The 57,671-nt window shown below is 52.6% G+C and carries 43 protein-coding genes (1 of these 43 cut by a window edge); 18 read left to right on the forward strand and 25 right to left on the reverse strand.

Going from position 1 to position 57,671, the window contains the following annotated elements; all coding sequences use genetic code 11:
- The 3 genes from MK110_00405 to MK110_00415 all read left to right on the forward strand — a co-directional run.
- On the forward strand, window positions 1-539 hold the 3' portion of the coding sequence (locus MK110_00405; protein MCH2209733.1) for an aminodeoxychorismate/anthranilate synthase component II. It extends 43 nt beyond the left edge of the window; only the last 539 of its 582 coding nucleotides appear in the window; its start codon lies off the left edge, out of view; the stop codon is at window positions 537-539.
- Between the two features lie 314 nt (window positions 540-853).
- A complete protein-coding gene (locus MK110_00410; GenBank protein ID MCH2209734.1) occupies window positions 854-2,584 on the forward strand; it encodes a hypothetical protein in 1,731 nt (576 codons plus the stop codon).
- Window positions 2,585-2,703: 119 nt separating this feature from the next.
- A complete protein-coding gene (locus MK110_00415) occupies window positions 2,704-3,345 on the forward strand; it encodes a hypothetical protein (protein MCH2209735.1) in 642 nt (213 codons plus the stop codon).
- A 7-nt stretch (window positions 3,346-3,352) separates the two neighbouring features.
- Here MK110_00415 and MK110_00420 read toward each other — a convergent pair whose 3' ends face one another.
- Window positions 3,353-3,895: a DinB family protein gene (locus MK110_00420; GenBank protein ID MCH2209736.1), complete on the reverse strand. Its 543-nt coding sequence runs from the start codon at window positions 3,893-3,895 to the stop codon at window positions 3,353-3,355.
- Between the two features lie 362 nt (window positions 3,896-4,257).
- Here MK110_00420 and MK110_00425 point away from each other — a divergent pair, with 362 nt between their 5' ends.
- Window positions 4,258-5,745 (forward strand): hypothetical protein, encoded by a 1,488-nt coding sequence (locus MK110_00425; protein ID MCH2209737.1) that lies wholly within the window; start codon window positions 4,258-4,260, stop codon window positions 5,743-5,745.
- 185 nt (window positions 5,746-5,930) lie between these two features.
- Here MK110_00425 and MK110_00430 read toward each other — a convergent pair whose 3' ends face one another.
- The 5 genes from MK110_00430 to MK110_00450 all read right to left on the reverse strand — a co-directional run bounded on the left by MK110_00430 (window position 5,931) and on the right by MK110_00450 (window position 12,250).
- Window positions 5,931-6,740 (reverse strand): alpha/beta hydrolase, encoded by an 810-nt coding sequence (locus MK110_00430; GenBank protein ID MCH2209738.1) that lies wholly within the window; start codon window positions 6,738-6,740, stop codon window positions 5,931-5,933.
- A gap of 140 nt (window positions 6,741-6,880) precedes the next feature.
- On the reverse strand, window positions 6,881-7,729 hold the full coding sequence (locus MK110_00435; GenBank protein ID MCH2209739.1) for a sugar phosphate isomerase/epimerase: 849 nt from the start codon (window positions 7,727-7,729) through the stop codon (window positions 6,881-6,883).
- The gene (locus MK110_00440) at window positions 7,729-8,793 is read right to left on the reverse strand and encodes a Gfo/Idh/MocA family oxidoreductase (GenBank protein MCH2209740.1); all 1,065 of its coding nucleotides are present in this window, start codon (window positions 8,791-8,793) and stop codon (window positions 7,729-7,731) included. The genes MK110_00435 and MK110_00440 overlap by 1 nt, the downstream gene beginning before the upstream one ends.
- An 8-nt stretch (window positions 8,794-8,801) precedes the next feature.
- A complete protein-coding gene (locus MK110_00445) occupies window positions 8,802-10,580 on the reverse strand; it encodes a solute:sodium symporter family transporter (protein ID MCH2209741.1) in 1,779 nt (592 codons plus the stop codon).
- 488 nt (window positions 10,581-11,068) lie between these two features.
- The gene (locus MK110_00450; GenBank protein MCH2209742.1) at window positions 11,069-12,250 is read right to left on the reverse strand and encodes a Gfo/Idh/MocA family oxidoreductase; all 1,182 of its coding nucleotides are present in this window, start codon (window positions 12,248-12,250) and stop codon (window positions 11,069-11,071) included.
- A 200-nt stretch (window positions 12,251-12,450) separates the two neighbouring features.
- Between MK110_00450 and MK110_00455 the strand changes: the two genes are divergently transcribed.
- Complete coding sequence (locus MK110_00455) at window positions 12,451-12,906, forward strand: hypothetical protein (protein ID MCH2209743.1); 456 nt, start codon at window positions 12,451-12,453, stop codon at window positions 12,904-12,906.
- Window positions 12,873-13,799, forward strand: a complete 927-nt coding sequence (locus MK110_00460) for a hypothetical protein (protein ID MCH2209744.1) — start codon at window positions 12,873-12,875, stop codon at window positions 13,797-13,799. The genes MK110_00455 and MK110_00460 overlap by 34 nt, the downstream gene beginning before the upstream one ends.
- A gap of 227 nt (window positions 13,800-14,026) precedes the next feature.
- On the opposite strand, the gene argF is transcribed toward MK110_00460, so the two are convergent.
- Complete coding sequence (gene argF, locus MK110_00465) at window positions 14,027-14,947, reverse strand: ornithine carbamoyltransferase (protein MCH2209745.1); 921 nt, start codon at window positions 14,945-14,947, stop codon at window positions 14,027-14,029.
- Window positions 14,948-15,044: 97 nt separating this feature from the next.
- Here argF and MK110_00470 point away from each other — a divergent pair, with 97 nt between their 5' ends.
- Window positions 15,045-15,383: a hypothetical protein gene (locus MK110_00470; GenBank protein MCH2209746.1), complete on the forward strand. Its 339-nt coding sequence runs from the start codon at window positions 15,045-15,047 to the stop codon at window positions 15,381-15,383.
- Here MK110_00470 and MK110_00475 read toward each other — a convergent pair.
- Entirely contained in the window at window positions 15,356-16,972 is a 1,617-nt protein-coding gene (locus MK110_00475) for an NAD(P)/FAD-dependent oxidoreductase (protein MCH2209747.1), read from the reverse strand. The two genes, MK110_00470 and MK110_00475, sit on opposite strands and share 28 nt — an antisense overlap.
- Window positions 16,973-17,149: 177 nt before the next feature.
- Between MK110_00475 and MK110_00480 the strand changes: the two genes are divergently transcribed.
- The gene (locus MK110_00480; protein ID MCH2209748.1) at window positions 17,150-18,172 is read left to right on the forward strand and encodes a hypothetical protein; all 1,023 of its coding nucleotides are present in this window, start codon (window positions 17,150-17,152) and stop codon (window positions 18,170-18,172) included.
- Between the two features lie 345 nt (window positions 18,173-18,517).
- On the opposite strand, the gene MK110_00485 is transcribed toward MK110_00480, so the two are convergent.
- On the reverse strand, window positions 18,518-19,825 hold the full coding sequence (locus MK110_00485; protein MCH2209749.1) for a Gfo/Idh/MocA family oxidoreductase: 1,308 nt from the start codon (window positions 19,823-19,825) through the stop codon (window positions 18,518-18,520).
- A 143-nt stretch (window positions 19,826-19,968) separates the two neighbouring features.
- On the opposite strand from MK110_00485, the gene MK110_00490 reads away from it, so the two are divergent.
- Window positions 19,969-21,588: an FAD-dependent oxidoreductase gene (locus MK110_00490; GenBank protein ID MCH2209750.1), complete on the forward strand. Its 1,620-nt coding sequence runs from the start codon at window positions 19,969-19,971 to the stop codon at window positions 21,586-21,588.
- A gap of 13 nt (window positions 21,589-21,601) precedes the next feature.
- On the opposite strand, the gene MK110_00495 is transcribed toward MK110_00490, so the two are convergent.
- A complete protein-coding gene (locus MK110_00495) occupies window positions 21,602-22,693 on the reverse strand; it encodes an aminotransferase class V-fold PLP-dependent enzyme (protein ID MCH2209751.1) in 1,092 nt (363 codons plus the stop codon).
- Window positions 22,690-23,064, reverse strand: coding sequence for a Rieske (2Fe-2S) protein (locus MK110_00500; protein MCH2209752.1), 375 nt, complete (start codon window positions 23,062-23,064; stop codon window positions 22,690-22,692). Before MK110_00500 ends, MK110_00495 begins: the two co-directional genes overlap by 4 nt.
- A 269-nt stretch (window positions 23,065-23,333) precedes the next feature.
- Between MK110_00500 and obgE the strand changes: the two genes are divergently transcribed.
- Together obgE and ispH are read left to right on the forward strand one after the other, a co-directional pair.
- Window positions 23,334-24,425 (forward strand): GTPase ObgE, encoded by a 1,092-nt coding sequence (obgE, locus tag MK110_00505; GenBank protein ID MCH2209753.1) that lies wholly within the window; start codon window positions 23,334-23,336, stop codon window positions 24,423-24,425.
- Window positions 24,426-24,482: 57 nt separating this feature from the next.
- Window positions 24,483-25,454: a 4-hydroxy-3-methylbut-2-enyl diphosphate reductase gene (gene ispH, locus MK110_00510; protein MCH2209754.1), complete on the forward strand. Its 972-nt coding sequence runs from the start codon at window positions 24,483-24,485 to the stop codon at window positions 25,452-25,454.
- Here ispH and MK110_00515 read toward each other — a convergent pair.
- Together MK110_00515 and MK110_00520 are read right to left on the reverse strand one after the other, a co-directional pair.
- Window positions 25,425-26,264, reverse strand: a complete 840-nt coding sequence (locus MK110_00515; protein ID MCH2209755.1) for an amidohydrolase family protein — start codon at window positions 26,262-26,264, stop codon at window positions 25,425-25,427. The two genes, ispH and MK110_00515, sit on opposite strands and share 30 nt — an antisense overlap.
- A 177-nt stretch (window positions 26,265-26,441) precedes the next feature.
- Entirely contained in the window at window positions 26,442-28,841 is a 2,400-nt protein-coding gene (locus MK110_00520) for a hypothetical protein (protein ID MCH2209756.1), read from the reverse strand.
- Between the two features lie 468 nt (window positions 28,842-29,309).
- Here MK110_00520 and MK110_00525 point away from each other — a divergent pair, with 468 nt between their 5' ends.
- The 3 genes from MK110_00525 (at window position 29,310) to MK110_00535 (ending at window position 35,707) form a co-directional block, all read left to right on the forward strand.
- On the forward strand, window positions 29,310-32,315 hold the full coding sequence (locus tag MK110_00525) for a PQQ-dependent sugar dehydrogenase (GenBank protein MCH2209757.1): 3,006 nt from the start codon (window positions 29,310-29,312) through the stop codon (window positions 32,313-32,315).
- A 152-nt stretch (window positions 32,316-32,467) separates the two neighbouring features.
- Window positions 32,468-33,712, forward strand: coding sequence for a PQQ-binding-like beta-propeller repeat protein (locus tag MK110_00530; protein MCH2209758.1), 1,245 nt, complete (start codon window positions 32,468-32,470; stop codon window positions 33,710-33,712).
- Between the two features lie 345 nt (window positions 33,713-34,057).
- On the forward strand, window positions 34,058-35,707 hold the full coding sequence (locus tag MK110_00535; protein ID MCH2209759.1) for a pyridoxal-dependent decarboxylase: 1,650 nt from the start codon (window positions 34,058-34,060) through the stop codon (window positions 35,705-35,707).
- Between the two features lie 10 nt (window positions 35,708-35,717).
- Here MK110_00535 and MK110_00540 read toward each other — a convergent pair whose 3' ends face one another.
- Window positions 35,718-36,068: a cupin domain-containing protein gene (locus tag MK110_00540; protein ID MCH2209760.1), complete on the reverse strand. Its 351-nt coding sequence runs from the start codon at window positions 36,066-36,068 to the stop codon at window positions 35,718-35,720.
- A gap of 292 nt (window positions 36,069-36,360) precedes the next feature.
- Between MK110_00540 and MK110_00545 the strand changes: the two genes are divergently transcribed.
- Window positions 36,361-37,608, forward strand: coding sequence for a PQQ-like beta-propeller repeat protein (locus tag MK110_00545; GenBank protein MCH2209761.1), 1,248 nt, complete (start codon window positions 36,361-36,363; stop codon window positions 37,606-37,608).
- A gap of 48 nt (window positions 37,609-37,656) precedes the next feature.
- On the opposite strand, the gene MK110_00550 is transcribed toward MK110_00545, so the two are convergent.
- From MK110_00550 to MK110_00560, 3 genes are read right to left on the reverse strand one after another with little or no spacing between them, the layout of a single operon-like run.
- Window positions 37,657-38,232 (reverse strand): tRNA-(ms[2]io[6]A)-hydroxylase, encoded by a 576-nt coding sequence (locus MK110_00550; protein ID MCH2209762.1) that lies wholly within the window; start codon window positions 38,230-38,232, stop codon window positions 37,657-37,659.
- 48 nt (window positions 38,233-38,280) lie between these two features.
- Window positions 38,281-39,039 carry a hypothetical protein gene (locus MK110_00555; GenBank protein MCH2209763.1) on the reverse strand — a complete coding sequence of 253 codons (759 nt, stop codon included), beginning with the start codon at window positions 39,037-39,039 and terminating at the stop codon, window positions 38,281-38,283.
- A gap of 1 nt (window position 39,040) precedes the next feature.
- Entirely contained in the window at window positions 39,041-41,305 is a 2,265-nt protein-coding gene (locus MK110_00560; GenBank protein ID MCH2209764.1) for a protein kinase, read from the reverse strand.
- 471 nt (window positions 41,306-41,776) lie between these two features.
- Between MK110_00560 and MK110_00565 the strand changes: the two genes are divergently transcribed.
- From MK110_00565 to MK110_00575, 3 genes are all read left to right on the forward strand, one after another.
- Window positions 41,777-43,228, forward strand: coding sequence for a tetratricopeptide repeat protein (locus MK110_00565; protein ID MCH2209765.1), 1,452 nt, complete (start codon window positions 41,777-41,779; stop codon window positions 43,226-43,228).
- 77 nt (window positions 43,229-43,305) lie between these two features.
- Window positions 43,306-44,364 carry an alpha/beta fold hydrolase gene (locus MK110_00570; protein ID MCH2209766.1) on the forward strand — a complete coding sequence of 353 codons (1,059 nt, stop codon included), beginning with the start codon at window positions 43,306-43,308 and terminating at the stop codon, window positions 44,362-44,364.
- Entirely contained in the window at window positions 44,361-45,518 is a 1,158-nt protein-coding gene (locus MK110_00575; protein MCH2209767.1) for a glycosyltransferase family 4 protein, read from the forward strand. Before MK110_00570 ends, MK110_00575 begins: the two co-directional genes overlap by 4 nt.
- A 103-nt stretch (window positions 45,519-45,621) precedes the next feature.
- Here the strand turns inward: MK110_00575 and MK110_00580 are convergent, their stop codons facing one another.
- From MK110_00580 to MK110_00615, 8 genes are all read right to left on the reverse strand, one after another.
- Window positions 45,622-46,044 (reverse strand): hypothetical protein, encoded by a 423-nt coding sequence (locus tag MK110_00580; GenBank protein ID MCH2209768.1) that lies wholly within the window; start codon window positions 46,042-46,044, stop codon window positions 45,622-45,624.
- Between the two features lie 110 nt (window positions 46,045-46,154).
- A complete protein-coding gene (locus tag MK110_00585) occupies window positions 46,155-47,216 on the reverse strand; it encodes a tRNA-dihydrouridine synthase (GenBank protein ID MCH2209769.1) in 1,062 nt (353 codons plus the stop codon).
- Between the two features lie 13 nt (window positions 47,217-47,229).
- A complete protein-coding gene (locus tag MK110_00590; GenBank protein MCH2209770.1) occupies window positions 47,230-47,904 on the reverse strand; it encodes a Maf family protein in 675 nt (224 codons plus the stop codon).
- Between the two features lie 64 nt (window positions 47,905-47,968).
- Entirely contained in the window at window positions 47,969-50,137 is a 2,169-nt protein-coding gene (locus tag MK110_00595) for a sodium-translocating pyrophosphatase (protein MCH2209771.1), read from the reverse strand.
- Between the two features lie 239 nt (window positions 50,138-50,376).
- Entirely contained in the window at window positions 50,377-51,795 is a 1,419-nt protein-coding gene (locus MK110_00600) for a magnesium chelatase (protein MCH2209772.1), read from the reverse strand.
- 161 nt (window positions 51,796-51,956) lie between these two features.
- A complete protein-coding gene (gene lpxK / locus MK110_00605; protein ID MCH2209773.1) occupies window positions 51,957-53,033 on the reverse strand; it encodes a tetraacyldisaccharide 4'-kinase in 1,077 nt (358 codons plus the stop codon).
- Window positions 53,034-53,335: 302 nt separating this feature from the next.
- Window positions 53,336-54,715: a DUF1552 domain-containing protein gene (locus MK110_00610; GenBank protein ID MCH2209774.1), complete on the reverse strand. Its 1,380-nt coding sequence runs from the start codon at window positions 54,713-54,715 to the stop codon at window positions 53,336-53,338.
- 71 nt (window positions 54,716-54,786) lie between these two features.
- Window positions 54,787-57,537, reverse strand: coding sequence for a DUF1592 domain-containing protein (locus tag MK110_00615; protein ID MCH2209775.1), 2,751 nt, complete (start codon window positions 57,535-57,537; stop codon window positions 54,787-54,789).
- Window positions 57,538-57,671: the final 134 nt, after the last annotated feature.

The raw sequence follows: 57,671 nt of genomic DNA on the forward strand, positions 1-57,671 counted from the left end.
TGGTCCAAAGGATTGGTGAAATAGACGGGTCCCTGGAGATTACGGTTGAACGCAACGATCAAACGTCCCTGGAAGCCATTGCTGCCATGGCACCGGATCGAATCATTATTTCACCGGGACCCTGTACGCCTGCCGAAGCCGGATTGTCGAGAGACGTGATTCGACGTTTTGGTCCCCGGATCCCGCTGTTGGGAGTCTGTCTGGGCCATCAGTGTCTGGCAGACGTCTATGGAGCAAGTGTTGAGCGTGCCGGACGACTCATGCACGGCAAGACGTCACAAATTCAGCATGGCGGAATGGGCGTTTTTGCAGGATTACCGCAGCCTTTCGAAGCCACACGGTACCACAGTCTGATTGTGCCGAAGGAATCCATACCGGACTGCCTGGAAATCACAGCCTGGGTTAGTGAAGAGGGTCACGATTACGAAGTGATGGGATTACAGCACCGGGAATATCCGGTCCATGGCGTACAGTTCCACCCGGAGAGCTTTCTGACTGGTTTCGGGCATGATCTGCTGCGAAACTTTCTTGCAGTCTGATTCAGACAAATACGTGCAGAAACAACAAAATTCAGCCAGGACTGCTGCTCTCGTATCGAATTAACCCGGTTGCAGACAAAGTTGATCCGGACATCTGTAAATCATTTCGGGATTCAATCGACCTGTGACAACTGTTGAAGTACACCTTGATCTTGTCAGAGGAAAGCTGTGAGAATCCCACTGAGAAACAGTGTCTGCCAGCAGCGCTCAGCGGGCTCCATCACGTTGGGATCGGCAATTCTGAGTATTTCAATTGTCGACCAGACTCAGGCATATTGACTGACTAAGACGTCCAACCAGAACAAGGGGCACCAATGACTCCGGCTCAAATCCTGCAACTCATGTTGACAGTACCAGTACTTGCGTCTGCTGCAATGCCTGCTCAGGCCCAAGATGCGGTACTCGCCGATCAGATTTTGCCGAATGACACCTATCTGCATATTACAGTCAAGAGTGTGGAGGACACGAAACGTCAGTTCGCAAAATCACCGTACGGGCAGCTGATCAACGATCCGTCCCTGGCTGATTTTCGTGAAGAGCTGCACCGAGCGTTCGATGGTCCGATTGGCAATGTTCTCTCTACGGTTGAAGCTCAACTGGGAATGTCAGTTGAAGATATACTGAATATTCCAACCGGCGAAGTTTCTGCGTCGATTTGCGGTGCGGGGAATCATGTTGGACTTGTGCTGCATGTTGATATTGGTGAGTCGCATTCCGAAGTGGAATCACTGCTGGAGCTGATCGAACAGACACTCAGCCAAGTCACGGAGGTGGCTCTGTCAAAGGAAGATGTCGATGGAACAGAGACCACTCTTTATGAAGTTGTGGGAGCGGTCCCGACCCCGCTGATTAAGGAATTCGGCTGGTTTCTTCGTGACAGTCACCTCGTGTTCTGCAGCAGCAAACGGGTGATGGACAGCCTGATTGCCAATTGGGACGGAAACTCTGCAGATTCACTCAGCAGCAACGAAATATACACACATGTGCTTAACCGTCTGGAAACGGAACCCGGTTCTGCAGACTCAATCTTTTATCTTGATCTGATTGGTCTGCTGACGAAACTGTCTCAGACCGGATCATTCGGTCAGGCTCAGTTCATTGCCAGCATGGCAATTGCTCAGTTCCCTCTGCTGGGTCTCAACCAGTTGCAGGCCATCGGAATGATTGCAGAAGAAGGTACCGGTGATTTTCAATTGATTCGACGGGGTATGGTTTATGCAGAACAGCCACCTGCCGGAATTATGCGTGCCTTCATGCTCCAGCCGGTCAGTGCAACACCGCCCGACTGGGTCAGGGATGATACCGTATTTTACATGGCAACCAGCTGGCAGGTGTCCGAAGCCTACGATGCCATTGAAAGCCTGGTTGATGGGTTTCAGGGACCCGGCGCTCTGGCAAAACTCGTTGATCAGATATCCGAAAAAGAAGGTCCCGGTGTTCACCTGAAAGATGACCTGATCGATCAGCTTACCGGAGAAATTCATGTGGTTGGCGGTGCGATAGATTCATACACAGGCACAAATGAAATGTTATTCGCCGTGGGGATTCAGGATCCGGACGCGTTTAATGATTTGCTGGCTCGTGTCAGCAACGAACCGAACTTTCCTTTAGAGGTTCGGGAATTTCGGGGTTTCACACTTTACGAATTCAGCGAATCCGGAGCAGTCGTTGGACTGACTGTGGCCAACGGTTCATTTCTGATCGGAGTCGGCGGACAAATCCTGGAACGGGTGCTTCGCAACGATGATGACATGCTTCCGCTGGCGGAATCAGAAGACTTCAGGCGGATTGCTCAACATTTCCCGGCAGAAGTTGTTTCGGTCAACTTTACGAAGCCGGCAGATCAGTATCGAACACTTTATGAACTGCTACAGAGCGGAGATGTCGCGGATAATTTTCCCGGAATGGACGAAATTTTTTCCGTCATTGATTTCACCACACTGCCGCCTTATGAATCCATCAGTAAATATCTGACTCCGGCCGGTGGATTCACGGTGGCCGATGAAAACGGCTACGTCAGCGAAGGATTTTCACTGCAACCCTGAACGGTCTTCTAACGCAAATCATCATCAGGATTTGTGACTGGGCGCTCGAGCGTTTTGGTTCGAGCGTTCTTTTTTATCCCCACAAGATCGTCGGCGATCAGTTCAGGGAACAGATCATCATGGCGGCATCACCAGTTGAAGTACCGATTGTACTGCCTGATGCTGATTCACCTGTCGTGCTGTGGCGGAACGGAGTGTACCGGTCTGCCGCGAACCTGCCCGATTCGGCCATTTTTCCCGGAGCGTTCAATCCCGTCCACGATGGCCATCGTCAGCTGCGCAATGCGGCGGCCACATTTTTGGGTGATTCAGTATTGTTTGAACTGTCGGTCTGCAATCCTGATAAACCATCACTCACCGCACACAAAGTTCACCAGCGGCTGCAACAGTTCACAGACGAGGACGTTCTGATAACCAACGCAGCACTGTTTGCAGATAAGGCAGACCTGTTCCCAGGTCGTTGGTTCGTGGTTGGATTCGACACAGCAGAACGCATCCTGAATCCACGGTATTACAATCATGACCTCGGGCTGCGTGATCAGTTTCTGCAGAAAATTTATTCAGCAAAGGTGCAGTTTCTGGTTGCCGGTCGGATGGATCTGACAGGCAAATCACGCATTTTCCGTACCAGCGATCAGTTGCCGGCGGGACATGATTACGGCGAGCTGTTTGTACAGTTGCCGCAATCGTGTTTTCGAGTTGATCTTTCATCAACAATGATACGCCAACAGCAAGGGAGCGCTGAGAACACACCATTGTAAAGTGGCACTATCTTACAGGATCAAGGCCCAGTCCCCGACGAATGAGACCAATCTGCCCGGCATGGATCTGTTCGTGGAGCGGACAGAACATGATGGCTCCCAGTTTAACGGGCCAGGCAGTCCATGGATGGTCGACTTCTTCCAGCAGAATGTCAGGCTCCAGCTGCCTCAGTTCAGAAAGTGCTGTTTCATGAATCCGCGTCAGCCGTGCAATCAGTTCATCAGAAGATGGTTGGTTTGACGGATTGTCGGTCGGTGTTGTTTGACGGCTGTAAGTTTTTCGAAATCTGCCAGGTACCAGATCGAGATCATCCGGACGACGACCGCGTATTCGAAACATAAGCAACCCATACTGGCTGACCGCCAGATGTCCGATCTGCCAGGCAATGTTGCACGGAAGTCCGTCGGGGATTTCGAACCAGCGATCTTTTGGCGTTTCTTCCAGCAGCCCCAGCGTATAAGTCCGTGCGGAGAGAATCTGTTCGATCGTTCCGTTCAGTAACGTAGCGGCGGTCGCCGGGTCCGGAGTGAGGTTCATGCTGTTGTACATCATCAAAGAAAGCGTTGACTGCGGTACTGCAGAACCGTGAAACGACCGAACTTGTTTTTGGGCATTTCATTGTTTGCAGGAACCAGAAGTAAAAATCGCCGGATGGCGACCTGCGGGTGTCGTGTCTGCACAGCAAGATCGTCATTCCCGGCACCGGCTGACCGGTCCGCTGAGAAATGTAATCACGACTCAGGATCGACAACACACCGAATTATAGTCTCGGGTAACCGCTGAAGTTGTTTCCCGGTGAAATTGTCGTGTAAACAGAATATTCAGATTTCGAATCAGATGATGACATGACAAACTAATGCAAGCCGCAGAAAAGAATATACCGTCACTCTTATGAATCGAAGACCGGCAACATGAAAGAAATTCGTAAGTGTGTCAGCACCGTCCGTGAACGACAGCAGCGTCAGTGGATCTGGAAATGTGTGTCAGCGGGATTGATGAGCAGTGGCCTGACGGCCTGTGGTCTGGGGACTGCCCGGTTCCTGTGGTCCGATGTCAGTCTGTTGTCCGTCGTTGCAGTTCTGATCGCCGGTCCGCTGCTGGGCTGGTTATATTCTGTATCGCGTTCCTGTTGTGAACAGGCCGCCGCCGCGGCAATTGACCGGGAATATCAACTTAAAGACCGTACGACAACGGCGCTGGAATTTTCTGCAACGTCCGCTCATCAGACAGGCTGGCAGATTCTCCAGGTGGAAGATACAGCAAAACATCTTGTATCAGTCCGGCCGGAAATGGTCGCACCAATTCACGCACCTCCATCGTGGTTTTGGGGACTTGGTGTCTCCGCAGCAGCTATCGTGATCGCAGTGGCCGGATCACCTTCTGAACAGGCCGTAGCTGAAGTCACGTCGAACAATGTGGTGACTGCCCAGGCCGATACATTAGAAGACAGCCTGAAAGAACTCCAGGAGTTTGACACTGAAGACATCGATCCGGAAATGGAGGAATTGCTGCGGCAACTCACAAAACGGCTGGACGCGTTAAGACAGCCCGGTGTGGAACCTCGGGACGCACTCGCCAGGCTGTCTGAAATGGAGGCTTTGCTTCAGGAAAAACAGCAGGAACTGCAACACCCTGATACTGAAGCTCAGCTGGCAGAGATCGGAATAGCGTTGTCACTTTCAGACGAAATGCGGGCGGCGGGAGAAGCAATGGGTAAAGGGGAATTGAAAAAAGCGGCCGAGGAACTGGCACGGCTGGAAATGCCTGAACTCAATACTCAGACCGAGAAAGCAATCACCGAAAAACTCGACAATGTTCGGAAAAATGAAAGCCGTGAAGCCGGTCAAAAACTCAAAGAGGCAACAGCCCGAACGACTGAAGGGCTGAGGCAGAGAAACCGCAGCAAATTCCAGGAAGGAATGCGGGGCCTGGCAGGGGAGTGCAAAAAGCAGGACCGTCGAAAAAAACTGTCGGACCTGCTCAGGAAACAGTGTCGTTTTCTGAGTGAATCTAAGGGTGAATGTGAGTCTGAGTACCGGCGAACCGGCACAGGCAGCGGAAAAGGCGGTGATCAGTGGGGGTCGGGCAGGACAGACAATCAGGACGAAGACAGAACATCGAAACTACAGTCGAATAACAGAATGAATATCACCGGACAGCAATCTGCAGAGGGTGACATTGACACCGAAACCATGACGGCTCCACAGACCGTTCAGGAAGCCGTTCGTCGATACCGTGATCAGGCGGAAACGTATGAACGGCTGACCGAATCCGTACTGGATTCTGAGCCAATACCACTGGGACACCGACAGACAATTCGTCGTTATTTCAGAATGATTCGGCCTCAGGACAGTGAACTTGACGCCGCCAGTAAAGAAACGAAAAAAACGCCGGAATAAGAGATAACAAAACAACTCCAGTGATTGCGTCCGGTGCATACAGCGCCTGCTTCGGAAGCAGCCTGACACAGAGCTGGGGACTTGTTATTTCAATCTGCTGTTCAGTAATTTTCTGAACGGATTTGTTGCGGGCCATCGCCAACAATGATGCTTGGTTCCATAAAGTAGCGCAGAGCAACAATCCGTTACAGATAATGTCGTTCAAGGAAATTACCCAAATGAAGCTGGACGTCCGCGGCATGTTGCTCGCTGCTCACGGACTTGGGTGTCAGCTCTTGAAACTCAGCACCATCAATCTGTTCCGCAATCGTCTGTCCGTAATGGAATAAATGAATCGGATCCTGTCGATTTGCCATCACGAGAGTCGGCACACAGATGCGTGTCAGTTCGCTGAGCTGATCATAGGGAGCATCCTGCGGAATGTGTCTCAGTCGGACGGCCCTCTCAACCGGCGACTGTCCGTCAAACTGGCCAGCCAGTGATCCTGCACAGTCCGGTGATTCAGCCATCATTGTGGTGTACACCTGCGACCGGCAGAACTGCTCACGTCCTCGCGCCGGCCCGAGATCACAAATCAGGTCTGCGATGTCGGTGAACAATTTTGCGTTTTCGTAATTGGGCCCAGCCAGCCAGGCCGGACGTGACGGCACCAGTCCCATAACCCGCCGGGGAAACTGCAAAGCGAAACGGACTGCCAGTGCCGCACCCATCGAAATTCCTCCGATGACGACACGATCAATTTTCAGGTGGCTCAGCAAAGCTGCCAGATCGTCTGCGAAACCGCTGAAACAAAGTTTATTGACTGGTCCCAGTGGTTGGGTTTCACCGTGAGCCCGACAATCAAAAGAAATCAGCCGTATACCGGCAGGCGGCGTAAACAACCCGCACGGCTGGCTGACATCACCACTCAGGCCATGCTGAAAAACAAACGGCAGGCCCTGACCGATATCTCGATAGTGGAAAGTGATACCGTCGTGGTGAAATTGTCTGGACATGTAAGTCAGCCGCGAACAGTTTGCTGGTCAAAAAAAGAAATGGAAACGTAAATCAGCAGAATAAACTGTCACACGATTCCAGCGTTTCAAATTCAATCAACCGCACGGCCAGTGACAGATCCTCGTTTTTTAACAGGCTCTCAGTGGTTGATTTCTGTTGTCCGATCCAGTTTTGCATGAAGAAACCGTACACACTCGGGAACCTGCGATTCACTCAGTCCATGAGTAATGAGTGCGCCGTTGAACTCGTACTTGTCCAACAACTTAAGAAAATAGTCGTAATCCAGAATACCTTTGCCTGCAGGGCTGTACCCGATATCTGCGTCGTCACTGAGATCTTTGGCGTGGGCCACTGCGATGTCGCTGCTCAGATGTCTGAATGCATCGTCCATCACTTGATGCATTCGTTCTGACTGGCCGACCTGGAACAGATTGGCAGGGTCCATGACGATTTTCACAACCGGAGAATTCAGTTGGTCCAGTAATCGGCGAGCTTTGAGCGCGGAATTGACAACGTTGTTAATTTCCGGCTCAATTCCCACCATCACATCCGATGCTTCCGCAATATTTACGATCTGCCGCATCGACGTCAGCATGTCGTTCCAGGCCGCCGGCGAATCATTCTCCGGATGCGCCCGCCACATGTTCTGCGGATCACGTGTGCCGGTACACAGTGTGATTAATCGTGTATTGAGCTGACGACAGACGTGTGCCAGTATGTCCAGGCGTTTCAGGTTGGCTTGCAGTAGCTGACGATCTGGATGAATAATGTTGAACGTTCCCGAAACTGCGGCCATGGTTAATCCACGTTCAACATGAGCCACGCGGACGCGCTCACAAAGTTCTGCGTCGATCTTATTCGGCAACGTCGGCAGACCGGCACAGACGAAATTATACTGAGTGCACTCAAACCCGTACTGACATACAGCATCGAGATTTTCTTCCGGTGAGTCGCGAACAAACGTTTTGGCGAAGACGCCCAGCTGCATTAAACGACTCCGGTCACATCCGAGAGACAGACGGCCTCGCCAGTTTCTACAGACCTGGCAATCGCCACCATTGCCCGCATGGCGGCCACTCCATCGTTGACTGTTGCACCGTGCTGTGGTTTTCCGTGAAGAATCGTATCGGCAAATCCCTCAAGCTGAGTTTTATACGTGTACGCATCAGCACCAAGCGGACGTCGAAAGACACGATCCTTTGCCGAGAAACATTCAACCACACTCGATTTGTGATACCACGGCAGGAAGACACGTCCTTTTACGCTGCCATGTTCACCATGAATCATAAATCCTTCCTCGAAGTCACCATGAACAGCAATAATCAGGTCCAGATGTCCCAGGCTGCCATCCGCAAAATCCACGTCAACATACCAGCACCAGGTACCGTAGCGCTCCAGCAAACGGGCACGCACGGAAACAATTTCGCCACCAAGCAGACGCGCTGTGTCAACCAGATGACTGGCATGACCGAGGATGTAATACCGTCGGCGATCTGACTTCGGGTCACCCTCCGGGCGAACTGCTCTGTGACTTTGATGAACAACCGGCTGAAGGTTATCGGTCATCGTATAACGATCGGTCGAATCGTAATACCACGCCTTGAAGTCAATGCGACCGCCGATTTCCTCATTCAGAAACTGTTTGGCAAATGCGATTCCCGGATCGAACCGCCGATTATTGCCCACCTGCAGGATCAGTCCGGAATTATCGACTGTGTGTTTCAGCGCTTCACATTCTTCGACTCCCACGCCCATTGGTTTTTCGACAAACACGTGTTTACCTGAGCTGATCGCCTTGGCCGCCAGCGGCACGTGAAACTGATCAGCAACAGCAACGATGATCGCCTCAACCTGATCATCCGCCAGCATCTCGTCGTAGGTTCGATAGGCGACCTGCGGTTCCCACATGGTTGTCATCCGTGTTCGCAGGTCATCTGCTAAATCGCTGATCGCGTACAGCTGAATATTGCGAGCCTTCCAACACGCATCAAAGTGCGCAATTTGTGCGACTGGTCCGCATCCCAGAACACCGATACGCAGTTCTTTTTCCACACATCACCTCAATTTTGCGTTCTGTGTTCCACAAACAATTCGGAAAAATCTGCTGTCTGTGCCGAACCATCTGCCAAGTGTGACTGCAGTACAATGGCAGCGTCGGAAAGCTTCGATATGTCTGCAACTGAATTCTGGACTTGCTGGTGGATTTCTTCGGCAGTAGCAGTTGCGGGCGTTACTTCCTTCTTCCTGAGAACGCTGAAGTCGGCAAACAGCGCATAAATTACGAACACACCAACAATCAGACCAACGCCGACTTTCTTCGCGTGTACCCAGGGCGTCATGTCGACGGCACCAACGTCTTGCTGCACAAATTCTTTTTTGCATGGTGATATTTCCCCAATGACCAACTGCAGGATTACTAACCAGGCAAACACCGCCCCAAGAAAATGAAACTCGTGCATCGACTGGACGATCAAATCGAAAGGCGGCACAAAATAGCCCAGAACGATGATACCGAATCCGGCAATCAATGCGATTTTAGCGGCTTTTGGCGGCACCCGCTTTGAGAGCATGCCCACCAGAACCACCGCGAACAGAGGAATGAAATAAATTCCGTTCATCTTTTGCAGATATCCCATGATGCTGTCAGTTCCCGCAAGGAACGGGGCAATCGTCATAGCAGCAGCGGCAACAGCCCAGCCAAAAATTTTGCCTGAGCGCACGATCTGTTGTTCCGTGGGATTTCTGTTGATCATGCCCTGATACAGGCCAAGGCTGAACAACGTACAGGAACTGTTCAGAGCCGAATTGAAGCTCGACAGAATGGCACCGATCATGACCGCGGCGAAGAACCCGGTCAGCGGTGCCGGCAGAACTTTGTTAACCAGCGTACCGTAAGCGTGATCAGCCCTGATGCCATCATCCGCAAACAGAGCAACAGCGATGATTCCGGGCAGGACCAGGTAAACCGGCCCAAACAGTTTGAGTGCCCCCGTTAGCAGCACGCCTTTTTGGCCTTCCGCCAGGCTGCTGGCGCCTAAGGTTCGCTGAATGATCTGCTGGTTGGTGGTCCAGTAAAAAAATGTCAGCAAAAGGATCCCGGAAAACAATGTGCTGAAGGGTACTGAACTGTTGTTGTTACCGATTGAATTGAAGGTTTCCTCAGGGAGTTTCCCGAGCTTTTCGATACCATCGCTGAAACTGTTTTCGCCAAGGAAGAGCAGTCCGAAATACGCAATCATGACCCCCCCCACTAGCAGGCCAATCCCATTGATCGTATCCGACACAGCCACTGTTCGCAGACCACCAAAAAGTGCGTAAATCGACCCAATGATGCCTACAGTCCACACGATTGCCCACAGCACAGTCGTCTCGGATTGGATCCCGGTCAGAGTCTGTATATCCAGAATACCGATCATACCCGTAGCGCCCGTGTAAAGGATGATGGGCAACAAAATGCAGACATAGGCCACCAGGAAGATCAGGTTGGTGATGACCTGAGTTTGGTGGTCGTATCGGATTTCCAAATACTGTGGTACGGTCGCAATGCCACTCTTTAAAAAACGCGGCAGGAAAAACAGGGCCATGGCCACCATCCCGATTACAGACCAGACTTCCCACACCATCACACAAAGACCGTCGTTAAATGCGGCACCGTTCAGTCCGACCAGCTGCTCCGTCGACAGATTGGTCAGCAGCAGCGAGCCTGCAATCAGTGGAAAGGTCAGTGTGCGCCCGGCAAGAAAAAAACCATTTGATGAAGTGTGATCATCATTGCGTGTCACACGGTAAGTGATTACTGCAACCAGGACTGTAAAAAAGACGAATGAAGCAACAACCATCGTGTCTGTCCTGTTTGCTGTTATGTGGTCTGTAACCGTCAGAGCCCCGATGACACGGACTTTACTGTCCTGTATTGAACACAGGGAAAGAAATCCGGTGTTCGATGTCTCTGATTGCAGGTACCGCGTGCAGGGTATCCGGCTGCGTCCGCACAGGAAACCAGTCTGTTTTTCAGTGCATTTTTGTTTGCCGCAATGCCAATGCTAAGTTCCTGGAATTGTCACAGCCGGAACGTTTCCAGCCGGCCGTTACTGAACGATTATTTGCAGCGGACCTGTCTTTGTTCACATCACTCGTCCCGTTGGACTGTGTGCTGCGGCTTTGTGTTTTAATTGATGGTTTGTCCGGGAGGACTGCGATTTGCACACTGTGTCGCTGCCGTCTGGCACTCCGTGTAGCCGCCGTCTGACAGACTGCAGCCATCGGAAGGTCGCCTGCTGGTGCTGCAAAAAGGAGGTTCGGACGTGAAGTCGAATTTCGGCACCGGCTACAGATTTGCCAGCGCGTTGCCACGTTCCTGAAGCGGCAGGGCAACAGCTTGACTTCCCTGGCGATGCGACTCAAACACACCACAGATCATCTCCAGAATCGTCGCACCTTCCAGGGCACTGCACAATGGCTGACGATCCGAGCCGATCGACGCGATTAAATCGCGAGCCGGCCGGCCATGATGTGTGATGATTTCCGTGAGGTTATCGTATGGCTCCGGCTGACCAATACCGGCCGACGAAATCGGAACCCACGGGCGAGGTTTGTCAGTTGGCTCAAAGGGATTACCGGGAACAAAATGGGCCAGCGGGTGTCGATCACATTTGATGGCTACGATTCCCCTGCTGCCTATAATCTGCAGTCCAAACCCATGATTGTGGGTCTGATCACTGGCGATTGAATCAAAGCAGGCGATCACACCACCTTCCATTTCATATCGCGCGTGAACTTCGTTGCCGGCCAGCGGACCAAGTCCTTCATTGCCTTCTTTGACATCACCTTTAACAACACGACGACCGTCCTGCATCATCACTGCTGAACACGACAGTGGATTCCCGCCAAAGTAGTTGATCAGATTCATCGTGTGTGAACCGAGAACCCACAGATCTTCTCCGCCTCCGCGCCGATCACCTTTACCCCGACCACGGATTTCGAGCACTTTTCCAAGGTCCCCGTCCGCGATGAGCCTGTCGATCGCCTGCAGCGTCGGATGGTAGCGATTGCGGTGAGCAACAGCGATTTTGGCCTGATGTTTCTCGGCTGATGCGATGATCTGATCGGCTTCGCCAGGAGTACGACAAAACGGCTTTTCAACATAGATACCCTTCGCACCGGCTTCGATCGACGCGATAATCATGTCTCGATGCTGATCGGGATGCCGCGGGCAGACCGCTACGATATGTGGTTTAACTACCGCCAACATTTTTCGATAGTCCAGGAAACTGTGTTTAGCCCCCAGACGTTTTCCGGCTTCCGCAAGCCCGTCTGCATTCGGGTCTGCCACGGCCACAATCTCAGTCGCCGGCACGTGCATCCAGACGCTGTCCAGCCCGTGCCCATAGTTCCCGCGCCCGGTATGGCCAATCACGGCAACACGAAATTTGTCATCCGAAGCTGCCCGACCAATCAGTGGGAATGCCAGAGAAGCTGAGCTTGCGGTCAGAAATGTGCGGCGATGCATGAGCAATACTTCTGTTAAGTAGTGACCATCACGGATGGTAGCGATTATTCATCAGGTTTTTAGCTGCTTGTCCAGTGCTCGGCCAGTTGCTGACGGGCTCGCGCTGATGGATTGCAAACGGCAGTACTGATTGACAAAGTGTATCACGGGTCGTGTTTGATCACGAATTACTATCGGCCGACGATCAGGACACCGGGGTGATGAAAATCAGCGAAACAAAAGAATCCTGGTTTCTGGTTGTGTTTTTCACTGTGTTCGTATTTGGTCTCGCGGTTGCAGACCTGGCCGCTGCAGCATCTGACAGCTCAGACGACTGGCTGCTGTTTTCGGCGAAGGGTGAACGTGCACCCGATGGTTCCGCCAGTGCTCCCGTTGTGGGCATCATCCGAGCCAACGGCAGTGCGGAGCAGTATCCCGACTTTGGAGTTCCAGGACAAAAAGGATGGCAGCTGGGACCGCAGTTTTCTGACGGGAAGTTTGTCGCGCGGAGTTTCGAAAACACCACGATGTCTCCGGCCGGCGCAACGGTTCTGTCTGGCTGTTCGACTCCGAGTCCGGCAGGATTGAATGTGAGCTGCTTACCAATTTCGACAGTGGAGACAGTGATATCACTGTTGATCTGGTGCTGCCTGGCAGACGGCTGCTGGTCGGCGTAATTGATAAAGATGGACAGCGTCAACTGTACGATATGGACCTGAGTGGCAGAGACGCACGGGCAATCACCTCACCTGGCGAAGGCTTTCACTATGGGACGCACCTCAGTCCCGACCGCAGGCGTCTTTCCTGTCATCTCACAGGTGGTATCCGTCACCGCAAGAACGGACTTATCGAATCACCATTTCGTGTCGGTTACTATGCGATCAACGTGATGGGGCTGACCGGCCGCCCGCGCACACTCGTGCATGGTGAAGAGGGACATCTGTTCTTTGATCCTCGCTGGTCGCCTGACGGAAGTTCACTGATCTATCTGGACTGCCTCCCGCAGACAGACCCAGGCCACATCCGCGCCGATCTGGTACTGGCAACTTTCGACGAGTCAGCACCCGGCGGCTGGCGCAGTCGCCGGGTCACTACGGACCAGCGGCACTGGTTCGGGACGGCCTACGGACCGGCCGACGCCCGCGGTGGTGGTTCGAACACTTCGAGCTGGTCTCCTGACGGCAGGTTCGTTACCTGGACTCGAATGACGCCCGACGCTCACATGGACTGTTATTTTGATCCGACACGTCCCAGCCACGAGGAGAACGTGTATGCCCCTGAGCGCGCCAGGGGTGGTACACAAATTTGTCTGCTCGAACCGGCAACCGGAAAGGTGATGGAACTGACTGACGCTGTCGAGCGCCGATGGGATTTTCGGCCACGCTGGTCGAAATCCGGTCGTTTGATCGCTTTCGTTCGCTGCATGGTGGGCTGTTATGCCGAACTCTGGGTGATGCGGGCAGATGGTACTAATCAGCGACGTCTGACAGCCGGCCCGGATCATGCGCCACGTGGCTGCGATCAGCCCCGGTGGGTGTACTGGCCAGGTACTGCAGTTGACCAGAAGTAAATACTCCTTTTGTAAGAAATCACAGTGGTGTCACAGATGTGTATTCAATTCAGCAACTTGGTTACATCCTGACTTATTACCGTGGTTTCACTCACCAAAGCCCGTCACTCATTCCGGAAATCCTTCCCCGTGAAAAAGTTCTTTCCGCGTTTTTACGCTGACAATTTATGAATGTCATTAACGGGATTGGAACCGTGTGATTTTCAGAGACGGGTGACACATCGTCTCTACTGTTTCGCCAGCAGCCATGCAAAAAGTCCCCTAGCCAAATGCATGCGGTTTTCTGCCTGGTGGTAGACGATACTTTGGGGTCCGTCTATCACATCATTTGTGACTTCCAGACCGCGCTTCGCCGGCAGATCATGCATAAAGCGAGCTGTTGCCGGAGCCTGTTTCATCAATTTGCTGTTCACCTGGTAACCTGAAAATGCCTGTTTACGACGCTCAGCTTCTTTTTCCTGGCCCATACTGGCCCAGACATCTGTGTAAATAAAGTCAGCCGTGGAAACAGCATCGACAGCATCCCGCGTCTGCTGAATTTTTGCGTCAGGAAACCGTAATTTCACACCCGGCAAAAATTCTTTGGGAAATTCAAATCCTTCCGGAACCGCCAGGGTAAATTTCAGACCGGTCATTGCCGCAGCAATCGCCAGTGATTTGGCCACATTGTTGCCATCACCAACGAAAACCAAATGGGTTCCTTCAAAGGTGTCGGCTGTTTCCTGAATGGTAAGAAGATCAGTCAACGCCTGACATGGATGGCGCTCATCAGACAATGCATTGATCACCGGGCAGCTGCTGTACTGAGAAAAATCCAGAATCAGCTGTTGTGAAAATGTCCGCATGGTGATCATGTCACTGTAGGAACTAAGCACAGTGGCTACGTCGGAAAGCGATTCCCGGCCATCAAGGCCGGCTTCAGCCATGGTCAGAAAAATACCGGACCCACCCAGATTGATCATGGCAGCTTCAAAGCTGTTGCGAGTTCTCAGAGACGGTTTTTCAAAAAGCTGTACGAGCACTCGTCCGGCGTACGGAGCTGGGAGGTCGCCGGATTTGTACCGGCGTTTCAGATCTGCTGCGATACGCAGAATCTCATCAAGTTCTGCTGGAGTAACATCATCCAGGGAAGTCAGGTTTCTCGGCATCGTCTGCGGGGACCTGGTCACGATTGGGGTTCGAATTCGGGAAACCGATTATTATCTGCTTTCGAACGGTCCAAATTAAGCTCGGAATCAAGGATTCATGGTTTTTTCCGGTGGGAGAAACATAACAGGTCATCTTTCAACCATTCAGAGTGTCTGCAGACGGCCACGGGTGAACGTTTGGTGGTCTCAAGACGATTTTTTCCAAAAAGCAGCAACAAAACCTGTGAGCCATATTCAGATCTTGTTTGTTCAGCCTGATCTGAACCGTGATTTTATTCAAAAATTGGTTCTGGTGTGGTTCTGTTCATGTTGTGAACACCACCTGACAGCACACAAACAAAAATTTGAATTGGCTGGTGGCAACCCCGAACACACTGATTTTGACAGCGGCAATATCGGAGTGACGGCTTATTTAGTGTCCTGTATTATCGCCTGAGCAGCATTTCTTCCACTAGCTCCCATGACACCACCACCCGGATGAGTCGCACTTCCACATAGATACAGACCCTCAACCGGTGTGCGATAGTCGCTCCATCCCGGCACAGGTCTCATGCTAAACAGCTGGTGAAGTGACATACTGCCCTGAAAAATGTTGCCACCTGTAAGCCCGTACACCTGTTCCAGATCAACAGGAGTCAGAATTTGTCGGTGCTCGATCGCAGACTCAAAATTCGGTGCATATTTCATAATTTCCGAGATACATCGGTCGGCAAAGGTTTCCCGATGATCTTCCCATGTGCCGTTTGCCAGCTGATAGGGTGCGAACTGGACAAATAAAGAGGCGACATGATGTCCTGGGGGAGCGATCGAGGGGTCCACGGCACTGGGTATGGTCATTTCTATGATGGGTCTTGTTGACGGATATCCCTGCCGGGCTTCAAAACAACCCTGCTCCAAATCCTGTATGTGAGCATTGATGTGGATTGTGCCGCGATGCTGAGGTCCCGGCTCATTGATGCCCGGCATTGCGGTGAAATCGGGTAGTTGATTCAGAGCAAGATTGATTTTCATGCTGGCACTGCTGTAGTCGATCCGTTCTACGGCTGCCTGAAAGGTTGCTGGAAGTACGTCACCGGACAGCAGCCGACTAAACGTGTGCCGAGCATCTATTCCTGATGCCACATTAGCGGCTTCATATTTTGAACCGTCTTCCAGCTGGACACCACGAACATGGTTACTGTCTACTAAAATACGACTGACCGGTGCACCGGTGTGGATCTCAACACCATGACTTTGTCCGGCCGAGGCTAGAGCTTCTGACAAACGTCCCATGCCACCCCTGACATATCCCCAGACGCCACGGGCACCGCCGGCGGCTCCCATAACATGGTGAAGCAGGACATAAGCTGTCCCAGGTGCTGATACAGACTGGAAATTGCCAATAATGGCATCCGTTGCAAGTGTTCCTTTGAGTTCATCAGATTCAAACCATCGATCGAGAATGGGCAGAGCGGCTCCGGTCAGCAATTCGATCGCTTCCGGCATCTGATTTCCAAGCGATTCGATCGCTTTGTGCAAATGCACGATTTTCCGACCATCACTGATTTTTTTTCTTAGCGAACGGCGGCGCCAGGTTTTTGGCAGCGGCAGTAAATCCGGTGGTGTACTGCTCAGAATCGGTTCCAGTTTTTCAGCCACGTTCGTCAGTAGAGATTCATAACGGGGCCATGCTTCCGCGTCCTTCGCTGAAAACTTCAAAATCTCAGCATAATTCGAGGTGTCATCTGCCCCCAGAATAAGTGATCGGCCGTCGTCAAACGGTGTGAACGAAGATGGTGTTCTCGCCAGGACTTCGTAGCCATATTGCTTCAGCTCAAGTTCCTGTTCGATCTCCGGCAGAAGCAGACTAATGACATAGGCTGCCGTAGACACTTTGTAACCCGGCCATAACTCCTCAGTTACACAGGCTCCACCCACAATTGGCCGTCGCTCGAGTACCAGCACACTTCTGCCGGATCGCGCTAAATATGCTGCACACACCAGCCCGTTATGTCCACCGCCAATGATGATTGTGTCATACTTCATCCGTGCTGATTCTCTGCTGTGCTGAAGGTCAGAAACAAATACCGTATGATTGGACCGTTACCCACCATCGGACCACAAACACCCTGATACCTTTTTCTCATGAAATACTTTTTCAGCTTATTCATTTTGCTGGTGTCGTTTGGTTGTTCTTCGGAAGAAAAACCGACCGGAAACGTCGTGGCACCGGAACCAGAAACCCAGACACCCGAAAAAGATGATTCCGCAGCGATTGATGTTCTTTCCCAAATTGGCGCACGCACAAAAAAGAACGCTGATGGTCTAGTTATTGAAGTGAACCTGAGAAAAACGCAGGCGAATGATGAAACACTGCGTGCCATTGCTCCACTCAAACATGTCCGGGCATTGCTACTGAACGATCTGGAGATTACAGATGCGGGCCTTGAGGTATTCAGTGAGGTCGACTGGCCACTGGTAAACCTGGACCTGCGCGGCTGTCCCGTTTCCAACAGAGGTCTGGCTCTGCTTACCGAAGTTACTTCTCTCAAAGCACTCCGCCTGTCGGGGAGCAACAGCAGGACTTCCGTTGACGATGACGGCATGAGCGCCGTTGCCGCACTTAAAAATCTCAAAGTCCTGTCACTCGACAAACTTTGGATCACCAATACGGGTATCGAACGATTGCTGCCGCTCAACCAGCTCGAAGAGCTCTACCTGGCTGAAACCACAATCGACGATGATGCCTTGATGTTGCTGGCAAAATTAGAAAACCTTCGCAAACTGCGATTATCAAAAAACCAGATTTCTGACTCGGGCCTGAAGCACCTCACCAGCCTTGAGCAACTGGTTGAACTGGATCTCAGCGAAATTTCCCTGCTTTCTGATGAAGGGATGCAGCACCTGAGTGGTCTCACCACTCTGCAGAAACTGAATTTATGGCGCGTTCCGGTGAGCAATTCCGGTGTAATGCAGCTCAAACCGCTTACCAATCTGGAATGGCTGAATCTGGACAACACCAGATTGTCTGACGACGGATTATCGGCACTCGTCGAGATGAAAAAAATATCTTTTCTTCATCTCGGATCGACTCAGGTATCTGACTCGGGACTTCCACAACTGTCAGGTCTGACCAGTCTCAAAGATCTTAAAGTCACACGAACAAGTGTATCAGCAGCTGGTGTAGCTGATTTACAAAAGAGCCTGCCCAACACAGAGATTCAGCTTGAGTATATAGCCAAGTGAAATTCATCATGGTTTGTTGTTTATATTATCAACGAACCTGTTGATAACACGTTGCATTACCAACTAATGACCTGGACTAAACACCTAATTTTTCAACCAGTATAATTTCTGTTTGGTATGGGTATGGATAGTTAACTCTTTTATCAGACCAGTTCACCGGTCGTAATAAGGCAGGTTATCAACCGGTTATCAACACGATTTATTTCACTCATGTCATATATATAGCTGCCTGATGATGATTTTCGGTACCGGTTATCAACAATGGACGTCTACCTTATTACTATTGCTACTTAAAATTTTGTTTTACCTGTTCCCAAATCAACAACACCGACCAATCTTCCGTCATTATGACACTTCCCAGCCTGGATTATGATCTTTTGAAACAAATGCTGTAGCTGTTTCTGTATTGGTAGCTCTGAGATTCGGTCCATCCCATTCCAGGGCAACACCAGATCGGTATGCAACATTTCCGAGCTGGACAGCTTCGGTCAGTGCACCGGAATAAGTGAAGTTACAGGTTGTGGGTGTCCCATTCATACACGCCTGAATCCACTCGTTGTGATGTCCCACAGAATCCGGAATTGATTTTGGCGGTGGCACGAAACCAGCAAATTTTTCCTGGGGGAACAATCGGTACGAGCTGTAATCAGCAAACATCATTCCGTCACTCCCCACAAACATGACACCATTTGCTTTGACACGCTGACCGTGAATTTGTTTGGGGATCATGTTTCCGTCGTACCAGGTCAAATCAAGAGCTGGATTTGTTTTGGTGGCCGGGAACTTGTAGTCGACCGTCAGACCGAGTGGACAGGAATCAGGATGCAGTTGAGGACCATGGGCGCGACAATAGGTGGGGCGAGTGAGATTCAGTGCCCAAAACGGCAGATCCATGAAATGACAGGCCATGTCACCAAGTGTTCCACTGCCGAAGTCCCACCATCGTCGCCACTGACCAGGATGATATAAGCCCTTTTTGAACGACCGGGCCGGGGCTGGCCCCAGCCACAGTTCCCAGTTCACGTGACCGGGGACAGGATCAGCTTGTTTTGGCCGTTCTCCGCCACCCCATGTCTTACCAACCCAAACATGGACTTCATTCACGTCGCCAATGGCTCCGCTCTGAATGATTTCAACTACTCGTCTATAGTTATCCCAGGCATGAATCTGGGTACCCATTTGAGTTGCTACACCGGCCTGTTCAGCAGCTTCTGCGATGATTCGAGCTTCCTGGACACTGTGTGTAAGCGGTTTTTCGCAGTAAACATGTTTTCCTGCCCTGAGCGCCCGAATCGTAGCGGGAGCGTGGTGATGATCAGGAGTTGCCACCACTACGGCATCGAATTTGTCTCCCATGCGGTCAATCATTTCTCTGTAATCAGAGAAACCGGCTGGAGTCGCCCCATTATTTTCATGGATCATTTTTTGAGAAGCTGCCAGAAACTCACCATCGATATCGCAAAGTGCAACAATATTTTGCGACATCACACCCTGAATATCGGCAACCGCACGATTGGCGGTGCCGATACAGGCGATATTCAGTTTGTCCAGGATCGATGAACCACGTCGGGCTTCAGCAAAACCGGACGCGTATATGCCGGCGGCTACAGAAGCGGATGTATGAATAAAGTTTCGGCGGCTGAGCAAGGTCATGGTGAGTATCCTGTGGGGCAGGCAGTGTGAAACGGTCTACACGATAAGCGGAGAGAACGGCAGGCGGCAAGTCTTGTTCGGAAGCTCCATGACCACATACGAAAATATTGTTTTTAACTGCGGGCACAGTTACCCCCAATAAAATGAGTGAATACACAGATAATCTGATTGTGGGCCAGGGACTGGCAGGAACAACGCTGGCGTGGAGTCTGCTGGACTGCGGGCAGAGTGTCGTGCTGATAGACAGAGGAGAAACTGCTACAGCATCCAGAGTTTCTGCCGGACTGGTCACTCCCTGGACCGGTCGTCGAATGGCGCAGAGTGATGACTATCAGGATTACTGGGACACAGCCGTCAGATTCTATCGATCAATTGAAAATCGACTGAAACAGCGACTGTTTACTGAAGGGCCTATGGTACGTGTTTTTGTTAATCGTTCGGAAGAATCTGTTTTCTACAAGCGGAAAGCTGTGGCAGCAGAGGGGGCCCTCAAATCATGGTCCGGCAAACTCCAGTCTAACGGGCCGTCTTACGCCGGTTGCTGCATGCAACCGGCCGGGCGACTGGATGTACGGCGCTATCTTCAGACGTCAGTAGACTATTTCAGTCAGCGAGGTCTGTGGTTCCGTTTGAATCTGGACATACCGGATGGATTGTTGCTGCAGTCGGATCAGGTGGAATTACCGAAACTTGGCCTGACAGCGAAGCGGATCATTTTCTGTCAGGGAGCCGCACAGAATCCGTGGTTTGAAGGAGTGCCAAATAATGCATCTCGGGGAGATGTTATCAATGTCCGACTGGATGATTATGTTATGCAGGACGTGGTGCATCATTCCGTGTGGCTGGCACCGGAACGGGACGGAAGCATTACGGCAGGATCCACATACGACTGGGAATTTGCGGACAACGCACCAACAGCAAAAGGTCGTCGACAAATTCTTAAAGCAATGGGTCGGTTTATCGACGGCAACATTCGAGTCCATCGACATGCAGCAGCAGTACGTCCGACGATGAAAGATTACCGTCCGGTCATTGGTCGTCATGGAATCCACAGTTCAGTGTACATATTCAACGGTCTTGGATCTCGGGGAGTTTTGACAGCACCCAGGCTGGCGGAACAGCTTGTGGAGTTTTTAACGGGGCAGCGGACCAAACTACCTCATCAAATCACCCCGGATCGTCTGCGTAATGAACAGTGGAAAGAATCATTGACACAAGTTGCCCAGAATCGCATGGCAAGCGTACTGAGTCACGGAGACGTTGTGATTGATGCGACGGTCGGTAATGGATTTGATACCTGTTTTCTGTCAGCGCATGTGGGGCCCGCCGGGCATGTTTACGGATTTGACATACAGCACCAGGCCATCCAGGCCACTCAAAAACGACTGAACGCAGCACAGCTGACGAATGTTAAACTGTTATCGTACAGTCACGCTGAGATCAGCCGACATGTGACAACATCAGTCAGTGGAGCTATGTTCAATCTTGGATATTTGCCACGAGGTGATCATTCAATTGTAACCCAGGCAGACAGCACAATTACCGCCCTGAAACAGTTACAGCAACTTCTTAAACCGGGGGGAATGATCACAGTACTGGCGTATCGCGGGCATGAAGGAGGCCCGGAAGAAACGGGAGCGGTGGAGAGCTGGCTGCAAGAACAAACCGAGTGTCTGGTGGAACGTATTGACAGCCATCAGAGCAGGTCAACCTCACCGATATTGTTTATACTGGTGAAGCGATCACAACAAACGGAAAAATAGATTCAGCTGTATTTCAGATACGACAAAGCAGTTTAGCAGCACGATCGATTTCATCCGCCGCTGCCAGCAGAAACGGATGATGCAGTGTCAGCAGCTGACTGTGCAGTGCGGCAGCGTTTTGAAGTTCACCAATGGCTCGAAAACGACTTTTTGCATGTGTGAGATGAAGAGCCGGAAATGCGGGGTCAAGGGGGAGTCCGCACAACCGGACACGTTCAGCAACGGAATCACGGTCTGTGGAAGCTGCACAGTCTGTCAGCAGGGCGACTTTGTAGTATGCTGATTCATCATCCAGCGACTTGTCCCAGACGATTCTGACTGAAGAACGGGTGTTCAGAAGAATTCGTAATTGTTTTACAGACTGTCGACGAATCAGGTTGTTTTCATCCAGTTTTTTAATCTGTGGTAACAGCACGGCGGCCTGCATTTCAGATAATGGATAAGCATCATTTCCTCGTTCAGTGTACAGCCTGATGCGCTGAGCCAGTTGTGGATCGTTGGTTAATACGGCACCCCCGCGTCCGGCGGTAAGCAGTTTACTTCCCCCAAAACTGAGTATTCCTGCGTGTCCGACTGTTCCGGACCGACGTCCGTTAATGCAGCCACCCGGTACCTGGCAGGCATCTTCAATAAGAACGAGCTGATGTTCAGCAGCAAATTCGGCTACCTGTTCAACAGGTGCCATGCAGCCGTGAAGATGAGAGCAAATAATTGCTTTGGTTGAGGACGATAAAGCTGTTTCCAGCAGATCCGGATTGAGCACAGGTCGCCCGGGCAGAGTATCGATCAGTACAGGCCTGGCACCGACAGTCAGTACATTCGAAAAATTTGCTTTGTAATCGTAAGCCGCCAGAATGACTTCATCGCCTGACTTTATATTTGAACCGCGAAGGGCCAGTTCGACTGCTGACGTGCCACTGCTGCACAGGTGAACGTGTTTCACAGAAAAATACCGGGCAAGTGTGTCACAAAGTGCCTTACAGTGCGGACCGTGGTATCGTCCCCAACTCCCGTCCGTCAGCATTTGTTCCACTGCGATCCGTACGTCATTGTCAGGTGTCGGCCAGGGCCAGGGACCAAAGGACTCATCAGTGAGTGTGTTCATGATGATTCAGGCGATGGAACAGAAGCAGCGTTGTCTGTGTTACCGGTATCATCCGGCGGCGGGACATTCACCTGAATGTCACCGTCTTCAACCCGGACATCGTAAGTCGACGTACGGATTTCACTTTTCATGTTATCCAGCCAGACGCCGTCACTCAGGCGAAACCGCCAGGCGTGCCACGGACACATGACAGCGCCGTCATCAACGTGGCCATCGGAAAGCGAAGCACCCATATGAGGGCAAAAATCGTTGATTGCAAAGTACTGATTGTTTTCATTGAACACACCAATCATTGTACCGTGCACAGGAAAACATCGTCCCTGACCTGGTGGGATGTCACCAACTTTAGCCACTGTTTGAAAATCACTCATTGTCCTGGCCGCATCTTAAACTCGAAGAGCACACGCAATCTGTTTTTGGAAATCTTCGACGGCACGTCGCTGTTGTCAAATCATCAGACGCCGGAAGCTGCAGTCCAATACTGCAGCAGAAAATATCAGGATCCAGGTCTGTCAGACAGTTACCAGACCGGTGTGAGTTATGGTTATCACGTAATCATGTGAACTGTCAAAGAATCCGGTGGAATACGCGTTACAATATTACACGTATCATTGACCGGATGAATTCCTGAAAGAACCAAATGTTTGTTGATCGAGTCCTTCTGTACTGTCAGGCCGGCGATGGCGGGAATGGCTGCAGCAGTTTCCGACGCGAAAAGTTTGTACCGCGCGGTGGTCCGGATGGTGGTGACGGAGGAAATGGCGGCAATGTCGTGATTCAGGCGGATCGTAACCTGGGATCATTGACCAACCTCTCCGGACGCCGACACTGGAATGCCGAACGGGGCGGACACGGTAAGGGAGCACTGCGAACAGGTCATACGGGCGAAGACACAGTCATTCCGGTTCCGCCAGGCACCTTGGTGACAGACGCAGACGAAGGTCATTTATTGAAAGATCTACAGCATCACGAAGACCGGGTTGTGATTGCCAAAGGTGGCCAGGGAGGTAGAGGTAACAAACGCTTCGCGACATCCACGCATCAGGCACCAAGAGAATGCGAACCGGGAACAATAGGTGAATTTCGTAAAGTCAAACTGGAACTCAAGCTGATTGCCGACGTCGGACTGATTGGAAAACCAAATGCCGGAAAGTCTACTTTGCTCAGTCGTGTGTCTCATGCTTCCCCGGATATTGCTGCTTATCCTTTTACAACAACTTATCCCAATCTGGGGATGGTGCGGTTAGGATACGACCACGAATATGTTCTGGCAGACATACCAGGTCTGATCGAAGGTGCACACGCCGGAGCGGGTCTGGGACATGAGTTTCTCAGGCACGTGGAAAGGACCCGGGTTTTTGTTCATCTGGTGGAGCCGGATCCGCTGGACCATTCAGATCCGCTGGACAACTACAAACAGATTCGTCAGGAACTGGAAAAATATAATCCGCACCTGGCGAAACGCCCCGAAATCGTGTGTGTGACGAAGGCAGAGCTGCCTGATGCAGAAACGTGTGCGGAATTGCTGCGTGAAACATCCGGTGCTGACGTACATGTGATATCCGCTGTCACCGGTTATGGAATCGACGCATTACATCAGTTGATCTTTCAGCGGTTAAGCGACGTTGACGGTGACAGATCACCGATCTCTGCTGAATACCAGTCGTCACCGGATACACAGGCAGAATCGGTGACCGAAAAATTCAGTGACGAATGCGGACAAAGTGATTGAAGTCACCAGCTGCATAATCCAGTTCGGCTGCCGGATTACGGGAACGAAAAGAAAACCATGAAAATTCTTCTGGCAAATCCACGCGGATTCTGTGCCGGTGTCAACATGGCGATTGAGTGTCTGGATGATGCGATTCGTCGCGTTGGACCGAACATTTACGTTTATCACGAAATCGTCCATAACAGGTATGTTGTCGATCGTTTTACTCAGCAGGGTGTCACATTTGTGGACACAATCGAGGAAGTGCCGGAAGGGTCAATCCTGCTGTTCAGTGCTCACGGTGTCTCACCCGAGATTCGAAACAGGGCAAAACAGCGCAGGCTGCAGACCGTAGATGCCACTTGTCCGCTGGTCACCAAGGTCCATTTGGAAGCGATTCGTTACGCTCGGAACAATTTCCACATCATACTCATTGGTCACCAAGGTCACGACGAAGTCATCGGCACCATGGGTGAAGCTCCGCAAAGTATCACGCTGGTGGAAACAGCCGAAGAAGTTGATGCTTTGACGTTTGAAGAAAACGACAAACTGGCCTACCTGACACAGACCACACTCAGTGTGGTGGAGGCCCAAGCCGTTATCAGTACACTCAAACGACGCTATCCCGGGATTCAGTCACCACCGAAAGAAGATATCTGTTATGCCACCACAAACCGCCAGGATGCAGTAGAAGCCCTGGTGAAACAGGCAGACGTCCTGATTGTGCTGGGTAGTCAAAACAGTTCCAACAGTCGCCGGCTAATGGAGATTGGGGCTCAGCGCGGAGTCAGCTCCCGACTGGTGGACGGAGCGGAAGATCTGCGTGCCGCGTGGTTTGAAAATGCAGAAACGGTTGTCGTTACGGCTGGTGCGAGTGCCCCTGACATCGTAGTGCAGGAATGTATTGCGTACCTGACAGAACATTTTGACGCGACACTTTCCGAAGAAACACTGCGTGAAGAGAACGTACATTTCAACCTGCCGCGAGATCTGCAGCAGTTGACAGCGCTGCCGGAACCGTCAGATGCCGATGCCGTAAAAAATCTGTGATGTTGTCCCGAAGATCTGCTTCTGTTCACTGTTCGTGATAGGACCAAGCACATCAACAAGTGACTGGTGAACCTGCTCGTAATTTGCTGCAAGTTCCAAAACGGGCCAGTCACTGCCAAACATACATCGTTTCGGTCCGAATGCCTCTAATGCTGTCTCGACGTAAGGTTTGAGATCAGAAGGTTTCCATTTGTCCCAGTCGGCTTCGGTCACGAGTCCGCTGAGTTTGCAGAACACATTTGGAAACTGTGCAGCAGCTTTGATTTCGGAAGCCCAGTTATCAATCAGGCCGTCCCTGACCATTGGTTTTGAGAGATGGTCAATGACCAGTGGAAGATTGGGCAGTTCCCGTCCCAGTCTGACAACGTGTCTGAGATGGCGGGCGCGGGTGAGAACGTCATACGGCACCCGATGTTTTTCCAGTACCCTTAATCCGTGCAAAAACTCCGGACGTACAATGAAGTCATCATCCGATTCATCCTGCACAATATGTCGAATACCGACAAATTTAGGATGGTCTGTCAGCTCCAGCAGTTTGTCTTCGCAGGATTCATCCCGCAGGTTGATCCAGCCGACAACACCGGCAATGAAATCATTTTCTTCGGCAAGCCGCAGGGCCCATTTCGTTTCTTCAGGATTGTGCTGCGTCTGCACCACGATGGTTCGATCGATACCTAGACAGTCCAGATGCGGTTTAAGATCCGACGGCAGATAATCGCGGCAAATCCGATGATGTTGAGGTTCATGCAGCCAGCCGTAGTCGAAAGGTTGATTCAGCTGCCAAAAATGCTGATGTGAGTCAATGATCATGGGAAAACGTGGTGATCTTTAAACAAACACGTGAATTGAGAGCGACAATCGCCTGAATTGACAGACCGTAGAAAGTTTTACGATTCAGGCGGAAACGCACAGTCGTGGAAAATAATGAGTCATATCACGGGTTAAATAACATTCGGTCTATAAAACCATCCTCCATAACCGTCCGAACTACTGGTTCTTCAGCAACCAGATTTCCGAGACCTGTACGCCTCGTTGTGCCTCGCCACAGCTCCACGTCAGTCTGAGGTTGCCGTCGGCTGTAGCTTCGCGCGGAATTTCAAATTCCTGGATTCGCTTTGGTTTTGTATCGATCAGTCCATGAATCCTGTGACTGCCGTCGGCAACCAGGCAGATTTTTTCGCCCTTGGTCCCGTAGACCACACGGACGCGATAATCTGCTTCCGGATCGAGATCGTCGTAATTGAAGGTGAGTTCAGTTTCATAGATTGCATAGGCCTGGCGCTTCCATGCCAGCGGAAATGCACGATCGGACTCGGCGTGAATGCGATAATCGTAAGCAATCCGCGAACTTCTGAGTGTGCCGGGATCTTCTTCCCACGGCACGGTGTTAACGATTCGTCGGGTGCTTCCTGCAGCACCCAGATCATCGTGAAATCCCCCGGGTCCAGGATCCTGTCTGTTGAGAATGTTTTCAATTGCTGCCAGCTGTTCGGACTCGTCGATCAGCAGATGAATTCGTTCAAATTCAGTAAGCAACCACTGAGCATTGTTGAGCGGTTCGTCAAGACCGTCGAGGAATGCACCCCGGACACGATTCTGTGCTCCATGAGCTTTAACCGTCAGCTGCGAACCGATTTTCTCATGTAACGTGTTTCCCAGGTCCAGAATTCGATCGTGATAATCGGTGGCTACCCGTTCAGATGCTCGTGCCAGAATCCTGGCAGCGTCGGCAATCGCCTTGTGTGCTCCGATAGTACGTGCGGTACGCAATACGTCGCGTGCACGCATCTCAAGTTCGGTCTCGTAGATAAGACGTCGTTTTGTATACGCATCGTAATAGGCGCGAAGAAGTCCCATATCGAAACGATATTGTGTACGGCCGAACCCGGTTACTTCGTTTTCCAGGCGGTGCCATTGTCCGAGAGTGATTTCAATCTGCGGATTGACTGCGAGCGGCCCTTCCCAGTTGCGCTCCAGTGCCATGTATCCGTGCGCGAGCGAATCTGCATGCTGCGGGGAAATAAACAGACGAGCATAGTCCCGCAGTGTTTCGATGACATTTTCGTCAGGGTTCCAGTCCTGGCCACTCCAGACAAACTTGTTCACGTCATCGTTAATTCCTTCCGAGTAGGAGATTGTTCCCGCAGCATACTCATCGAATGCATTGTGAATTGCCTTCATGGCAAGCGGTCGCGGGTTGTAACACTCGCGGTGCAGGGTCAGGGCAAACGCCAGGTCCCAGTTTTTGACGGGGTATTGAGCCGAAACACTGTGCGTAATATCCGGATACCGTCGCAGCGGAACGGACGGATCAATCCGGTCGCGCAGTTCTGCGATCGGTGTCTTGACCCAGGGCGCAAAAACGACTCCACCCAGCCAGTCCGGCTTTCGGTTGATGTATTCGTAGAACACCTCAAGCCAGTCATTTGTGGGACGAAACGCCTGGGGAGCCACCCAGATTTTGGCATGAGGATGGTGTTTCCTCAGCACAGGCGCCATCAAATCCATAAACGGAAAAAATTGATCGGGATGCAGATCTCCCGGGTCACCGGCGGGGACCAGCAGATGATCGACCCGTGAAAGTCGGCTCAGGACCTCATCGCGTTCGTTGAGTTCGTATGCGATCCCTTTTTCGCTGGTGTAGTCTTTGCCGACGTTGGGATACCAGACCCACACGTCCAGACCGTAGGTGTCACAGCTTGCCGCCACTTTTGTCATCATCTCCATTGCCGGCACTTTCATGTGACGGCTGGTGCGATCATCGTCAGATACCGGAGGGATCAGTTCGATACTGTTCGTCCCGAAGAGTGCCAGTTCACGTATGTACTGATCAAACCGGGCGTGTGACCAGGCGTCGTAGGAATTCGTTTTCGGTCGGTAGCCGAGCTGATGTCCGCGTAGAGAATATTTGGGTGCAGTCGCCATTGAGATCAGCGGAATCTGAAGTGCGCCCGCCGCCCATTCACTCCTGCGCAAAAACATTCCCACTCCGTACAACACCCCGCGCGCATCTGCGCCTGCGATCAGCACCACCGTCTGTTGATCGGTGTTAACGCTGAAATGGAATCCCTCTGCAGCGGGAACGGGGCTCTGACGAATTCGATCAGCATAGTTTGGTGCAAACTGACGGACGTGAGATTCGAGTCCAATGGCGATCACAGCTTGAGGTGCAGTCGGCCAGTTTGCAGTGGCTGCAGGAACAAGTCCTGTTCGCTTTTCAATCTCTTCCTGCAGCACGGTAACCGCCATTCGCACACCAGGGTCTGCATCTGCTCTGGTGACAATGACGGCCCTTGACAGATCAAGCGGCTGGACAGCAGCAAGAGGACCGCTCAGACATATGATGGAGACGAAAAATATGATGCACTGTGCAGGAGTCTGAGACACGAGGGAGTCTCCGCCCAAAAGCATGAACATAGAAAAGTTAACAGCAAGGAGTGTCTTCTTTGCGGACAGACGAATCCATGCACTTTGCGGAATTTCCGGTTTCCGCAGCAGGCCCTGACCCCAAAAATTCTGAACCGTTCTGCATGTGACCCGCAGCAGCGGTTTCGAACCATAAATTTCTGCCCGTCGGTAAACACTGTATGCCTGTCGGGCCTGTGTGAAAATTTAGAATTGACAGCGGGATCTGTGCCGGACGGCCTCTGTCTGTTTGTTTGAAACGACGTGAAAAAATCCGTTAATTTGTAACTCGTGTGAGATCAAAAGCTCCCGTGCCCTGGAAACCGGTTTAGAGTGACAATTCGAGACACAGCCTGTCAGTGTAATGTCTGCTGCCGTTTTGTATTTCAAAGTTACGATCGGGGTGTGATACTTCACTGCACTCTGTCACATGTAAATGAGAACCGCCTGATGAAACTGAACCGGCTGTTAACTTTGACCTGTGTGTTCGCTGCTGTGAACGCTCAAGTGCAGTGCACCGCAGATGAACCGGGACAACCGTACGGAATTGACATTCGAACTCCGTGGACAACATCCCGAATTCGCGGGACACCCCGACCGCCGTTGCCATACGTGACCGAGCGGGTCTTTCCGCAGCTTTCATTTGAGAATCCGGTTGACCTGATTGCCGTGCCCGGCACGAATCGAATGTTGGTCGTCGAAATTGCCGGCAGGCTGCTCACATTTCCCAATCGACAGGATGCAACGAGTTGTACGCTGGCCGTTGACATACGGGAAATTCCGGACGCCGCCGCTGTCGGCGAGGAACTGCAGTTGTATGGATTTGCATTTCACCCCGAGTTCAAAAGAAATCGACAGTGTTTTATTTGTTACAGACTGAAGTCGGGAGATCCGGAAGGTACTCGGGTGTCACGTTTTCGGGTGAGTTCCGTGGAACCGTTTCTCATTGATTCTGCGACCGAAGAAATTCTGATTACCTGGCGGGGCGGGGGACATAACGGTGGCTCGCTCCAGTTTGGACCTCAGGACGGTCTGCTTTACATTTCCACCGGAGATGGTTCACCTGGGTTTCCGCCTGATATTCACAAATCCGGACAGGATGTCAGTGATCTCCTTGCGTCCGTGTTAAGAATCGATGTCGATCATCCGGCCAACGGATTGCCTTATTCTGTGCCTGAGGACAACCCCTTTGTCAGCCGGGACGGCGCGCGCGGTGAAGTGTGGACCTACGGACATCGCAATCCGTGGCGCATGAGTTTTGATCCGGTCACCGGCGATTTGTGGATCGGTGACGTCGGATGGGAAATGTGGGAAATGATCTACCGGGCTGAGCCAGGTGCGAATTTTGGCTGGAGTCTGCTGGAGCACACACAGCCCGTTCATCCGGACGATCCACGCGGTCCAACGCCCGTTACGCCGCCGGCTGCTGCGCACTCACACACAGAGTCACGTTCAATAACGGGTGGACATGTCTACCGTGGCAGTCGGTTGAGCAAACTTGCCGGCAACTACGTGTATGGTGATTACGTCACCGGAAAAATCTGGAGCCTGAACGTCGAATCTTTGGCGACGGCGCCCCGCGAACTGGCAGACACCACACTGCAGATCGTTTGCTTTGGGGTCGACCATCAGCAGCGACTCTATATTGTTGACTATCATGGCACCATCCATCGTCTGGTCGCTAACACAGTAACCGGGGATGAGGATCTGTTTCCGGGAAGTCTGAGTGAAACCGGATTATTCACCTCAACGTCCGAACATCAGCTTGCCGCAGGAGTCATTCCCTACAACATCAATGCTGAACCCTGGGCCGACGGAACCACTGCGCAGCGATTCATTGCGCTTCCTGGAGAATCCCGTCTTGGTGTTCATGATGAAAACAACTCTCAAAAGGGAAATATCCAGGGTGAGTGGAGTTATCCCGACGGTGCTGTCCTTGGCAAAACCGTGCTCCTTCAAATCGATTCTGCCAGGCAGCGACGGCTGGAAACACAAATACTGCATCGCAACGGAGACCAGTGGGAAGCTTACAGTTATCTCTGGAATGACGAACAGAGCGATGGATATCTTACAGCAGGACCTGGTTTCGACCGGTCGTTTGACGTTTGTGATTCTGATGTTGATGGTGAAACCAGACAGCAAACCTGGCACTTTGCCAGTCGCACCGAGTGTATTCTTTGTCATACCACCCGGGGCGGATCCATCTACGGATTTCGTCCGGCACAGCTCAATCGGGATTTCGATTATGGGTCGGTTACAGATAATCAGCTGCGAACTTTGGCGCATATTGGACTGTTCAGTAAACCGCTTCATGCGAATCACCTGGTTGACCGGCTGCCTGTGGATCATCTGTCCTGCACAACAAATCCGTTTGATTCCGAAGCATCACTGACGGATCGGGCAAGGTCGTATCTGCACCTCAACTGTGGGACCTGCCATCGCCGAGGCGGTGGTGGAACGGCCTCAATTCAGCTGGTGGAGACAGTTTCACTGTACGACACAGGTCTTTTCGCGAGACCCACACAGGGCACATTCGGAATTGTCGATCCGTGGATTGTTGCTGCCGGTGACCCGAATCGTTCTGTTTTGTATTATCGAATGTCAAAACTGGGACGCGGTCGAATGCCGCACTTTGGGTCACAAACAGTGGATGTTGACGGGATTGAATTAATTCGGGACTGGATACGTCAGCTTGATGATTCTGAAGGCCTTTCTGCAGATGCAGCACAACTGCAAATGATTACGGAATCAGCACTCGATGTGCTGACAACTCCGATTACCTCTGAAAACGACACCCGGCAGACGATCGTGGATCGTCTTTTGTCGTCTACAACCGGAGCACTTCTTTTGGCAACAGCCGTCCGCGCGGATGACGAAAATCAGCTCCATTCGGAGTCACGTCGCATTGCGATTACCCGCGGCGGTATGCATCCGGACGCAACAATTCGAGATCTGTTCGAACCATTCCTGCCGGAACAATCACGGATCAAACGACTTGGCGCCACGATTAACCCGGAAACAATTCTGTCACTCAGTGCGAACATCGAGCGTGGTCGAAAACTGTTTTTGCAGTCGCAGACAACACAATGCCGTCACTGTCATCGTGTTTTTGGTCAGGGCAAATCAATCGGACCCGATCTAACGGGCATTGGTACACGACAGAGTCGCCGTGAAATACTGATCAACATTCTTGACCCTTCCCGCAAAATCGATCCGAAATATCAAACATGGCTGGTGCAGACCGAATCCGGTCAGATTTATTCCGGTTTGCTGATCGAGAACACGGAAACATCCGTCGTTATTCGTGACTTAGCGGGTAAGGATATGTCTGTATCCAGAGACGACATCGAGTTGCTTACTGCTCAGAAGAAATCTCTGATGCCCGAACTGTTGCTGCGCGATACAACCGCTCAGGACGCAGCTGATCTGCTCGGATTCCTGGTATCGCTGAAATAGTGTGCAGAAATGGATGTTGTGATCTGCTGCCGATCCGCGATCCGCGATCTGTGACGCTGGTACTTTCCCTGGGCTTCACTCCGGAAATAAGATAAATTTGGCTGGAACACCAACCTTTGCATCTTCCTCCCTCCCGATCAAAAGAGATCCCAATGAACACAAAGCTGTCAGGACTCCCTGTTTTACTGTTCGCGTTGATGGTCACGGCTGACTCCAGAGCCGTCGAATGGCGACAGTTTCGTGGTCCCGGCGGTCAGGGTGTAACGAGCGAAAAAAATCTCCCGCTGAAGTGGAGTGACACTGAAAACATTGCCTGGAAAAGGGAACTTCCCGGCTACGGAGCATCCAGCCCAATTTCACTCGGTGGCCGTCTGTATCTCACCTGCTACAGCGGGTACGGTACTGATGAGAGCAATGCGGACAGGATGGAGGACCTGACGCTGCATGTGGTCTGCATCAGCAAAAGCGGGGAGATCATCTGGGACGAACATGTTGAACCAAAACTGCCGGAATCGAAAACTGTGCGCGACCATGGTTACGCAGGACCCACGCCCGCAACGGACGGTCAGCATCTCTATGTATTTTTCGGCAAGTCCGGTGTGCTTAAGTTCAGTCTGGATGGTCGTCAACTTTGGCGGGCTGATGTAGGTGATGAGACGCATGGCTGGGGTTGTGGTACGTCACCGGTCCTGCATGATGATCTTGTGATCGTCAATGCCAGTGTCGAAAGCGGTTCACTGGTGGCAATCAACAAAGATGACGGCAGCGAAGCCTGGCGCGTCGGAGGAATGGTCGCATCATGGAACACGCCGCATTTGGTAGATGTCGGCAACCGGCAGGAACTGGTGGTCAGCGTAAAAAACAAAATACTTGCTTTCGACCCGGTAACGGGTGATGAATTGTGGCAGTGTGCCGGAATCGAAGACTACGTGTGTCCAAGCATCGTATCTCATGAAGGTGTCGTGTACGTCATCGGTGGTCGCCAGTCGAAAGCGATTGCCATTCGTGCCGGCGGTCAGGGCGATGTGACAGCGTCACACGAGCTCTGGAGAACAAACGCCGGTGCAAATGTGTGCTCGCCTGTGGTCCATGACGGCCATCTTTACTGGGTCAGCGATCGTAACAAGGTTGCCTACTGTGTGCGGCTGACAGATGGGGAAGTCGTCTACGAGAAGCGATTCCCGGATCAGCCGTATGCATCTGCAATTGTGGGTGACGGCAAACTGTACATCGTGACTCGAAACGGCGGGACATACGTGCTGGCAGCAAAGCCAAAATTCGAGCAGCTTGCACACAACGAACTTGCTGACCGCAGTACATTCAACGCCAGTCCGATCGTTACCAATGGAATGTTATTCCTGCGCAGCGACAGGTTCCTGTATTGCATTGCCAGATAGTGACCCGATGTTCTCTGCAAAGTCTGACTCTTTCGGGCTGCGCGACGTTTACACAGTCAGTTAAAGACGGAAACCGAAGACCGGGGTCTGATCGCACTGAAATCAAGACTGAAATGTCTATACCGTTTGTCAGTGCATCAGAAAACCGATGATCTTTTTCGAAACAGAGACTTGCGCCCGTATCAATGTTCGTTTGTACCAGCGAGGCAGCTGGTACAGCACGTTCTGTGCGGAAACGATCACTGCGGACCGTTTCCCTGTGTATGTTGCATTATGGAAATCGGGTCGTAAGCATTTTGCCCTTATCCGGACATTCGATCGGTCCATTTTCACAGAAACGTCTCGATGTCGAAACCAGCTTATCGGCAGCAACTGAAAAGGATTCGAGAAGCGTTTCCATCTCCCAGGTCTGATCGTCTTCATGATGCCTACTTCGTATTCTCAATTATGCGAGCTCTGGACCAGGTTGACGAAATGAAGTCGGAAGTTCCGCTGCTGGGGACGACCGTCCGGCTCGATTATGCTGCAGCTGAAGCAGAACGAATTGCTGAACTGCCGTCCACGGTCGAAAGCGTCAGCAGAGAAATGGTCAGAACGCTGGAAGGTATGCCGATCTGGGGACACCCTCGTACTCAGATCAATGTCGTACCGCCGCCGACGATTCCAGGAATCGTCGGATCGTTGCTGGCATCCATCTACAATCCAAATCTGGTATCCGACGATACCTCTCACGCCGTCGAAGTTGCGGAGTGCCGTGCCGCTGCCATGTCGGCCGCACTGATTGGCTACGATCCTTCGATATCCACCGGTGTTTTTACTTTCGGCGGTACCGGAACAACTTTATATGGTGTGCGTATCGGTATCGAAAAAGCAATACCCGATGCTCTGCACGACGGTGTTGGTGCCAAGGGTGTGATTATTACGTCCGGCCAGAGCCACTATGCCAGACTGAATGTTGCCGGCTGGCTGGGACTGGGTGAAAAGAATGTTATCAACGTACCGACGAATCTGACGAATGATGTCAGGGTGGACATCTTTGAGACAGAATGCCGAAAAGCGATTGAAGCAGAACGCCGAATCACGGCCATCATTGCCACCATGGGCACAACGGACGCGTTTGGAATAGATGACCTGGCAGCGATTGTTGATGTTCGAGATCGTCTGGTCGAAGAATACGACCTTGATTACTGCCCGCACATTCATGCGGATGCAGTGATCGGATGGGCCTGGTCTGTCTTTAACTTCTACGATTTTGAAGCCAATCCGCTGGGTTTCCGTCCCGGAACTGTTCGCGCACTAGCCGATGCAGGGCGCAGGATTTCGAAACTACATCTTGCGGATTCTGTTGGAATCGATTTCCACAAAACGGGTTTCGCCCCCTACGTTTCCAGTTTATTTTTGGTGCGGAACCGCAGCGACATGGAGTTGCTCGTCCGTGGTCGCGACAAAATGCCTTATCTGTTTCAAACCGGTGAACGGCACCCCGGAGTATTCACGCTGGAGACATCACGTTCCGGAGCCGGTCCGCTGACCGCTTTGGCAAATCTGCTGCTACTGGGGCGACAGGGACTGCAGGTGATTCTCGGCCACCTCGTTGAAATGGCTGAGCTGCTGCGTGAACATTTAGAAAGTCACGGCTACACCACGGTGCTCAACAGGGACAACGTGGGTCCGGTGACTTTATTCCGAATTTATCCTGACGATGTTGACATCTGGACAATCAAAGATCGTGAGAGAACAGACCTGTCTGCCCGAGACGAACTGCTGGCCCACAATGAGTACAATCGCCGGATTTTTTACTATCTGCACGAACAGGCAATGGCAGGCAAAGGTGTCAGAATTTCCATGACAGACTGCTACCGTCACACGGACTACGGCGAACCGATCGTGGCACTCAAGTCGTATATGCTTTCGCCGTTTATTGACGAAGACGATGTCGAATGTCTTGTGACAACGGTGCTGCAGGCCCGCAAAAAACTTGAGACCGACAGTTAACCTGCCTGCGTTACGTTGGAATGTAACGATTCATCAGTTCAGCATAATCTTCGCGAACGGGACTGAACACATCCAGAACCAGTACGGGACCGTCGACCACGACCGCTTTGTGAGGTACGTTGGGTGGTATGATAAACATTGCTCCCGGTTCCACGACCCGGGCCTCATCGCCAATCGTCAGTTCCAGCCGGCCCTCCAGCAACATACCGCCCTGTTCGTGCGGATGATTGTGTAGCGGAATGACAGCACCATCATCCATTTCCAGATACGACAACATCAGGTTCTCGCCATACGGCGTCCGCAGGCGACAACCAGGGCAGACTTCGTGAGTGGGCATGGATTTGATATCGATAAACGGCATGAGACTCTGCTTTCAGAATCATTGTGGCGCGGGCAGCAGATCCGGATTTCAACACACGACCCGGCCGGCACGAAGCTGCTGTTGAAGTTTCATAAGTCTATTCTAAGTTAACATGCACAGATTGACAGAGTCCGACGGAGCGCCGAAACACGGCCGGCCGGGTCTGTCCGAAATCGACGACGAACACGAAGACCAATACGACATAAAAATATCGAACGACCACACTGTCGTTGCAGCGGTTCTCGTGAGATGATGAGAATTCTGACCCGGGAACATGAAAGGAACCAGATCCATGCTTCGTCCTGTCACTCTTCCGTTGTTCATTGTCTGTTTTGTTTGCGGCAGCCTGCCGCTTTCGGCGGCTGATATGTTCTGGACAGGAATGCTGGGACCGAACCGTGACGGATGGGTAAGTTACTTTCAGCCTCCCGAACAATGGCCGAAAGAACTCCGGACACAGTGGCGTGTGGAAGTGGGAACCGGGTACGGGTCACCACTGGTCGTCGGTGACCGTGTGTTTCAGCACGGTCGACAGGGACAGGACGAAGTTGTCAGGTGCCTGGACCTCCACAGCGGCAGTGTGATCTGGCAGAAAAGTCACGTGGTTCCGTTTGAGATCGGCGGTGGTGCGGAAAAACACGGGAAGGGACCGAAATCATCTCCCGTTTTTGTAAATGGTCGCCTGTTCACGATGAGCATCACCGGGCAGCTTTCAGCCAGGGACGGTACGACCGGAAACCTGTTGTGGCGCCGAGACTACGACGCGCGATTCGGCAAGAGCTGCCCGTACTGGGGTGCGGCCACGTCACCGATCGCAGACCGCGAGCACATTTTCGTTCATTTTGGAACGGATGAGCAGGGAGCACTGGTCGCTCTGAGTCAGGAAACCGGTGAAGAGTCCTGGACGCAGGGCAGTGATGGAGCGTCCTATTCTTCTCCCCTGGTGGTGGACCTCGACGGCGTTCGCCAGATTGTCGAATGGAATCACCAGTCCCTTGTGGGAGTCGATTGCCGCACCGGTCATCTGCTTTGGGAATATGAGTTTCCGCATGAAGGAAGTAATCAGAACATGCCCACGCCCGTTGTTTATGGCGGTCATATTCTGCTCGGAGCAGAAAACCGCGGACTGCACAGCCTGGAACCTCAGCAGAAAAACGGTCAGTGGACAGTCGAAAACAGATGGTCGCAGAACAAAATAGCGCTGGATATGAGCACAGCGGTGATCAATGGAGATCTGTTGTACGGGTTTTCTCACTATGGAAAGGGAAGACTGTTCTGTGTCAATGCGGGGACGGGTGAAATCCTTTGGCAGGGACCGGGCAGGTCCGGTGAGAATGCCACCTTTTTATCGCTGCCGGGACATGTTGCAGCTTTGACGGACAATGGAAAGCTGCAGATCATTACTGCGGACGGCGGGAAATCGGCAATCGCGGCGTCGTGGTCCGTTGCCGACGATCGAACGTGGGCTCCACCGGTTATGCTGCCGAACGGAATTCTTGTGAAGGATCACGATACACTTACGCGCTGGTCGTTCGACTGACAGAACCAGCGTCGTATTTTTTCCGTCCGGTGCAGCGCAGAGGCACTGCTAACTGTGCATCCGTGGCAGGTCACTGCCATCTGCAATAATGACGGCCTCCTGGCCGGCCAGTTCATCAAGCCGCTGGCGAATCTCTTCCGTATGGCCGTAGGATTGAGCAAGTTGCACATAAGTTGCGTGGTGTCGAGCCTCGGATTCACACAGGTCGCGATAGAAACGACTTAATTCGCGGTCATCAATATGATCTCGCAACAGCATGAATCGTTCACAGCTGCGGGCCTCGATCAGTCCGGCAATCAGCAGTCGGTCGATGGCTTTCTGAGGTTCCTGGCGGCGAACGAGTGCTTTGAGACGGCGTCCGTAGGGTCCAGGTCTGAGTTTCCGAAATTTGATTGAACGCGCGTTGAGAATTGCCAGCACAAGATGAAAGTGTTCCAGTTCCTCATTGATGATTGCTGTCATCTGACGGCAAAGTTCCTGATTCTCCACATAGTTAAACATCAGATCCATCGCTGCTGCTGCTGCTTTTTGCTCGCAGTGAGCGTGATCGATCAGGATCTCGTTCAGGTGGTTATCCACCTGAACCAGCCAGTGCTCGGAAGATGTCGATTGAAGATGCAGCATCGCAGATACAGTACCGGTTCACCGGGTACAGCAGTCAGTGTATGAACTTTACACGTCTTTCTTTCCGGTGGAACTTCGCGGAATGTTGACGACATCCTTTTGATCATCTGTCCAGGCGTCGAGCTGTACAATTTTCTGCCAGATCTTGCGACTGAGTCCCGTTGTCAGAGTTTCAATGTCGTTGACGGCCGCGACCACCACGGTATCCGGAAGACTTTGAGCATACAGTGCTGCCAGTTTACCGACGATCGACAGCATTTCGGAGCAATAATCAAGATACCTCGTCAGCTGAAACGCAGTCATTGTGCGTTTCGGCGAGGACTCAGTGGTCCGACCGGCAGCACCGATGACGCGTGAGGCGTCCTTTGTCAGCTGGTGCATATCGATGACGTGTGCGATCGCCCGTAACTCATGCAGCACCCGCTGCGCACGTGTCCGCTTGATTCTTGCCTCAATACCCACAAGAAAAAAAATCGCAGCACCTGCCAGCAGAAATTCATTGGTTACTGATTCGACCAGTCCTGCCAGTACGGATGGTGTCAGCTGTTCACCCTGTAAATCACCTAAAACGGTTGTGGCCGTAAAAGCAATCGCCGTACACAGCACAATCAAAAACAAAACGACTGTGATGCGAGTCGGATAATGGGGACGCGAAATCCAGATCACCCGCTCACGGGTTTCTCCGGCAGCTGCCAGCAGTTCATCAGCGACCCCTCCCAGGCCGGAACCCGGAAATCGCTCGTGAATTCGCCTGCTCAGCTGTTTGAGTGTTTCAATTGCGCAATCAGCATCCAACTGGCGGTACATGTTACTTTGTGTCGCTTCCTGTGATTTCAGGGCCAGGCAGCAAATCCGGCAACGACGTTACGTCGACTCCTGGCAGCCGCTGCCCGCGTTTGGGACCATCGTAGTCAGTCAGTCTCGCTGTACGGAACGACGTGTCACTCGCGGGGGATGAATCAAATTCGGGCTGCGCCATCAAAAGTGACTCTTGCAGTATCTGTGAATCGGAAAGGGCCACAGTTTGTTTCAAAGAGCGATCGAACCATACGACTGGACGGGTGGCTGGCAACACGATCACCGGATTGGCACCTCCCGGCATTCGGAAAGCCACTGAAATATCCTGCGGTGACCACTGTGTGGCTGTGGAAGCCAGCCTGATCAGCGCCTGAGTGGGTGTCAGGACGGACTCACCGCAGGTGATGTCAACCTGCAGCGGAGACTGGTCTTCGCCGCATTTAATATCCGCAAAGCTGCTGCCACCCAGCTGAGTGACCTTTGTCATGTTAAGCCGGGCGTGCTGATGACCGACGGAGTTACAGCGCCACGCTGTTTCAGCAGCACGGAACAGAACATTACGAAACGCAAAATTTCCAGGGGCACCTACCGTGCGGATTCCGTAGCGACCTGAAAGAAAAACCGTGTTCGTCACCCGGACAATGCTGGAACCGTGATTAAGTGGCGTCCAGCGAAGTCCGGTGCTCTGGTTCCCGCTATCGCTGTTCACAATTGTTCGACTGAGTTCCAGGACCTGACAATGGAGATCCAGAAGTGGTTGAACAGCTTCGATCGGATCGTGTTCAAACTGAACCTGCAGACCTGTCAAATGCAGTTGATCAGCCGAAATCTTCCATGAAGAGTGTTGAGGTACCTCCACAATTGCAGGATTATCCTCCGAACAGCGAATTCGAATCGTGCCGGGTTGTTGCAGTGTTCGCGCTGCATATCTCTGACCCCCGATTAGCTCGATCACTCCACCGGCTGTTGGCTCTGGAAGTGTCGTGTTCTTTGACCGCGGGCTCTGAACCTGCTGATCCTTTTTCGTGTTTTCAGTCAACACCCTGTCTGGTATGTGGGCAACGGGAGTCCGACGCAGATTGAGTGGCAGCGGGACCAGGCTGCTGCTTAATCCAGCCATTACGCAGCCGGTTACCGCTGCAACTGCCCAGCCTCGTTTGATCATCCGTCGTCGATTGAGGGTTGGTTTCGGAGCCGTCAGCAGACGACTGCGGTCGGGCATTCGCCGCAGTAAATTATGCGTCGCCGAATTCTCCGTGTGTGGCAGCACATTCCACTGATTGAGTGCGGCTTCGATCGTTTGAGGACGCAGTTCGGGCCGACGACGTGTGAACAGCTGCAGTTGACAGGCAAGTTCATCAGGACAGTCCGGGACCCAGCGGCGAACATCTTCCACGTCACGTTCACGGCACTGCATCAGAAATACGACGGGATCCGCTGAGATAAACGTTGGCCGTGCGGTCAACAGTTGCCAGAGTACCGTCCCCAGAGAATACAAATCGCTCACGGCATCGCCCTGTCGGCCGCTGTCAACCAGTTCGGGAGCACTGTGCCGAATATCACGTAGTCGAAGATCAGCTCGAAAACCAACCGACGGCTTTAACCACCTTGCCGTGAACGGGTCCACCAACACGGGTTGACCGTCCGGCTGAAGTCGCACATTACGCAGTGAAATATCACCATGATTGAGTTCTTTCAGTTGCATCCGGTGAAGTCCGTCCAGCAACGTGCGGCCGATCTCCACTACAACCTGCCATGGTAACCGCCCACCACGAATCAATAATTCATCCAGCTGCCATCCGGGCACAAACGGACTAACCACCCAGCCGCAATCAGTGTTTTCTTCAGAAAGAAACTCTCGCGGTAAACAGATCGACTCCGGAATAAACGAACGTGCTTCGATTGCGGCCTTCACTTCAGCCCGAGCCCGAGCCAGCAGGTGCTCCGCTGCCGGTCGATCGGCAGCTGCCAGACGGCTCAGCACAACCAGCCGGCTCCGGTCTAAGGTCTCCGCCAGCCATGTTCTTTGTCCAATTGGCTCTCTGAGTCGATACGCTCCCTGTTGTATGAGATGTTGATCTTCGGACTGTAACACTGCGGCCTGCCACGGTGTCAGCAATCGATGGGCGACCAGGACATCCAGCCAGCACGAATCAAACCCTGGCAGACCGCCGGTCAAACGCCGAACTTCCGGTTCGCACGAAATGAGCTGCTCAGCGGTGCAGATCTGCAACTCCGTCACTGACTTTCTGAGGTTTTCCGACGGCGAAAGCATCCGTGCTCACCTTATTTCATAGCGGAAAATAAGCGATTCCGCATCGTTTCGTTATCATCCTGGATATCGCCGGTTCAGGCAATATCCGCCGGGTTGATCCCTGGTTTGTGCCAACAAACAAATGCCGCTTCCCGCCTGTTGTGTGTTGGGGGGCTGAAACGGCCTGTGTCCGATATCAGTGATGTGCCTCAATCATTTCAGTCCGATTCAACGTCCATTGATGTCTGGTGACCTTCGGTTTCCGCCCTGCTCCGTTCAAATTTGCCGGTAGCGGTCCTCAACCGTACAATTTAGGGTCCCGTATAAACAATTGAGACGCTGAGATTGGGGCCGGGAACCGGAATTTGTTCCTGCCGACGATGCCGGATTACCTATTTCCGATGAAGACCGGACTTGTTATTGACAACGTATACAATCTGTCCTGCCGTTCTTATGAAGTCTGTCGTAATATTATGATGCATGGAGACAAAGATGAGTGAACCGCATCCCATGCAAAAAGCTGCCCAGGAGTGGTACAGAAAGGGCACTGAGGCACTGCAAAAACAAAACTTTGATTTTGCAGTAGAGTCCTTTGGCCGGGCTGTCAGCATGAAGCCGGACAACGTGCTGTATCGCCAGACGCGGCACGGCAGTCTGGAAAGAATGTACGAAGGAAATGGCAGCGGCGCACGGATGTCTTCAGTCAGACTCGTCAGCATCCGTGGACGGGTTAAGAAAAGCCGAATGAAAAAGGACTGGAAGGCGGTTGATCAGGCTGCTGAAGAAGGTTTATTTCTTAATCCATGGGATGCTCAACTGTTTGCCGATATTGGTGAAGCAGCCGTTCAGCGGGAATTTCAGGAAGTCGCTGAATATGCCTGGAAAAGGGCGGTCAAATTCGATCGTACAAATATTGCCTACAACGATGCACTGGGCAAGGTGCTCATGGAAGGCAATAAATTTTTGGAAGCTCGTGAGTGTTTTAAAAGGATTTGCGACGCTGATCCGACAAACGGAGCGGCACGATCGATGATGACCCAGTGCGACGCTCAGGCTGTCATGTATCGTGGCGGCTACGGGGACGCGGAGAGTACTCGTGATGTTGCCGCTCAGCCGGAAACCACAGTCAACGCCTATGACGAGGACCGTAAGGCGCGCAAAGCACAGCAGGCGAACGCCGATGCTCCGGGAGAATCCAGTGAAGCAGACATGCGACATGCCATTCGAAAAGATCCCTCGAACCTTAACAACTATCTGCGTCTGGCCGAGTACTTTCGTGAACAGCGGCAGTTAACAAAATCCCTGGAACTCTACGACCAGGTGCTGGAAAAGTCACCTGGTAAAACAGAGGTACTGGAATTCAGGGAGGACGTTGAACTTGAAATCCTGAACGACAAACTGGCGGATGCCAGAAGCCTGTCGCGAATGCATCCTGATAAAACCCGTTTGAAAGAAAAAGCAGCGACCCTCAGCGCGAGTCTGATCGATCGTGAAATAGAGATTCTGGTACCTCGCATCGAACGACATCCTCAGGACATGAAAATGAAGTTCGATCTGGCCGATTTATTTCGCAGGACAAAACAATTTGTTAAGGCGATTCCTTTGTACCAGCAGGCAAGTGCCGACATTCGCCTTAAGGAAGATTCGCTGGTGTGGCTCGGAGAGTGTTTTGTTCGCAGCGGACAGGTTGCTCTCGGGATTCGACAATTTGATAAGGCACTTGAGTCACTCAATGCTGCTGACAAACCCGACCCGTTCAAGCTGGCGCACTACTGGCAGGGTCGTATCGCTGAAAAAACGGATCGCCATACTGATGCCGATCAACACTACACAGAAATTCTGAGTGTTGATTACGGGTATCGGGATGTTCAGACACGCCTTCAGAAGCTGCAGGGTGGTGGCAAAGAACTGACGTTCGATGACAATGACGGGGCAGACAACTGAGTTCACCGGATGTTTTGCCTGGTCAATACCTCGCGGTCAAGTCCCGGATGACCGGACTGCGGGGGCTGGATACAGACGTGAATGAGTTTCATCGATCTTTCGCCGCCATCGACCGGACATTCCGGAAGAATCTGTCATCGCCTGTCCTGCTGTCGGCTGTTTCCTCAGAAGTCACGCCGTTTGTTCCTGCTTTCGGACTGTGCGGAGGTCACCGACAAACCCTTTTGAGTGCATTTGTGACGGCATCGTCTGTTTTTCAAGGAACCCGACAGCACAGGGTTGCTGTTTCAGATGGTGACTTTGTTGTGCTGCATGATGATCGGCCGGATGACTGGGTGTGCGGCCATCATGCGGTACTGTTGCTGCATGGATTGTCAGGATGCCACGGCAGTGGATACATGATGAGAATTGCATCCCGGCTGAATCGTCAGGGTGTCAGGTCCTTTCGGATGGATCATCGTGGTTGTGGTGCCGGGGAGGGTCTGGCCCGACACCCTTATCACGCCGGGCGGATCAACGACCTGCATTGTGCGGTTACCACCATCGAAAACCTGTGTCCCGGTTCTTCAATTTCGATTGTGGGTTTTTCACTGAGCGGCAATTTGCTGCTGCGGTACCTGGGTGACCGGAGTTTCGATCACTCCCGGAATCTTTTTCGAGCAGTCGCCGTCTCCCCCCCGATCGACCTGAAGCATTGCGTCAAACAGCTTGGTAATTCCGGGATCGGGCGGTCTTACGATTCATACTTTACCCGGCGATTGATCCGCCAGGTTTCCCGAGGGCGGCAATGGCGGGACAATCTTCCGCTGGCACAGGTGAAGCGACCGCCACGACGGCTGTACGACTTTGATAATTTGTTCACTGCACCGGCGTCCGGATTCGAGTCGGCTGACGATTACTATAACTTCGCTTCTGCCGGACCCTACCTGGACCGGATTAACTGCCCGACAACAATTCTGGCTGCAGAAGATGACCCTCTTGTCTCATCTGAACCCTTCAACCATCAGACATTGTCGCCTTCGGTGACCCTGTGTCTTACAAAACACGGTGGTCATCTCGGTTATCTTGGCCGCCGATGCGATGATCCCGACCGTCACTGGATGGACTGGCGAGTCATCGAATGGTTGCTCACATGAGCCCGCATGTTGCCATCCTGTTCGAATACCCCACGCTCAGCGGGGGGGAACATTCCATGTTGACTGTGCTGCGGGAACTGCAGGGATCAGCCGGCATTCGGTTCACTGCTCTTGCCCCGTCAGAAGGACCGCTGGCGCAGCGTCTCAAAAGTCTCAATATTGCGATCAGTCCGTTTCACCTACGTTCTTCCGCAGGGATTCGGCGTGAAGCGCAGGATCTGTCAGCAGAACTAAGCTGTATCACCGGCGAACTCAGGCCGGATCTCCTGCATGCAAACAGTTTGTCGATGAGCCGATTATTAGGCCGCCTGCGTCATCTGCTGCCACAGATTCACTGCACAGGCCACATTCGCGACATCATGAAACTCAGCGCAGCAGCAGTCCGGGATCTGAACAGACTGGACGGAATTGCCTGCGTTTCACGGGCGACATATGACTTTTACTGTTCTCTCGGACTGCAGACGGATCGTGCACAGGTCATCTATAATGGTGTGGACGACACACGATTTCGGAAACGCTCACTGGAAAATGCTCGCAGTCAACTGCTGCCGGGACTTCAGCCGTCGGATCGGGTTCTGCTCAACGTCGGTCAGATTTGTCTGCGAAAAGGCCAACGGGATCTGGCTCAGGCCGTCACAAAGTGTCTGCAGACAAGTGCAGACATCCACCTGGTTCTGGTTGGCCGGCGGTACTCGGAAAAAGCAGAAAGTTTGGCGTATGAACAGGCAATTGCCGACGTGTTTGCATCCAGTGGGCGTCCACAGCATCTGCATCGTGCGGGGTATTGTGCGAATGTGGAACAATGGATGAATGCAGCCGATCTACTGGTCCATTCTGCCAGGCAGGAACCGCTGGGGCGTGTCCTGCTGGAGGCCGCTGCCAGTGAACTTCCGATTGTGGCAACCGATGTTGGTGGCACCCCCGAGATTCTGCAGAATCAGTATTCAGGTCGGTTGGTACCGGCTGGAGACATCGACGCGCTTAAACGGTCCATTCTGCACGCACTGGATAATCCATTACAGGGACAGTCTTTTGCGGCCGTTGCACGGAATCGCGTTAAAGAAGTCTTCAGAATAAAGGGAGCGTGTACGGCCCTGTTTGAATTTTGGCAGAAAGCTCTGCACAGGCAGCAATTTCCCGGGGGAAAGGATTGAACGTTTGTGTGCGTGACTGTTCCGCGCTGTACAACCGCCTTTCTGATTTGCGTTTCCGGTGTTAAAACCGTGAATTCTGCCATCAGCAAATTCCCCGGATACATCATTCCTGATGGAATTCGTTCCAACGTCGCCATGCGTAGCTCCATTCCATCCACATTCGCATGACGGACCAAAGTAGTCGCATTTGTTCCAGCTGGTCCGGTTCGAATCGTGATTGCGATGCCGTCGATTCGCGAGCCGCCATGTCCAGCCCCCAGCGACGGGCCAGCGACCGGCAGATGCCGTCGGCTGACAGGTCTGCCGGGTCGTCTGCCTCATCAGAAACACCGGCTGCCCGGTCATCCCGCACCAGTTGAGCTCCATCTGCCGTCACAAACAACTCAAACAGCCGACTGCGATACGGTTCTATTTCCAGAGGTTGTGTTGTTTTGCGAGCCTCCATTAACAGAGTTTCCACTCCATTCAGAATGTCTCCGGCGACCGTCGGGTGAACAACATTGTCATGTCCGTCTGATGGTGTCATACGGTTTCTCACTTTTTTCCGGTAATGTACGAGTGAAGATTGTCTTGCGGTTTTGTCTTTCAGGGCAGCGTTAAAACACAAATATGGAAACGGGAGCCGCTTCCCTATAACTACCAGTGCGACACCGGACCATTAGGAACCTTAATCAGTGCCGTTGGTACTTGACATTGGCGTTCACCATGATGTCTGCGCACGAGACGCACAATTTCATCGAAGTCTTCATAGCTTTCAAAACGACGCAGCCGGTCTTCCAGATATTCCGGAATTCCCAGCACAACCCCATACCATGCCGCAAATTTGCGAAACAGTACGCAGCTGTATTCTGCATGTTGTTCGGCCATGAGTCGAAAATGATCTTCCAGAAATGATACCTGTTCATCCGGGGAGGGATCGGCAGGAGGCAGTCCCTGCTCAAACTGCTGCAGTCGCCGAAAGATCCACGGATCCAGCATGGCTCCCCGACCGATTGCGATGCCTGCACACCCGGTATCTGCAAACATTGACTGAGCATCTTCCACCGAACGAACATCACCATTTGCAATAATGGGCATCCTGCAAACTGCCCGGACGGTTTCCCGGATTCCTGTGCGATTGACACCACCATGAAATCCCTGCTGACGCGTTCGTCCATGCACGGTGACGGCCGATGTTCCGATCTTCTCAAGTGCTTCGGCCAGTTGCGGCGCCACGGGGTGATCCTCGTCCCACCCGAGTCGCATTTTCACAGTGACCGGAATGTCGACAGCATCGATCACACGTGCCACCATCTCAACGGCTGCCTGGGTATCACACATCAGGCGGGCACCACCGCCAGCCCCATTGATGCGAGCCATGGGACATCCCATGTTGATATCAACTCCGCCGTAGTCTCGATCCTGCAGCCACTTTGCAGCTTTAACCAGATCGTCGACACGCCCACTGAACAGCTGTACGGAGAGTGGTCTGTCTTCTTCGGTCGTCGCAATCAGCTCCAGCGACTTCCGCGTTTGTGACAGCAGCATTTGGGCCTGCACCAGATCTGTGGTGGCCAGGCCCACACCACCGAGCCGACGCAACATGACTCGAAAAGCCAGATGCGTATATCCGGCCAATGGCGCAAGGAAGTACCTTGTCGACAGATGTCGTGTACCGATTTGAAGGCCGGCGACCGACTGCAGTGTGCCAGGTTGCATCGTTTGACGGCCTTTAGCTGTGACTGTCGCCGGATTTCCAACAGAAATTCGGGACCGGTACTCCCAGGGACTCAATCGCCCGAACAACTTCCATCATCGGGAGCCCGATGATATTACTGAGGCTGCCATCGATTGCCTCAACAAAAATGGCTGCCTGGCCCTGAACAGCATATCCACCAGCCTTGCCGATTGATTCCTGTGTTGCAATGTAATGGTCCACAACTGACGGAGTCAGTTCACAAAATGACACAGTGGTTCGGACAATTTCTTCGTGCGACCTGTTACCGAAAGTCACTCGAAATCCGGTCCAGACTTCGTGGGTGCTTTTAGAATACAACCGCAGCATCCAGTCTCGCACCTCTGACTGCCAGTTTTCCGGGCAGGGTTGTCCCAGAACCAGTGTACCGAAGCCAGGATCATTCACCACAACAATTGTGTCGGCGGTGATTACACAGTTCCCCTGCACCGGTAATTCATAGTTTGGATTAAGCTGTTGAATGACCTGGGTCATCTTTCGCCGTACGACTGCCAGCAGTCGCTGCTGAATTGCCTGAGGATCCGAAAGATCGTCAAACCCCTGTTCGTTACTGTCCTGCGGCGGACATACAACAAGATGATCAGCGCTGACGACGGATTCAAACAATTGACGGCGGCGGGGCGAACGGGAACCGAGTACGAATTGCACCATGGCTCACTCCCGGCAGATTTAGCTCACTCAGCCGCATAAATGTCCGATCGGGCAATGAAGCTGTCTAATTAATAATCCATGGAGCGATCACTAGTGCCGTCACAGAAACAAGCTTGAGCAGGATGTTGAGTGCCGGGCCGGATGTGTCCTTGAACGGGTCTCCGACCGTGTCGCCGACCACAGACGCTGAGTGAGCGTCTGTACCTTTACCGAGTGTGACGCCGTCAACCACCGCGTTGTTTTCAATCATTTTCTTGGCATTATCCCAGGCTCCTCCTGCATTTGACTGGAAGATTGCCATCAGCACTCCGCTCACTGTTACACCTGCGAGCAAACCACCCAACATTTCCGGTGTTCCGAGAAAGCCAACCAAAATGGGTGCTGCAATCGCCAGCAGTCCCGGAACAATCATCTCCCGAATGGACGCTTTGGTTGAGATTGCCACGCAACGATCGGATTCCACTTTTTCCATGGCGTCATTCATGAGCTTTTGGTCATCTGCGGGCCAGTCACTCTGTGGTTTATCCTCATTGCGACGACACGCTTCCAGGGCTGTCTTCAGTTCGGGGATCTCCCTGAACTGTCGCCGAACTTCCTTGATCATCTTCTCTGCCGCACGACCGACTGCCTGCATCGCGAGCGAGGAGAAAAGAAACGGCAACATGGCTCCCAGCAACAACCCGGCCATAACCTTGGGTTCAGCAATGTTGATAGCATCGATGCCTGCCGTGGCCATGTAGGCGCTGAATAAGGCCAGAGCGGTCAGTGCGGCGGACCCGATTGCAAAGCCCTTGCCAATAGCAGCTGTCGTATTTCCAACGGCGTCCAGCTGGTCGGTTCGCTGACGAACTTCCGGCGGCAGACTTGTCATTTCCGCGATGCCGCCGGCGTTGTCGGCAATGGGGCCGTACGCATCAACGGCCAGTTGAATTCCTGTGTTGGAAAGCATACCCACCGCAGCAATGGCAATGCCGTACAGGCCCGCCATTTCATACGCTCCGATAATTGCTGCGGCAATCAACAAAATCGGAATAGCGGTGGACTGCATCCCGACGCCCAGTCCTGAAATAATGTTGGTGGCGGAGCCTGTGACAGACTGTTGTACAATTGCTCGAACCGGTTTCTTGTCTGTACCGGTGTAGTATTCAGTGACCAGGCCGATCAGCAAACCACACCCAAGTCCGATTAGTGTCGCAAAGAACACACCGGATCTGTTGATGACCTGTTCGCCGACCGTCCAGCTTTCGGGCAGGATGTTCATGATGACTGCCAGACTGCCAATCAGCATGATTCCGGCGGCAACCAGTTCCCCGCGATTGAGTGCCTTTTGCGGATCTGTCTTCTCGTCACCGTTGACGAAGAACGTCCCGATCACGGACGCGATCACTCCCACAGCTGCCAGCAGCAGCGGCAGCAGGACGGCTGCAAGGCCGTTGAGGTTGTCGCTGAATTCCGGAAGGCTCACGAATGTTGCGCCCAGCACCATTGATCCAATAATGGAACCCACATAGCTCTCGAACAGGTCTGCTCCCATTCCTGCGACGTCGCCGACATTGTCACCAACATTGTCCGCAATCGTTGCGGGATTGAGTGGATGATCTTCGGGTATGCCGGCCTCAACTTTTCCTACCAGGTCGGCTCCGACGTCAGCTGCTTTGGTGTAGATTCCTCCCCCGAGTCGGGCGAACAAAGCAACGGACGACGCACCAAATGAGAACCCGGTGAGCACATTAATTGTGCGTTTGATTGAATCAGCATCCGTTCCAAACTGCAGCGAAAACAGGATAAAAAGTGTGCCTAATCCCAGTACGCCCAGTCCGACCACGGTCAGTCCCATGACTGAACCACCACGGAACGCGACTTTCAGGGCTCCACCGAGCCCTGATTGGGCCGCCTGTGCTGTCCGAATGTTGGCCTGTGTGGCGATCCTCATCCCGAAAAAACCAGCCAGGCCTGAGAAAACGGCTCCCACTCCAAATGACAGTGCAATCAACGAATGGGATTCATCCCGATTGCCCGACACAAGCAGCAGGCCGCCGACAATCACCAGAAACCCCAGCAGAACGGTATATTCTGCCTTCAGGAAAGCCATCGCTCCACGCTGGATACGGGCTCCGATTCCCTGCATAAGGTCGTTGCCGGGGTCCTGTTCAATGACCCACTTGTAACGATAGGCACTGAACGCGAGACCCACAGCTCCCAGCAGAGGCACACAAGCAGCCAAAACGTACATCGCCGACTCCGAAAAGTGCCTCGGCTGTGTGTTCCGTCGAGGCACACGATATCTGGTCTGACAGCCACTGCAAAATCACCGTGGCCGGTAAATCAGGGCGCTTTGTCGCAGAAATTTACAACTGCTTCAATGCGTCCCCCAGGAATTCTGAACCCATTCCCGCAACCATGTTTCGGGTGGAATCGCCTATCCCGAAAACGAGACCTTATTTGACAGGATTCACTGGCAGTCCAACACCATTAGTCGAGCTCGTAGGAGACCATGCCATACCGCTGCGAGCGACTGATGCGGTCTGTTGCGTGCAGCCCGGCAAGCACAAATTCCACACAGGACGCTCGAACGGCGGGATCTTCTGACGCATTCAGATCGAATGCTTTATCCCAGACCGGAGGGACACGTTTGAGCAGTTTCTCGTAGTGGGAACTGGGCAACATATCGCCGACTTCGATGCGGACACCTTTGGCGAAAATCTGACCGATCTCTTCGAGACCGTGAGCTTCGACATATTCCTCAAAAATCGTGCGAATTGCTTCGGCGATCACGGAGTCCAGCACCTGTTGTTCTGACATTTGATGGCTGCTCATCAGGTCAACTTCAAGCTTGCCCAGAGAAGAAGAATACAGATGTCCTAAATCACTAATTCTTGGTACAGCCGGGGACTCCTGAAGAACGAGTGACCGACGACGGGCACTGGCAATCATTGTCTGGAAATTTGCAATGCTGAACCGGGCACTGACGCCCGACTGCTGGTCGATATGTCGACTAACGCGAGCGGCCCTGCTGATTTCCTCCACGATCTGTTTCATGAAGAAGGGTACGGTTACGGGGAATTCACCGTCCATGGGCATGCTGCATTCCTGCTGCATGATTTCGATTCCTAAATCCCGCTCCAGCGGATAATGAGTCTGAACAAGACTTCCAATACGATCTTTCAACTGCGGAATCACTTTTCCGCTGCGGTTGTACGTTGCCGGATTGGCGGAGAACAGAATCATCACATCCAGATCAAACGTCACCGGATATCCGCGAATCTGTACGTCCCGCTCTTCCAGAATATTAAACAGTCCGACCTGAACCAGTTCATCCAGTTCGGGAAGTTCATTCATGGCGAACAAGCCGCGATGCATACGTGGAATGAGCCCGAAATGCAGGGCATCTTCTGCAGACATGCTGCTGCCGGCTGCCAGTTTGGCCGGATCAATTTCTCCCACGATGTCGGCGAATTTGGTCCCCGGTGCAAGTCGTTCTGCATAACGATCTTCGCGCGACCACCATCCGATCGACACCTGCTCAGCCGGTGTTTCCCTCAGATAAGATTTGGCTGCCGCGGTTATTGGATGATGGGGATCTTCATGGACCGGGCAACCAGGCAGATCAATATACGGGATGGCTTCATCCAGAAACCTCACCATCATCCGCATCAGCCGACTTTTCCCCTGCCCTTTTTCACCCAGGAACAACATGTCGTGTCCGGCAAGCAGTGCCAGGCTGATCTCGGGAATGACAGTATTGTCATAACCCAGTATTCCCGGAAACAATTCTTTGCCGGCGGCCAGGGCTTGCTGGAAATTGTCGCGCAGTTCTTCTTTGACACTCCTGCTTTGCCATCCGGTTTCCTGCAGTTCTGCCAGGTTGGTCACCCGTCGTTGTTCCGACATTCTTGTCCTCTCCCCGCCACGCGGACACGGCTTGACTTCTTTTTTGCTGTCAGACAAATACTACCGAAATCACTCTGTTTGCGCGAACTCGATGGACGCAGAACTATTAACTGGATGGTGTCCCGTACGGCATGTGACTTTCGTCCTGTTCGTTCCTGGTGCTATGACAATACTTCCTGGAGCACGGAATGCAAAAGCTCTTCCCCTTTTGTTGAATCAAACACCGTTGCGATCTGCAGTGCCAGAATCAGTATTTCCTGCTCTTGATCACTTTGAACCTGAGCGGGCTGAATCTTGACCAAATCTTTGAGTGTGGTCAGTACGGCAGTCACCCGATGTTTTGCTGCATCGCGAAGAATTGATTCCAGATCACTTTGACTGTAGTGATGATGATCAGGAAACACTCGACAGCAGACGATTTCTGCCCCTAATCGGCGACAGGTGTCCTCAAACGCTCCTGGATTGCCAATCGCTGTCACAATCATCACACGTTTTGCTTCAATCTGTGACAGTGGAAGTTTTTCTCCACTGGCGCAAAGGAAGCCAACGGGCCGGAATGAGACTCGTGCCAAACGGTCTTTGTGCTGCGGTGCCGCGTAGCAGATTTGATCTTCAATCATTTCCAGTTGCGCCGCGGGTACCTGATCACAACGTGTGACGACAATCATGTGAGCTCGTTGTAACCCTTGCAGTGGTTCCCGCAGCAGACCTCTCGGCAGGACGAACTCATAACCAAACGGATTTGTGGCGTCGATCAAAACCATGTCGAGGTCTCGGGCAATCTGACGATGCTGAAAACCGTCGTCGAGTACGACGACATCCACATCATGTTCTTTGATCAGCTGAACGGATGCAGTAACACGGTTGGGATTCTGCAGATGAATGATTCCGGGACATAAGTGCTCCAGCACTCGTTTCTCGTCGTTGATCCCGGTCGCATCGGCGCGATAGCCTCGGCTGACGATTCCCGGCTGTCGTTTGAGTGTCTGCAACTGCTCCACAACGCAGGCCACGATCGGGGTCTTACCGGTTCCACCGGTGGTCAGGTTTCCAACTGAAATCACGGGCACGTCGACCCTGGTCGATTGTCGCAATCCTGTGTGGAAACAAAAATTTCTGCAGGCCGTGATGTACTGATACAACCAGGCGGCCGGGCGCAGCGCTCCACGGATGACACGGGCGACCATTCCCTGCCGATCACCGGCGATGATTTCAAAATATGCCTTTTGCCACCGCATACGCAGCCGCAGATGATTCTAATCTTCAAGCCGTGTGCTTATTTTCTGACTGAATTGACGTCACAAGCACTGAGGCTCTCTTGAGGTATGACCAGCCTGACGGATCAGTTGCAACAGACCGCAAACGCTGTCTGCCGATTTCCGCAGTGCGTCGACCGTCATGCTGAAACGATATTTCGGATCTTTCATTGTACTCTGTCACGAGCACTCGGGTAGTCGCCGATCGTCAGGCGCGTTCTGAACGCCGTACCGGCGGCACGGGACTCACTCGGTCATTCGCACATCTGTTGTGGCTTTCTGTGTCAGATCTCCAATAACCGCTGTGACGAGTCGCCGAATTCCTGCAACTCCAGTCCCATTCTGTCCATCAATGACAGGTAAAGACTGCTCATCCGTCGATTGTCGTGATTCAGGTAGTTCAGGACGCGACCGGTTTTCAGCTGACCGCCTGCGCCGCCGAACAGCAGGACCGGTAACTGGCTGTTGTCGTGAGAACCAGTGAGCATGCTGGAGCAAAACATGATCATGGAGTTATCCAGCAGAGTGCGCTCACCCTCCTGAATCGAATCCATCCGTTCCAGGATACGTGCCAAGTGACTCACGAAATACTGATTGACCTTGAGCCAGTCCGGATTTTGCTCCTGGTGAGAAAGCAGGTGGTGATTGATGTAGCCGACTCCGATATCGGGAAACCGCATGGCTGAATGATCATTGTTCAGTTTCAGTGTTGCGACTCGGGTTGTGTCGGTCTGAAAAGCCAAAACCAGCAGTTCCCCCATCAGGCTCATGTGTGTATCAATATCCTGCGGAAGTTTGTCGTCAGGACGCTGCATGTCGGGTCGTCTGAGTGTCGGTTGCCAGTCTTTTCGGTGCTCTCTGCCGACATGGTTGATTCGTTGTTCAATCTCCCGCACGGAGTTCAGAAATTCGTCCAGTTTGCGGCGGTCGGACAGACTGATCGTTCGCCGGACCGAATGTGCGTCGGCCAATGCAGCATCGAGTACGCTGCGATCAGCGTGACGCACACCCCCTGAGCCAAACAGCCGGTCAAATGCGGCAGCCGGATAAAGTTCCAGCGGTACCGGAATCGTGGGTGCACGCCACGAGATATGCGAGCTGTAAATCATCGAGTATCCCTTGTGGATTCCCGCATAGGATTTCTCGCATCCCAGTACCAGACTGGGCACCTTCGTTTGTCCTTCCAGGTGCTCAGCTATCATTTGGTCGACACTCACTCCCGCACGGATGCGCCCACCTGATGCCAGGGGAGAACCGGTCAGCAGATTGCCGGTCATGCAGCTGTGTATGCCGCAGCCCCGTGCATGTTCGTTGTAAAGTCCCCGAATGAAATTCAGTTTTTCTTTAAACGGTGCGACGGATTCCAGCACACGGCCCAATTCCATGTCCCTGCCGCTGCCTTTGGCCCACCAGTGATCTTTGACAAATCCATTACCCGCAAACAGACAGCCAAATCGCACCGGTGGTTGATTCGAACGCGACTTCCCGTTTTCGTCGGCCCAGGCGGGCAGTGACTCGAGCCATGGTAAGGCGATGCCTGTCCCCAGACCACGCAGAATTGATCGCCGGGACCGTCGGCGCCCCGTCGCTTGTGCTTCGCGTCCGCCGGCTGTGCCGGCGGACGGACAGCAGGTGGAATTTAGAGTCGATTGCCGGGGTTTCATCGCGTTTCCTCTGTTTAACTGTGCATGAACATACTCGACCGGTGGATATGTCGTTGAGGTCAGACAGATCCTCAGGGTGGCGATGGTTCACTGGTATCGACTGGTCCCCGATGTCTGCAGAACTGGTTGCTTTGAATAATGGTGAGCACTGCCGCTGAAAACTGATATTCGTTGCTTACCAATTGATCGTACATTTCTGTCAGAAGGGTTTCGTCGGAAAGCTCGATTGTTCTGCCCAGTGCGTATCCCAGTATTTTACGGCTGAACTGGCGCAGGAATTCCTCTTTGTGATCCAGCAGGTAGTTCTGTAATCCATTCAGCCCCTGCAGCGTGCTGCCGTCAGGCAGATCTGCCCGGGTTTCAACCAGGTTTCCACTCGCGTCGTAATCCCGGAGTCGACCGACGGGGTCATACTGTTCCAAGGCAAATCCGTAAGGATCGATTTTTTCATGGCAGCCTGCGCAGGCGGAATCGGCACGGTGCTGCCGGACCAGTTGCCGCATCGACAATCCTGCTTTGTTTGCCCCATCCTCCGTCAGTTGAGGAATGTCGTCCGGTGGATTGGGAATATGGCGTCCCAGCAGCGTTTCGACAACCCACGTACCACGCAGCACCGGGCTGGTTCTGAGGGCTCCCGATTGCCTGGCAAGTACGCTGCCCATGGCCAGGAGGCCTCCGCGCCCGTGACGATCGACACCATCAACGCGGAGCCAGACATCACCTTCCACGCCGGGAATATTGTAGTGGTGTGCAAGTTGCTCATTGAGGAACGTGTGTTGAGCACGAAGGAGTTCCAGTACCGATCGATCGTTTTGAATCATGTCTGTGATAAACCGAACCGGTTCTTCGCCCAGCGTCTTGCGCAAATCAGGTGTATAGGTTGGAAATCGGACTTCACTTTTTCCTGCGTGTTCAGCGAACCCTCGAGTCTGCAGCCACTGACCTGCAAATTCGATTGAAAGTGCCTGCACGCGCGGATCAACCAGCATTCGTTCTGTTTCGCTGCGCAGGACGACCGGGTCCTGCAGGCGTCCTGCCGCTGCCAGAATTTTCAGCCGTTCATCCGGCAGCGAGGACCACAGGAAATAACTCAGGCGGCTGGCCAGTTCCCAGTCGGAAATCGGCACGGCCTGTTTCTGTCCGACAGGACGCTCGATCCGGTACAGAAATTTCGGAGATACCAGAATCCGCACCAGCAAGGTTCGGATTGCATCCTCATGCAGCATTTGCTGTTCTTCGCGAAGTGATTCGTAAAACTTACGCAGCGCCGTTTCCTCACCGGATTCCAGTGGGCGTCGCCACGCTTTCACGGCAATTCGAACCATGGCGTCCAGTTGCCGTGGTTGTGCAGCGACAAGCGTGCTGGTCCGGAACTCGGTGCTTCTTTCAGTCAGCTTAGGAATCAGTTCTTTCAGTCGCCGAATGTTCTCTGTGCGACTGCTGTTCGGCAGCTGATGAATAAGGATTTCTTCTGCGTTTCCAAGTTCGTGGATCGGTGATTGCGCGACGAAGACCAGTTCATCCCATAACCGATCCAATTCCTGTTTCTCAGAGGCATTTAACAGTAAACGACCAAACGGTTCATCGTCACGCAGAAACAGGTCGACGGTGACGTCTTTGTTAATCGGGACGACTGCCGGGAAACAGAACACCGGTGGAAACAATTCCGCGCATGACACTGGCTGATTTGCGGTTTGTGGTCGCGGGATGATGGACAAAGCCGGGAGGGAACTGCCGGTTGCGTCCACCGGGTCTTTTTCTTGGGCAATCAGGTATCGCCCAAAGACCCCGATCGAACCAACCATGTGTGTCCTTTCCTGATTGATCCTCCAGTACCTGGCCTGTTCAAGGATGATTTCACGGACCAGATCGGCCCCCTGCCCCGGTTGTAACGAACGCCAGCGTCCAGCCAGCCGTGCGACATCGGACGCCGCCTCCGGATCGTGCAGGGCTTCCCAAATCTTATGCACGTATGTGGTACTCAGATCCCGCCGGCCGGCGAGCTGTTCCAGTGTCAAATGTTCGTTTTCTTGACTGCGTTCACGGAACTGCAGCGTTGCTTCGATGTATTCGTTGAGTGCCAGAGTTCCGTCGGCAGAGGTGTAACGCGCATAGATTGATCTCAACCGGTCGACCAGTGCCGCGGTCCAGTTCGCCCGACCTTCGATCGGTGCAAATCGCAGTCCGCTGGGGGTAAGCACGGTATGAGCCGCGACCATCCGTGCAGCATCCAGATAGCCGGGCAACAGTTCCGGTGCCATGATCAGTGACTCACCGGTGTTGGCAAACCCCTCCCCGGCAACCGAATCCTCCGGAAATTTCTCAGCAGGACGCAGGTCAACACCCGTCAGATCTCGGATTGTGTAATTGTACTCAGCTCGAGTGAGTCGCCTCATCAGCACCAGGCCTGGGTCACCGGCGTGCCTGCGAGCAACGGCCTTTAGGTAGCTGTCGGTCCAGCCGATCAGCTGCTGACGTTCTTCGGGGGACGGTTGAGAGCTGTCCTGTGGCGGCATTTCGCGGTCAACCAAGCGACGCAACACCTTCTGCCATACTCGGGTATCACCACGAACATGCTCGGCTGTGGTGAAACGAGCGAGATCAAGATCACCCTTCGACTGCGTGGCCGAGTGACACTCCGCACAATATTTCTGTATCAGAGAAACAATCTGTCCGGAATACTGCTCCACCAGCTGATTGGTGAAAGAATCGCCGTCAGCAATGGAATTCCGGCCCCAGAGTAACACGAAACAGGCCGCCACGATGATGTTGAACCGTCTGATTGAATGTCCAGACGAGCGGACTGGTCGTCGATCAAACATCAGCAAGCCGTTTCCTGATCTCGTGAAAGAATGATTCACCGAAGATTATTGAGGAGTTCTGAGGCGCAGTCCAGCAGTGAGTCAGAAGGTTTCCCGTCTCTTCTGAGTCACTACTTTATGTTGTGTCGTTCCGT

Origin of the sequence: Fuerstiella sp., from assembly GCA_022447225.1 — a bacterium.
Classification (GTDB): domain Bacteria; phylum Planctomycetota; class Planctomycetia; order Planctomycetales; family Planctomycetaceae; genus S139-18.

Coding starts and splice junctions, on each gene's coding strand:
- MK110_00410 (MCH2209734.1), top strand. CDS start 854: ATGACTCCGGCTCAAATCCTGCAACTCATGTTGACAGTACCAGTACTT.
- MK110_00415 (MCH2209735.1), top strand. CDS start 2,704: ATGGCGGCATCACCAGTTGAAGTACCGATTGTACTGCCTGATGCTGAT.
- MK110_00420 (MCH2209736.1), bottom strand. CDS start 3,895: ATGTACAACAGCATGAACCTCACTCCGGACCCGGCGACCGCCGCTACG.
- MK110_00425 (MCH2209737.1), top strand. CDS start 4,258: ATGAAAGAAATTCGTAAGTGTGTCAGCACCGTCCGTGAACGACAGCAG.
- MK110_00430 (MCH2209738.1), bottom strand. CDS start 6,740: ATGTCCAGACAATTTCACCACGACGGTATCACTTTCCACTATCGAGAT.
- MK110_00435 (MCH2209739.1), bottom strand. CDS start 7,729: ATGCAGCTGGGCGTCTTCGCCAAAACGTTTGTTCGCGACTCACCGGAA.
- MK110_00445 (MCH2209741.1), bottom strand. CDS start 10,580: ATGGTTGTTGCTTCATTCGTCTTTTTTACAGTCCTGGTTGCAGTAATC.
- MK110_00450 (MCH2209742.1), bottom strand. CDS start 12,250: ATGCATCGCCGCACATTTCTGACCGCAAGCTCAGCTTCTCTGGCATTC.
- MK110_00455 (MCH2209743.1), top strand. CDS start 12,451: ATGAAAATCAGCGAAACAAAAGAATCCTGGTTTCTGGTTGTGTTTTTC.
- argF (MCH2209745.1), bottom strand. CDS start 14,947: ATGCCGAGAAACCTGACTTCCCTGGATGATGTTACTCCAGCAGAACTT.
- MK110_00470 (MCH2209746.1), top strand. CDS start 15,045: ATGGTTTTTTCCGGTGGGAGAAACATAACAGGTCATCTTTCAACCATT.
- MK110_00475 (MCH2209747.1), bottom strand. CDS start 16,972: ATGAAGTATGACACAATCATCATTGGCGGTGGACATAACGGGCTGGTG.
- MK110_00485 (MCH2209749.1), bottom strand. CDS start 19,825: ATGACCTTGCTCAGCCGCCGAAACTTTATTCATACATCCGCTTCTGTA.
- MK110_00490 (MCH2209750.1), top strand. CDS start 19,969: ATGAGTGAATACACAGATAATCTGATTGTGGGCCAGGGACTGGCAGGA.
- MK110_00495 (MCH2209751.1), bottom strand. CDS start 22,693: ATGAACACACTCACTGATGAGTCCTTTGGTCCCTGGCCCTGGCCGACA.
- MK110_00500 (MCH2209752.1), bottom strand. CDS start 23,064: ATGAGTGATTTTCAAACAGTGGCTAAAGTTGGTGACATCCCACCAGGT.
- obgE (MCH2209753.1), top strand. CDS start 23,334: ATGTTTGTTGATCGAGTCCTTCTGTACTGTCAGGCCGGCGATGGCGGG.
- ispH (MCH2209754.1), top strand. CDS start 24,483: ATGAAAATTCTTCTGGCAAATCCACGCGGATTCTGTGCCGGTGTCAAC.
- MK110_00515 (MCH2209755.1), bottom strand. CDS start 26,264: ATGATCATTGACTCACATCAGCATTTTTGGCAGCTGAATCAACCTTTC.
- MK110_00525 (MCH2209757.1), top strand. CDS start 29,310: ATGAAACTGAACCGGCTGTTAACTTTGACCTGTGTGTTCGCTGCTGTG.
- MK110_00530 (MCH2209758.1), top strand. CDS start 32,468: ATGAACACAAAGCTGTCAGGACTCCCTGTTTTACTGTTCGCGTTGATG.
- MK110_00535 (MCH2209759.1), top strand. CDS start 34,058: ATGTCGAAACCAGCTTATCGGCAGCAACTGAAAAGGATTCGAGAAGCG.
- MK110_00540 (MCH2209760.1), bottom strand. CDS start 36,068: ATGCCGTTTATCGATATCAAATCCATGCCCACTCACGAAGTCTGCCCT.
- MK110_00545 (MCH2209761.1), top strand. CDS start 36,361: ATGCTTCGTCCTGTCACTCTTCCGTTGTTCATTGTCTGTTTTGTTTGC.
- MK110_00550 (MCH2209762.1), bottom strand. CDS start 38,232: ATGCTGCATCTTCAATCGACATCTTCCGAGCACTGGCTGGTTCAGGTG.
- MK110_00555 (MCH2209763.1), bottom strand. CDS start 39,039: ATGTACCGCCAGTTGGATGCTGATTGCGCAATTGAAACACTCAAACAG.
- MK110_00560 (MCH2209764.1), bottom strand. CDS start 41,305: ATGCTTTCGCCGTCGGAAAACCTCAGAAAGTCAGTGACGGAGTTGCAG.
- MK110_00565 (MCH2209765.1), top strand. CDS start 41,777: ATGAGTGAACCGCATCCCATGCAAAAAGCTGCCCAGGAGTGGTACAGA.
- MK110_00575 (MCH2209767.1), top strand. CDS start 44,361: ATGAGCCCGCATGTTGCCATCCTGTTCGAATACCCCACGCTCAGCGGG.
- MK110_00580 (MCH2209768.1), bottom strand. CDS start 46,044: ATGACACCATCAGACGGACATGACAATGTTGTTCACCCGACGGTCGCC.
- MK110_00585 (MCH2209769.1), bottom strand. CDS start 47,216: ATGCAACCTGGCACACTGCAGTCGGTCGCCGGCCTTCAAATCGGTACA.
- MK110_00590 (MCH2209770.1), bottom strand. CDS start 47,904: ATGGTGCAATTCGTACTCGGTTCCCGTTCGCCCCGCCGCCGTCAATTG.
- MK110_00595 (MCH2209771.1), bottom strand. CDS start 50,137: ATGTACGTTTTGGCTGCTTGTGTGCCTCTGCTGGGAGCTGTGGGTCTC.
- MK110_00600 (MCH2209772.1), bottom strand. CDS start 51,795: ATGTCGGAACAACGACGGGTGACCAACCTGGCAGAACTGCAGGAAACC.
- lpxK (MCH2209773.1), bottom strand. CDS start 53,033: ATGCGGTGGCAAAAGGCATATTTTGAAATCATCGCCGGTGATCGGCAG.
- MK110_00610 (MCH2209774.1), bottom strand. CDS start 54,715: ATGAAACCCCGGCAATCGACTCTAAATTCCACCTGCTGTCCGTCCGCC.
- MK110_00615 (MCH2209775.1), bottom strand. CDS start 57,537: ATGTTTGATCGACGACCAGTCCGCTCGTCTGGACATTCAATCAGACGG.